Genomic DNA, 56,000 nt, shown 5'->3' with positions numbered 1-56,000 from the left:
CGGACTCGTTTAATTGTGTGTGCCCGGGTCGGCCAGGAACACCGTGCTCCACAGCTGTGCGGCGTTGGATTCGTCCTCGTGCGCGCCCTGTGCGCCGAAGGGCTCGATGCGATAGCGCCCCTGCTCCCAGCGCCAGGACCACAGCTCGGAGGTGCGCACCTCGCCGGCCGCCTTGATCAGCTGCTGCAAGCGCGCCTGCGCCTGCTGCAGCTGGGCGCGCACGGGTGCAGGCAGGTCATCGCGCGCCAGCTGGCGGCGCAGCCCGGCCAGCATCACCGCCTGCTGCCAGGCCCACACCACGGTGCCGTGGTAGGCCTGCGGCCCCAGGCGACCCCAGGCCGCCTGGTCGGCGAAGCCCGGGTTCGCGACCACCATGCCCACGTCGGTGATCAGCCCGGCCGGGAAGGGGCGCATCACCGCGGCCACGTCGCGCGCCAGCGTGTCCGGATCGGGCCGGCCGAACAGCAGCCCGAAGCCCACATCCGAATGCAGCACCGGCACGGCGTGCCCGTCCGCGTCCAGCGACAGCGCCGGGAACGCCAGCCCGGCGCCGGCGAGCGAGGCCAGGGCCGGCTCGACCGGTACGCCGAGCTGCTGCGCATAGGCGCGCAGCGCGGCGTCGGCCTGCGTGGCATCCAGGCGCACTTCGAACAGCGCGCGCGCCTGACGTTCCCAGGCATCGGCGCGTGCCGTGGCCGCGCGCAGGGCCTGGCGCTGCGCGTCGCTGGCGACGCCGTCCAGCAGGCCGCTGTCGACGAAGGCGCCGATCGCGCGCAGCGCGGCTGGCATCCAGACTACGTTGACATCGTAGGGGTAGCGGCCGCGGCCCAGGCCTTCCTCGCTGTCGCGCCACTGGCCAGTCATGCGCCCGGGCTTGAGCGACAGCAGATGATCGAAGGTCGGCGCCGCGGCGAAGGCCTCGCTGTTGCGCGCCACATGCAGCAGGTTGCGCAGCAGCGCCTGGGCGTTGCTGCTGTGCTGCAGGTCGTTGCGTGCGGCGAGAAACGCGCGGGCGCGGGCCTGGCCGCGCGGGTCCTCGACCAGCCAGGCCGCCATCACCGGCGCCAGCATGTAGTCGCCGTCGATCATGCCGTAGTCGTAGATCGGCGCGTCCGAGCGCGTGCCGTCGCCGGCCAGGTGGCGCAGGATGGCGAATTCGCCGATGTCCTCTTCGTGCGCGACTTCGCCCTGTGGCGACAGGCGCGCCAGCACCGCGCCCAGGCCGGCTTCGACCGCCGCCGGCTGCAGCACGGGCATCAGCAGGCGCGTGGACATCAGCGTGTCGCGGCCGAAGTAGGTGTCGAAGCGCCACGAGCCGGCGAGGAACTTCTCGCGATAGCTCAGGAACTGCAGCGCGTTGCGCATGCGCGCATCGGATGCGGCCTTGGCGTTGAGCAGCTGGCCGCTGGCGAGCGGGGTCAGCGGCGTCTCGCCGGTCGAGGCGAGCAGGCGCACGTGCACGGTGCCGCCGGCGCGCTCCGGTTCCAGCGTGATCGCGCCGGCCCGGGAGACGACGCGACCCTGGGTGATCTCCAGCGCGACGCGGTAGCCTGGCGCATCGTCGAGCCGGCGCCGCGCCCAGCTGACGCTTTGCGCGGCGACCTTCGCCTCGGTGGCCACCTGCGCGGGGATGGGCTGGCCCAGCTGCACATCGCGCAGCACGCGGATGCTGCCCAGCGCCGCCTTGTCCAGCGTCAGCGGACCGCCGCGCAGTTCGAGCTCGGCCACGATGCCGTGCATCGCCGGATCATCGCCCGACGCCTGTGGCCGCACCGACTGCAGCGTCCATTGCACCGGCGCCGTGGTCGGCGCGAACCACACCGCCACGCCGCTGTTGCCGGCCGGGAATGCGACCAGCAGACGCGGACGCGTGCCGCTGGTGGCCAGCACATGCGCCGCCACCGGCCCATGCTGATAGAAGGCGTTGGTGGTGCTGCCCTCGTCGATGCGGAACTGCAGTGCCTGTGCGCTGGCCGCGGACGGGGCGAGCGCGGTCAGCAAGCCGGCGATCGCCAGGCCTCTCCAGGTCCTGCCCAGTGCGGCCCGCAGGCGTGGCGCGGTCGATGGCCGTGGACGGCGCGATGGCTGGTGCATGTGATCGTTCCCTTTCAAGAAGTCGTCAACGACAACGCCCGGGCAGATCCCGGGCGTTGTCCTGTGCATTGCCTGTGTCACCAGACGGCGCGCCTGCGGATCACCACAGGTACTTGGCCTGGAAGTTGACCTCGCGACCCTCCAGCGGACGGGCCAGCAGCACGCCGCCGGCACTGGCCGCATTGCCGAAGATGCGCGAGTTCGACTCGGTCAGCCCCAGCTCGTTGGTCATGTTGGTGCCGCGCAGGTTCAACTGCCAGTGATCGCCGATGTTGCTGGTCACGCCGAAGTCCACCGTGTGGTACGAGCCCAGCTGCTGCAGGCCCGACTGATCCTGCGTGTGATCGCCCACATAGGTGTAGGTGACGTACGGCAGGATGTCGCCCCAGGCGGTCACGAAGCGGTAGCTGGGCGTGAACATGCCGCGGAACTTCGGCTGGCGCTGCAGCTGCTTACCTTCGATCGGCGCGCAGGCGTTCTTGCCGTTGATGTCGGTGTACTGGAAGCAGGCGTTGTAGTCGGTGTATTCGCCGTCCAGGTAGTTGGCCACCACCTGCAGGCGCAGGTTCTCCACCGGGGTCAGCGCACCCATCAGGTTCACGCCGTTGGACTTGGAGCCGTAGATCGAGCGGTCGCCCACCGGCGTGCCCAGGCCATTGGTCGGCTGGTATTGCAGGCCGGTGAAGACGCGGTGGTAGGCGCTCAGGTCCACGTACACCAGCGGCGACTGGTACTTGAAGCCGACTTCGTAGTTGCGGATCTTCTGCAGCGGCGGGTAGTCGTCGTTGGTGGTCCCGCGGATGCCGTTGTCGAAGTCCAGGAAGTGCCCGCCGGTGTTGACGCGTCCGTAGGCCGAGGTGTGCTCGTTGAAGCTGTAGTTGGCGCCGGCCGTCCACGAGGGATGGGTCTTGTCGTACTCGTTGTGCGCGTAGGTGCCGTTGCACACCGGCACGGCGTTGTCGTACAGCGTGCGCGGATTGCCATCCAGGTCCTGGTTGGTCATGTTGCACACATCGCTCTTGGCGTCCTGGTTCTCAAGACGCCCGGACAGGTCCAGCAGCCAGTTGCCCACGCGCCACGCGTCGGACACGTAGATCGCCTTGTTGGTGGCGCTGCCGCGCTGGGCGATGTGGTAGCCGCCGAAATCGGCGAAGCCCTGGCCGTCGGTGCGGTAGTAGGTCTGCCCGCCATTGACGTAGGTGACCGCGATCGGCGTGGCGTTGGGCGTGTTGGTCATCAGCATCTGGTTGCCCAGCGACCACTTGTCGGCCATCGTGTAGTGCGCGTAGTACAGGCCGACGGTCAGCGTGTTGCCTTCGAACAGCTCGCGGCTCAGGCGGAAGTCGTTGTTGAAGCTCTTCAGGTGCTTGTGGATATGCCACCAGCCCTGCTGGATCACGCTCTGGTCCAGCGGCACCGCGCCACCGGTGGTGGTGTAGGTGGCGGTGGCCGAACCGGCCGGCAGGTTGAAGCCGCCGGGCGTGTTCGGGTTGTAGAGCATGTCCGCCAGGCTGGCCGGGTTGTTGCCCGAGAACAGCGCATTGGTGTCCATGTCGCCGGCATCGAACAGGAAGCGGTCGCTGATCGACCAGCCGTTCTCCAGCTGATAGTCGAAGTTGCCGCCCAGGAAGAACATCTTCGCGCCGCGCCCGTCGGCCAGGTCGGCGTTGGTACCGCCGTTGGGATAGCTGGGCAGGTACACGTGCTGCATGGCCTTGCTGTAGTACGTGTCCTTCAGCGGGTCGAAGCCCGGATAGGCGCTGAAGCTGTCGGTGCCGCGCTGGATCAGCGGGATCGGGGTGATGAACTGGTTCTTGTCGTTGAGGTAGCGGCTGTACAGGGTGAACTTGCCCGCGTCGGTCTCGTGCGACAGCGTGGCGGTCAGCTGGCCGCCCTTGTCGGCCTTGAACTGCGGGTCGCGCACGCCGTCGGACTCGCGCCAGAAGCCGCCCACGCTGCCGTACCAGCTGTCGGCCAGCTTGAAGCCGGAGAAGCCATCCAGCCGCCACAGTCCCTCGTTGCCGTAGGTCACCCCGATGCTGCCGGAGGGCACGTCGGTGCCGGTCTTGAGGAAGAAGTTGGCCGAGGCGCCCATCTGGCCATCGGCGAACACCACCGACGGGCCGCCCTGCAGGATTTCCACGGCCTCCACCGTGTCGTCCAGGCGGAACATCGAGGTGGTCTCGAAGAACGACAGCGTCGGCATGCCGTACAGCGGCGAGCCCATCAACAGCGTGGAGAAGTACGGCGCATCGCCGCCGCCGGGGAAGCCGGCGATCTCGATGTTGGCGCCGGTCTGGCCACCGCTGCTTTCCGGCCACATGCCCGGCGAGATCTTGAGCAGATCGGCCGTGCTCTTGGGATTGGCTTGCTTGATCTGCTCGGCGTTGGCCGTGACGATGTTGAAGCTGGCCTCCAGCTTCTTCACGCCGCCGGCCTGGGCGGTACCCGAGACCACCACGGTGTCCAGCGTGGTGGCGTTGTCCTTGGACGCCGGCGCGGGCGTCGGTGTCTGTGGAGCGGTCGCGGCTTCCTGCGCGAAGGCGGTGGCGTTGAGACTGGCGGCGATCGCCGCCGAGAGCGCATAGCGCGTCAACCAGATGCGTTGCATGGTTCCCCTCCCCGGAGAATGTGGTTCCACGTCGTTCTAAAGACAGCACGGACACGCATGCGCGACGCTGTCTGCCTCCGTTGCCAGCGCCCCTCCTGCAGCCGGCAACAGCCCATCGCGCACGCGATGCGCGGCACGGTAGGGACGCGCTTACAAAGGTGTCAAATTGCCCGAGGAGACGGCACTCACAGTGTCCTCATGTCCTGCGCTGTCATCGCCGAGGATGCGCGGAATCGCCTTGATTTTCCGGGATTTTGCTTTTGCTGCTATCGAACGCGATGGCGCGCATCGAACAGGCGGGCGTTGCGGCGCAACACGGCGTGGCGCGCGCGGGACAGGCGATGACCGCAGGGCTGTCCGTCGCTGTCCAACGCGCCATCGGGGGCCTCGGCGCGGCCGCTTGCCTGCGTGCGTCCGATCGGACGGCCTGCATCGCAGCCCAGGCATTGTGGAGATCGCCAGGACAGCGCTCGAGGACCGGCACATCGGGAGCGCTCACCCTGATGCCGGGCCAACGACCGTCGCCTCAGGCGCCGGGATCTGCGGGCCGACAGAATCTGAGCAGCGTCGCATCGCCAGGCACCGGGCTGGCCTGGAAGCCGAACCAGTGCAGCAGTCGCGCCGCCTCGTGGTCCGCGGCAAGCGCCAGGGCATACAGATGGTGGAGACCGCGGGCCTTGGCGAGGTGGATCAGTTGCTCGAGCAGCGCCTCGGCAAGCCCCGAGTCATGGAAGGCGGGGTCCACCACCGTCGCGATCTCGCAGCAGATCCTGTCCGGGCCGTCGACGCCGTACTGGGCCACGCCACAGAGGCGATCCCCGACGAAGCCGCCGAGCACCACGCGACTCACGCCATCGGCATCGAGCAGATCCGGGGCCATGGCAGCGTCTGGGGAAAGCGGCAACCCCAGGAGACGATTCCGGCTGGCTGCCGGAAAGAGCGCGCGCAGGAAGGCGAGCTCCGCGTCCCCATCGCGAACGCCCAACGGCCGGATGGTGACCACGCGGCCATCGCGCAGCGCGCACGTCGTCACCGGAAAGTCCGGGCAGAGATAGCGATCGGCACCGATCGGCTCGGTCGTCATGGCAGGTCCTTAGGAGGGGCGGGTCGGCGCCTGTTTGCCGTCCTTGCCTGAACCACCCTCGCACCCAGATACAGGGCGGAATTCAGACAGGCGCCAATGAGCGCGAGAAGCATGTCCTTGTGCGCGTCCCAGACATCGCCCTGCGTCCCCAGATAGGCCGCGCCCAGATCCGGCGCGGCGATCAGCACGGCCGCCCACTCGATCAGCTCGTAAAGAGCGGAGGTCGCGACGATGCACTGGATGCAGGCCAGCTCGCGGATCCAGACCCTCATGGGGATCGCGCGAAGCAGCGCGCGGACCGCGGGCTGTACCAGCAGGCCGTACATGAAATGCACGAGGCGATCGTAGTGATTGCGGCCAGCCATGCCCGCCGGATCGAGCGGCAACTGGAACAGGGCATGCGCGAGCTGCCGGTAGGGCACCTGCGCATAGGTGTAGTGCGCCCCGATGCTGTGCAGCAGGAAGAAGGCGAGCAGCGCCGCATTGGTGCCGATGCCCCAGGCGCGGCCTCGCTGCAGCAAGATCAGGCAGGGGAGCGACAGGACGACCAGCAGGTTCTCGAGCAGCCAGTCGCGCGGGTGCCAGGGGTGGACGCCGGCGAGCAACCAGGCGACGCCGTACACCGCCAGACATCCATAGCCGACCCGCTGCCTGACGCGGACGCGTTGTCTGGATGCCAGGTCGGCCGCGGTCATCGTCATGGACGAGGTCATCTTCGCGACGCTGCCCGCTAATGGGCCACCAGCACAGGGAGCGAACTGGCCGCCAGCACGTCGCGGGTCATGCCGCCAAGCGACCATTCCCGCAGTCTGGAATGGCCGTAGCCCCCCATGACGAGCAGTTGCGCATCGACCTTCCTGGCATGGGAGAGCACCACTTCGCTGCAACTGTTCGCTTTGCTGCCCAGCGTCGCGAAGGCGGTCTCGATGCCATGTCGCTCGAGATGATCGGCAAACGCCTGTCGCAGGGCCTCATCCGCGCGTAGACCCTCCAGCGGCGGATCGATCTCGACGACATGCACCTGCTCGGCGCGTCGCAGGAGCGGAAGCGCGCCGCTGAGCGCCCGTCTGGCGTTGGGCGAGCCGTTCCACGCGACCAACGCGCGCTCAGGGGGAAGCGGATGCTTGCAGCGCGGCGGGACGAGCAGGATGGGCGTGCCGGACTGGAACAGCACCGCATTGAAGAAGCGTTTCAGCTGCGGGGCCGGCTTGGCCAGCCCGGCCCAGCCGGGAAGCACGCACAGGTCCGCCGCCTGCGCCAGCAGGGCCGCGACGGCGGACGGGTAATCGGTATTGGCTTCCCACACTTCGACGGTCACGTGGTTGGTGTGCCCGGCCACGCGTCCACGCACCAGCTCGGCGCGGTTGCTGGCCAGACTGCGCACGGCGTTCTCCGCCGCCGTCAACGCCTGGGTCGGTATCAGATCCCACGGGCCCTCGGTGGGCAAGGGAAGATCGCAGATCTCCGCCGCGCGCACCTGTGCATCGTAGGACTGAGCGAGCTTGATGGCGACCGAGAGCGTGTCGTTGTCTCCCGCGGTGTCGGTCAGAGGAACCAGGATGTTCTTCAACATGTTCGTCTCCTCGGTTGGGTTCGATCGCACAGGTCCAGGGTGTGCAGCAGATCGTCGGGGCGACTGCCGAGGCGATGCGTGCGCATGCCGAGTCCGTGCGAGAGCGTGTTCACGGCCTCGTCCTCCGCGTCGGCGAAGGCGACGAGTCGCCTGAGTCCTGCGCTGCGCGCCTTGGCGATCAGCAGCGCCATCAGCATCTCCTCGAGGCCTTGCCGTCGCCAGTCAGGCTTGACCAGAAGGCAGCACTCGCAGCGCCGTCGGTTCGCGACGATCCGAAAGCGCGCGATGCCGACGGCCACGTCCCGGCCATCGATCCGCGTCTCGGCGATCAGTCTTTGCGTCTGCGCGGTGTTGGCCATGCCTGCCGCATCGCCGTCGCGGTGCGGCCATCGCGACGGGATCCCGCCCAGCATCCACAGGACCTCACGCTGCTGCCCTGCCTCTTCGATCAGGGACCGGACTGCGGCTGCGTCGGCGTCGGTGCCGTCGCGGACGACCACATGCCGCAGGTCGCGAACCGGTCCGGACCAGGTCGCGCTGTCTGTAGGGGTGAACGCAGCGGCTTGCATGGTCGTCGCCTCATCTGGAGAAGAACACCGGAATGTGGGAGCGGTCGAGCAGATCGCGGGTGGTGCCACCCAGCATCCATTCCCTGGCCCTGGAATGTCCGTAGGCGCCGCACACCAGAAGATCCGCGCCGGCCTCGAGGGCGTAGTCGGCGAGGACATCGCTGATCGGGCGGCCCTGCGCCTGGGCCTCGTGGAAGGCCGCACGCCGGCCCTTGCGCACCAGGAACTCGGCAAGCAGATGACCGGCCTCGCTGGTCCGGCCGCTCGGGGCGACCGCGACGATCGACGCGCGATCGCACGGCACCAGCGCGCAGAAGTCATGGATGGCCCGCGCCGATTCCTGCGCGCCATTCCAGGCCAGCACCGCGTGGCGCAAGGGCGCCGGCAAGGGCATCCTGGCCGGGACGGCCAGCACCGGCCGGCCCGAGCCGAACGCAATGGCGGAGAACGTCGCGTGCTGCTTGCGCCGCTGTGAACGCCGTTCCCCACCGCAGGTCACCGCGGCGAAATCGAACAACTGCGCGCGCTGGGCGATCGCGTTCAACGGAATGTCCTTGCTCCCGTCCTCGACCTCGATGTCGTAGGGAACGCGCAGCCTGGCTGCGGCCGAGCGCAGCGAACGCGTGCTGCTGTCCATATCGCGCAAGGCCTGCATGACCGCAGGCTGCATGCGCGTGATCGGGTCGCTGCCCAGCGCGCCCATCGCGGCCCCGGGGAGTTCGACCGGCTGCACGAGCGTGAGATGCCCGCTTCGCCCTTCGACGAGCGCGGCGGCATGGGCCATGGCCGCCTGGTCACCCGCGGTGTTGGTGAGCGCGACGAGGATCTCGACCATGTGGCCTCCCTGCTCTTGATCTGCGGGTGCGCGCGCAGCATCGGCCTGGCAAGGCGGTGCCTCATTGATTCAGATCAAAGAAGGCCGCTGGAGAAGCGATTGAAATACGGATTACCGACTGCCGCGGGTTGATCTGGATCAAGGTGCCGGCCTCGTCCGATCAGCAGCATGGACTCGTCCCATCCTGGAGGACGCCCCCATGATCGAACTGGCAAGACGCGCCCTGGTACGTCACGCTGCCTGCGCGGTGGCAGCGGCGGCGCGCGAGGGCATCGACGTCGTGGTAGGACTCTATGAAGCCAGAGGGTCCGACGCGCGGGAAGACGCGCGGCAAGTCGCCGGATGCGTGCACCGTTATCTGGAGAAGCTGCGCTATTCGCTCGCTGCGCTGGAGTCCGCCGAGAAGCGTCAGTACGTGAAGCGCTGGCGCGAATTCCTGGTGGCCTACGACGACTATCTCGAGGTGGTCCGGCAGGCGCGCGTCGAACTGACAAGCGAAACCCACGGCGCGGGCGCATCGATCGGGCTCGGTCTGTTGCCACTCCAGCGCCGGCGTGATCCGCGCCTGGCACCGTCGGAGAGAAAGAACCGATAACGCGGTGTGTGACGCTTGGGCAGGTCGCAGCTAACACCTGGCGTATCGGCGAGGACGAGGACAGCTCCGCACCGCGCCGCCCTGCGCCGACGGTGCGGAGAGCGGATCCCACGCGCCGGCCAAGTCCGCCCTAGACCTGTCCCATGCCCCCGTCCACGAACAGTTCCACGCCGGTGATGAAGCTCGCCTCATCGCTGAGCAGGAACAGCGCCGCCGAAGCCACTTCCTCCGGCTTGGCCATCCGCCCCAGCAGAATGGGCGCGACGATCGACGCGCGCACCTCGTCCGGCACGCGCGCCATCATCTCGGTGTCCGTGGGGCCCGGCGCCACGACGTTGATGCGGATGCCACGCGGCGCGAGCTCGGCCGCCCAGGTCCGCGCATAGGAGCGCAGCGCCGCCTTGGTCGCCGCATAGGTGCCGTAGTTGGCGATGCCGAGCGAACTGGCGACCGAGCCCACCAGGACCACCGCCGCACCCGATCGCAGCGTGTCGACGGCGGCCTGCAGGCCATGCAGCGCGCCTCTCACGTTGACCGCGAAGTGCCGGTCGAAGTGATCCTGGGTGACATCGCCCAGCGCCGCGGGCTCGCTGATGCCGGCATTCAGCACCAGCGCGTCCAGAGACCCACAGCGCTCCCGCACCGCAGCGATCGCACGATCCAGGTCCTCACGCGCGCTCGCATCGGCGACCAGCCCCTGGGCGTCATGGCCGATGACGGAGACGGCGGCCTCCACCTGATCCTGCGCGCGGCCGGTGATGAACACCGTGGCCCCCTCCGCCGCCAGACGCGTTGCGATGGCCAAGCCGATGCCCTTCGCGCCACCCACGACCAATGCGACCTTGTTTGCCATCCGATTCATCACGCATGCCTTGCCCAGGAAGAGATGCGCGCTAAGGTATACGCAGTAAATCTGGTATCAAGAACGCACCATGAGTAGCGTAGATATACGCGGCGATACCGAGCTGGCCGCGCAGTCCTGCAGGGTGCTGTCCCAGATGGCGCAGATCCGGCCCGTGCTCGACAAGATCGCGGATAAGTGGACGATCCTGATCCTGATCGTGATCTGCCCGAAGCCCTCGCGCTTCAACGAGATCAAGCGTCGACTGGACGGCATCACCCACAAGGCGCTGGCCGACGCGTTGAAGCGCTTGGAACGCAACGGGCTGGTGACAAGAACCGTGCTGCCGACCTCGCCCGTCGGCGTCGAATATGCGATCACGCCCCAGGGACACGCCTTGCGCGAACCGTTCGAGGCGTTATGCGCCTGGGCGCTCGAACATGGCAGCGAACTCGACGCCGCCAGCGCGCGGTTCGATCAGCAGCAGAAAGCGCAGGCTTGAGCTGCGGACGCAGATCGCGACAGGCCTGGAGGGTCTGGCTAGACCATCGAGCGCGGCCCTGATTTTCGATGAGCCGGCGACCTTGCCGAAGCAGACTGTGCCCCTCGCATCGGCATCGCCCAACAAAAAACCCGCCGATGGGCGGGTTCTTCCTAACGCGCTGATTCCACAAGGGAAATCTGGTGGCTATGGGTGGACTCGAACCACCGACCCCAGCATTATGAGTGCTGTGCTCTAACCGGCTGAGCTACATAGCCGCGCGAAGAACCGGCAATTCTGGGCATCGGCCCACGGCTTGTCAATCGATGCGCGGCGGGTTGAGGCTGCGGCCGGGGCGTGGCACATTCGGACCCAGTAGATTTTCAGGAGTCCGCGTCGTGATCGATCCGGACGGTTACCGACCCAACGTCGGCATCGTGCTCATGCATCCGGAAGGCAAGGTCTTCTGGGCGCGCCGCGTGCGCCGCGACGGCTGGCAGTTCCCGCAGGGCGGGATGAACACCGACGAGACGCCGGTGGAAGCCATGTACCGCGAATTGCGCGAGGAGACCGGGCTGCTGCCCGAACACGTCGAGATCCTCGGCGCCACCCCCGGCTGGCTGCGCTACCGGCTGCCGCCGCGTGCGGTGCGCCGCAACGAGCGGCATGTCTGCATCGGCCAGAAGCAGGTCTGGTTCCTGCTGCGCCTGGTCGGCGAGGAGCGCCACGTGCGCCTGGACGTGACCGATACGCCCGAGTTCGACCACTGGCGCTGGGTCGACTTCTGGTACCCGATGGAGCATGTGGTGATGTTCAAGCGCGGCGTGTACGCACGGGCGCTGGGGCATCTGGCGCCGATGGCGCGGGGCGTGGCCGGCGCGCAGGCCGTGCCGCAGCAGCGCCAGGAGCGGCGGCCGGGCGAAGGCCAGGCGCGCAGTTCGCAGCGTCCGCGCGCCCGGGCCGGCCGGCGCCGCGAGGGTTCAGGCCCGGGTACGCCTGCAAATTGACAATCATTCGCATCCGCGATTGAATGGCATCGGGCCGGTCCGGCCCGCCGCCGTCCCGCCATCGCCGTGTACGTCTGCATCTGCAACGGGGTCACCGACCACCAGATCCGCGAAGCCGCCGCCAACGGCTGCAGGACCGTGTCCGAACTGACCATGCGCACCGGCGCCGGCAGCACCTGCGGCAGCTGCCTGGACATGGCCGCCGACCTGCTCGATGCGCACCACGCCAGCGTGGGGTTCCCGCTGCCGCTGCTGGGCGCCGCCCTGGCCAACGCCGCCTAGGGGCGCACCGCCCGCGCAGCGCGCGGGACTGATCACGATTCGCGTTTCCTCACGGTCCCGTGCCGGTCGCTATCCTGCGCGTCGATTCTCTGCGCATGGATATGACGATGAAGGGCGACGCCAAGGTCATCGAGTTCCTCAACAAGGTCCTCTACAACGAGCTGACCGCGATCAACCAGTACTTCCTGCACGCCAAGATGCTCAAGCACTGGGGCCTGAAGGAACTGGCCGAGTACGAGTACAAGGCATCCATCGACGAGATGAAGCATGCGGACAAGCTGGCCGACCGCATCCTGTTCCTCGAGGGCCTGCCGAACTTCCAGGCGCTGGGCAAGCTGCGCGTGGGCGAGAACCCGCGCGAGATGCTCGAGTGCGACCTGGCGCTGGAGCTGGAGGCGCTGCCGGTGCTGCGCGAGGGCGTGGCCTACTGCGAGACGGTGGGCGATTACGTCAGCCGCCAGTTGCTGGTGGACATCCTCGATTCGGAGGAAGAGCACGTGGACTGGCTGGAAACCCAGCTGGACCTGATCGGCCGGATCGGCGAACCGAACTACCTGTTGACCAAGCTCGACGACTGAGCCGCGGCCGGCGCGCCCTCCAGGCGCGCCAGATAGTCCTGTAGCGCCACCCGGGCACGCGCGAACTCGGCGATCACCAGCGCCACCGCCACGGCCGGGCGCTCCAGGCGCGCCTCGCGCGCGCCCAGTTCGATCCGCTTGGCCGCGGCCGACAGCGCCAGCGCGCCGAGATTGGCGCTGGAGGACTTGAGCGAATGCGCCGCCGCGCGCATGGCTTCCAGGTCGGGCGCGGCCGAGGCGGCCTCCAGCTCGGAGATCAGCCGCGGCGCGTCCTCGAGGAAGACCTGGATGATGCGGCCGGTGTCCGGGCCGGTGAACTCGACGAGCTCGTCCAGCAGCGCGGTGTCCAGCGCGACCGGGATGCCCAGCGCAGGCGCGCTGGGCGGCGGCGCAGGCGACGGCGGCGCGGCGGACGCGGGGTTGCCCTCTGAGACCGGGACCGCGGGGAGCGCGCCCACACTCGGCTCGCTGCTCGGGGTGTCCGAATCCGAGGCTTCGCCGACCGGCGGCAGCCAGCGCACCAGGCATTCCTCCAGCAGCGCGCGTGAGACCGGCTTGGACAGGTAGTCGTCCATGCCGGCGTCCAGGCAGCGCTGGCGGTCGCCGGCCATGGCGTTGGCGGTCATGGCCACGATCGGCAGGCGCGGCTGGCCGCGCTCGGCCTCGCGCTCGCGCCAGCGGCGCGTGGCGGTATAGCCGTCCAGCAGCGGCATCTGGCAGTCCATCAGCACCAGCGGGTAGCGGGTGCGCTCCATCTTCTCCAGCGCCATCACGCCGTTGTGGGCGTGGTCGGCGCGGAAGCCCAGCGACTCGAGCATCTTCTCGGCCACCGCCAGATTGACCGGGTTGTCCTCGACCAGCAGCACGCGGCGGCCGTCCACGGCGATGGGCTGCGAAGCGTCGGCGGCGGGTCCGACGCCGGCGAACGGCTCCGGTTCGGGCAGGGGCAGCGGCTGCTCGACGTGGACCGGCGCGCTGGCCGGGGCAGTGGGGGGCTTGGGGATGGTGCTCAGCAGCGCGCGCAGGTCCGATTCATGCGCCAGGCGCGGCAGCGAGGTCGCGCCGACGCGCAGCTCCTCGGGCACGGGCTCGTCGCCGTAGAGCCAGACCAGCTGGGTGCCGGTCTCCTGGGCGAGGCGGCCGATCACGCGGTGCAGGGCGCGGGCGCTGCTGCGCATGCTCGGGCTGAGATCAGCCACCACGGTGTGGAAGCCCGCGGTATTGGCGCGCAGCCGTTCCAGCGCCTCCTGCACGGTCTCCACGCACTGCAGGGAGGCGTTCCACTGCGGCACCAGGTTGGACAGGCGCGAGCGCAGCCGGCCGTCGGCGCTGACCAGCAGCACGCGCGCCTGCGCCGGGCGCGCCGGCGCGGGCAGGTCGCCCAGCGCCTTGAGCAGCGGGATCTCGAACCAGAAGGTCGACCCGCGCCCCAGCTCGGACACCACCGCGATGCGCCCGCCCATCAGGCCGACGATGCGCTTGCAGATGGCCAGCCCCAGGCCGGTGCCGCCGAAGATGCGGGTGGTGGACGCATCGGCCTGGCTGAAGGGACTGAACAGCCGCGCCTGCGCTTCGGGGTCGATGCCGATGCCGGTGTCGCGGACCTCGAAGCGCAACAGGTGCTGTGCGCCGGTCTCGCCCAGGCGCCGGGCGACCAGCGTCACCGAGCCGCGCTCGGTGAACTTGATGGCGTTGCCGATCAGGTTGGTCAGCACCTGGCGCAGGCGCAGCGGATCGCCGCGCACCGACAGGCGCACGGTCGGGTCCAGCTGCAGGCCAAGGCGCAGGCCGCGGCTCTCGGCCGGGCGCTGCATCAGCTGCATGACCTGCTCGAGCACCTCGCGCAGGTTGAAGGCGGTGTTCTCCAGCTCGAGCTTGTTCGCCTCCAGCTTGGAGTAGTCCAGGATGTCGTCGACGATGCGCAGCAGGGTCTGCGAGGAGGCGGTGGCGGTCAGCAGCAGCTGGCGCTGGTCCGGCGCCAGGGCCGAGCGCGAGAGCAGTTCGAGCATCGGCACGATGCCGTTGAGCGGGGTGCGGATCTCGTGGCTCATCGTGGCCAGGAACTCGCCCTTGGCCAGCACCGCCGATTCGGCCGCCTGCTTGGCCTTGATCAGCTCACCCTCGACGCGGCCCAGGCGCTCGACCTCGCGCTGGGCCATCTGGCGCTCGGACTCGGCGATGGCCGCGCGCGCATCGGCGGCCTCGATGTGGCGCGCGACCGCATGCAGCAGCACCAGCGTGGCCACGGTGGCCAGCAGGGCGGCCACGCCGGAGGAGAAAGCCACCAGCAGCCAAGGGCCGGGCACCATCGACAGGTCCAGCCACAGCGAGACCAGCAGCAGCACGGCCGCGGCGGCGGCCAGCCAGGACATCAGTGCCGCACGTCCTGGCGCGGCGACCACTACAGCACCGCGTTATGGAAGTCGAAGCCCAGGTCCTCGCCGACGCCCTGCACCAGGTTGCCCTGGATGAAGTCGACGCCGCCCATCCACATGGCCGCGGCGGCCTGCGGGTCCTCGATCTGCTGGCCGATCACCAGCAGGTTCTGGCGGTGCGCCAAGTCGATGGTGGCGCGCAGCTGGCCGCGCAGCGCGGCGTCCTTGTGCGCGCCGGCGAAACGGCTGGAGACGCGCAGATAGCTCAGCGGCAGCAGCGAGAGCAGCGCCTCGGCATCGGTGCCGGGCTCGAACTGGCTCAGGCAGAACTGCACGCCGGCCTGCATCGGGGCCTGGCAGAAATCGCGCAGCGCCACGGTGTGGATCAGCGCGTCGGACAGGCGCAGGTCCATCACCAGCGAGGACGGCTCGATGCCGCGGCGGCGGATCTCGCCGATCAGCCAGTCGGCCGCGCCAGGGCGGTTCAGGGTCAGCGGCGACTGCGACACGAACAGACGCAGCTCGGCGCCCTCGACCTTGCGCTTGGCGATCAGGTCCAGCGCGCGGGCGATGATCTGGCGGTCCAGGTCGACGATGTCGCCGGACAGCTCGGCCGCCGGCACGACCTGGGCGGCCGGCAGCAGCGTGCCGTCGGCCTGGCGCAGACGCATGAGCACCTGGAACTGGGCCTGGTCGCCGCCGGCCACCGACACGATCGGCTGGAACAGCAGTTCCAGCGTGGTGTCGGCCAGCGAGGCGCGGGCCTGTTCGCTGGCCGAGGGCGCCGGCACGTGCGCGGCGACGTGGCCGGGCTGGCTGCGCGCGGCCACGGCGGCGTGCTCGACCGCCTCCAGCGCCGCATCGCGGTCGGCGAAGCCCAGGGCCAGCTCGGAGTAGCCGATGATCGCGCGCAGCTGGATGGTCTCGCTGGCGCGCACCGGCAGCGACACCTTGGCCAGCTGGTCGTGCAGCGAGCGGGCGAAGCCCTCCAAGGCCTCGCGCGGCAGGCCGCGGGCCACGGTCAGGAAGCTGTTGTCGTTCAGGCGCGCCAGCGGATGCGGTGCGGCGAAGCCGGACAGCTGGCGCGCGGCCTGCGACATCAGCTGCTCGAAGGCGGCATAGCCGTAGCGGTCGCGCAGGCCCAGGGCGCCGGCGATCTCGATGAAGAACAGGCCGCCGTCGGCGTGTTCCTCCAGCGCCGAGGCCAGCTGCTGCTGGACGTAGGCGCGGGTGTGCAGGCCGGTCTCCGGATTGACGTCCAGCGGGGTCTGGTTGACCTCGGGCGCGGCGCTGGTCAGCACCTGCACCGGCAGGCGCTGGCGCATGCGGCGGATGCGGTTGGACACCGCGGCGATCAGGTGGCGCGGGCGGATTGGCTTGTTCAGGAAGTCGTCGGCGCCGCTGTCCAGCGCGTCGTACTGGCGTTCCGGATCCGGATCGCCGGTGAGGAAGACGATGGGCAGGTCCAGGTACTCGGGCCGCTCGCGGATGGCCATCGTCAGCGACATGCCGTCCTGGCCGGGCATGTGCAGGTCCATCAGCAGCAGGTCGGGCACGAAGCGCTGGATGCTGTCGATGACCTTGTCGGCCTCCATCTCCACTTCGGCCAGCATGCCCGCGCCGTGCAGCACGCTCTGGGCGAACAGGGCCTGCGGGCGGTCGTCTTCGACGATCAGCACGCGATACGGCGATTCGGCCGGACCGCCTTCGCCCTCCGCCGCGCCGGCGGCCGGGGGCGCGCCCGCGCCGCCGGGCAGGCCGGCGCCAGCGCCGTTATCGGACTCTGCTTCGGCGCTGGCGGAGAGGGCCGGCACGTCGTCGGTCCAGCGCCGCCAGTAGTTCGGCGGCGGCATCTCGGCGCGCACCAGCGGGCGCGGAGAAGAAGAGGACGAAGACGTGGGGGACGGCGGTGCGGGCATCGGGCTTTCCGGCGTGACTGATGTCCATTATGCGACGGACTGCCGTTAAAACGGGTTCTCGACCCGCTTACGGCCGCGATGCGGCCGTGGGTGATGAGCGGGGTCGCAGGCGTCGCCACACCGCGCGGGCGATCCATCCCAGCACCAGGGCGATGGTCAGGCTCAGCACCACCGCCACCGACAGCGCCAGCCAGGGATGGGCCAGCGCCAGGGCCAGGCCGCCGGTCACCACCACGTCCTCGGCGAGCGAGGCGGTCCAGTTGCTGACCGGCTCGGGCGAGGTGTTGAGCAAGGCGCGCGAGCCGGCCTTGAGTAGATGGCTGGTCAGCGCCACGCCGGCGCCGGCCGCCAGCGCGCCGGTGCCCAGGTGCCCGTCGGGCGAGAGTGTCGCGGCCGCGAGGAAGGCGCCGGCCGGCACCCGCGCCAGGGTCTGCAGCAGGTCCCAGACCGAATCCACGCCGGGGATCTTGTCGGCGAAGAACTCGGCCACCGCCAAGGCGCCGGAGGTGCCCAGCACCCACCACGACTGGGTGGCCTGCAGCGCCGGCGGCAGCTCGACCCAGCCCAGCAGCCCGGCCAGGCCGATCCCGAACACGGTCAGGTAGGCGCGGATGCCCGCCATCCAGGCCAGCAGGATCCCGATCACGAACAGATGTGCTTCGGTCATGGCCAACACGCTCTAGACTGGGGGCGACGGGAGGGGAGCGCGCGTCCCGTCGGGTCATCGCCAGTATAGGTCCCGCCGGGGCCGCGTCCGTGCAGGCGCGCGGGGGCGGCGCGTGGACCGTGCCGGCCTTCCTTGCCAACGCCGTGTCCGCCATGCACTCCACCATTCCGCAGTACCGCATCGTCCGCGGCCGCCAGGGCCGCCGCCTGCCGTGGCGGCTCCTGTTGGTCCTGGGCTGGCTCGCCTCGCTGGCGCTGGTCGCCGCCGCCGTCCTGTGGCTGACGCGCCCGGCCGGCCTAGACCAGCTGCGCCAGCGCGCGGCCAGCGCCGAGGCCGCCGAGCGCCAGTCCAGCCGCGAGGTCGCCGAGCTGCGCCGCCGGATGGTGGTGCTGGAGCAGTCCGACCGCATCAGTCGCGCGGCCAACCTGGACCTGCAGGATACCCTGGCCCAGCGCGAGACCCAGATCAACGATCTGCGCAGCGACCTGGCCTTCTACGCACGCCTGGCCGGTCCGACCGCCCAGCGCACGGACCTGACGGTGTTCTCCTCCAGGTTCGCCGCCCAGGGCGACGGGGCCTTCGGCTACCGGATCGTGCTGACCCAGACCCTGGACCGCGATGCGATCAGCACCGGGCAGATGCAGCTGGCGGTGGACGGCGTGCGCGCCGGCCGCCACGAGACGCTGGACTGGGCGCAGCTGCACACCGGCGGCGAGTCCGCGCCGCAGGCGTTCTCCTTCCGCTATTTCCAGGAGCTGTCCGGGCGCATCGTGCTGCCGGCCGGCTTCACCCCGCAGCGCGTGCGCGTGACCCTGCAGGCGCCCGGGCGGGCGCCGGTCGAGCGCGCGTTCGACTGGGCCCCGGCCCGCGGCTGACCGCAGTCCCCTTCCTCCCACGGAGCGTCCATGTTGAAGAAGAAGAGCAGCTGGCACGACGGCCAGGCCGTCGACACCCTCATCGGCGCGCAGGTCGTGCTGCATGGCGATCTGCAGTTCAGCGGCGGGCTGGTGGTGGAGGGCCGCATCCACGGCCGGGTCTTCGCCGCGCCCGGCCAGCCGGCCACGCTGACGCTGGGCGAGGCGGGCCTGATCGAGGGCGTGGTCGATGTGCCGGTGGTGATCGTCAACGGCCGCATCGAAGGCGACGTGCGCGCCACCGAGCGGGTGGAGCTGGCGCCCAAGGCGCGGGTCAGCGGCAACATCCACTACAAGGTGGTGGAGATGCGCGCCGGCGCCGTGCTGGTAGGACAGCTGATGCATCTGAGCGAGGGCGAGCCGGCGCAGGCTGCGGCGCCCGTGCCCGCACCGCTGGACGCGCTGCCGGAAGCCGCCAACGCCTAGGCCGCGCAGGCGAGCCTCGGCCCTGTTCATAACGGGCCGACTAAGCTGGCCCCATGTCTGCGAACGATCCGCCCAACGGCGCGCCGCGCCCGGCGTCCGAAGGCCCGCATCTGCTGCCCGTCAGCCGCGGCGCGCGCCTGACGGTGTATGCGCTGCTGGGTGTGCTGGTGCTCGCGCTGGGCTTCGGTGCCTGGGGCCTGTGGACGGTGTTCGCGCCAGGCGCGCGGCACGCGCCGACGGCGGCGCAATGGCAGGCCACGCAGGGCCGCGTGCATGAACTGGAACAGCAGGTCGCCACGCTCTCGCGCTCGGACCAGATCAGCCGCGAGGCCAACCGCGACCTGCAGGCCACGCTGAGCGACCGCGAGGAACAGATCGCCGGCCTGCGCGCTGACGTGGCCTTCTACGAGCGCTTCGTCGGCGCCACCGCGCAGCGGCGCGGCCTGGCGGTGCACGAGCTCAAGCTGCAGCCGCAGACCGACCAGGCCTGGCACTTCACCGCCACGCTTACCCAGAACCTCAACCGTGGCGCGGTCAACCGCGGCCGGCTGCAGCTGAGCGTGGAGGGCACGCGCGCGGGCAAGCTGGAGACGCTGGACTGGGGGCGGCTGCGCCAGCAGCCGCAGGCCGATGGGATGGCCTATTCGTTCAAGTATTTCCAACAGATCGAGGGCGAGATCGTGCTGCCGCCGGACTTCAAGCCGCTGCGCGTCACCGCGCGCCTGCAGCCGGACAACAGCGAGCGCGTGGACCAGTCCTTCACCTGGGCGCAGGCCGCCGGCGCGCAGGACGATGCGGCCCAGCCCTCGGGTTGAACTGACATCGTCCTGGCCCCATCCTTCCCCTCATGAGCACGCTCGTCTCCCTGCCCAATGCGACCCCGGCGCCGGACTACCAGTCGCTGGAGCGTCCGCTCAACTTCACCCATGCCGCCGCGGCCAAGGTGCGCGAGCTGATCGCCGAGGAAGGCAATGCCGACCTGGCGCTGCGCGTGTACATCGAGGGCGGCGGCTGCTCGGGGTTCCAGTACGGCTTCGAGTTCGACGAGAACCGCGCCGAGGACGACGTGGCCGTGCGCACCGACGAGGTCACCCTGCTGGTCGATCCGCTCAGCCTGCAGTATCTGATGGGCGCCGAGGTGGACTACACCGAGAGCCTGACCGGCGCGCAGTTCGTGATCCGCAACCCCAACGCCAAGACCACCTGCGGCTGCGGCAGCAGCTTCAGCATGTGATGCCGGCCGACGCGGGCGGCGCACGCACGCCGTTGCCTCTTCAGACCGGACCCTTGTCCGGTTTTTCGTTCGTGGCCGAGCCGTTGGACCGCGCCGATGCGCTGCGCGACGACGCGCGCGCGCTGGCCGCGCTGTGGCCGCAGGCGCGGGTGCTGGTGATCGACGCCGACGGGCTGGCCTACGCCGATCGCCACGGCGAGCTGCTGGCGCCCACCGGCGAGCAGCTGGGCGGCGGGCCGGGCCTGGCGACCTTCCTGGGCATGCGCGGAGAGGGGGCGTGGTTCGCCATCTCGGCCGACGTGGTCGCCTTCCAGGCGCCGGGCCGGATGGAGCTGCGCCAGGCCGCCAGCGACTGGGCGCATGCCGATTCGACCGCCTTCGCCCAGGCGCGCGCGCTGCTGCACTGGCAGCGGCGCACGCGGTTCTGCACCGTCTGCGGCGGCCGGCTCGAACTGCGCCGCGCCGGCTATATCGCGCGCTGCCTGCAGTGCCGCGCCGAGCACTACCCGCGCGTCGATCCGGCGGTGATCGTGGCCGTCAGCGACGGCACGCGGCTGCTGCTGGGGCGCCAAGCCGCGTGGCCGGCACAGCGCTATTCGGTGGTGGCCGGTTTCGTCGAGCCGGGCGAGAGCCTGGAGCAGACCGTGGCCCGCGAGGTGCTGGAAGAGACGCAAGTGCGCGTGCGCGCCGCGCGCTATCTCGGTTCGCAGCCGTGGCCGTTTCCCGGCGCCCTGATGCTGGGCTTCGAGGCCGATGCCGAGCCCGACGAACCGCGCGTCAACGGCGAGCTGGAGGATGCGCGCTGGTGCAGCGTGGACGAGGTCGGCGCGGCGCTGCGCGGCGAGGGCGAGCTGCTGCTGTCGCCGCCGCTGTCCATCGCCCGTGCGCTGATCGCGCACTGGCACCGCAAGATGACGGCCTGAGCCGCGCGGCGTCGATCGCTCTAGAATCGGCGCCACGCAAGGGAGCCTTCGAAATGTCGATCACGCTGGTGGCGGTCGTGGTGGCGGTGGTGCTGGGCCAGCTGGCGCCGCATGCGGTGAGCGCGTACCGGCGCCACGATCTGTACGCGCGCTGGTTGCACTGGCTGCAGGTGCGGCTGGGCGGCAGCGGGCTGTGGACTGGTCCGGCCGGCGCCGCGCTGGCGATCGCGCCCTGGCTGCTGCTGGTGATCGTGGTGCAGGCCTGGCTGCATGCGCCGCTGCTGGGCCTGCTGGGTCTGGTCTTCGGCGTGGCGGTGCTGGTCTGGGCCTGGGGCCCGCGCGACCTGGATGCCGACGTGCGCGCGGTGCTCGAGGCCGAGGAGGCCGCCGGGCAGCGCCTGGCGATGGCCGAGCTGGGGCCCGACAGCGACGACGCGCCGGGCCTGGTCGAGGCCGTGTTCCGCGCGGCGCTGACGCGCTGGTTCTCGGTGGTGTTCTGGTTCGCGCTGCTCGGCCCCGCCGGCGCGGTGCTGTACCGACTGTGCGCCCTGTCCGCGCGCGGCCCGGCGGCCGACACCCTGCCCGAGGCGCACCGCGCCGGCGCCGCGCGGCTGCTGACCCTGCTGGACTGGCCGATCGCGCAGCTGATGACGCTGTCGATGGCGCTGATGGGCAACTTCGACACGGTGTTCCAGGCCTGGCGTGGCGCCGGCGGCAACCGCTGGCGGCTGGACACCGGCTTCCTCGGCGCGGCCGCGCGCGCCAGCGTCAGCGCCGAAGTCGCCGAGGAAGTGCAGGACTATCTGGACGACGGCGTGCCCCCGCCGCCGCAGCTGCGCGACATGCCCGAACTGCGCGACGCGATGAGCCTGGTTTGGCGCATCCTGCTGCTGTGGCTGGCGGTGATGGCCTTGCTGGTGATCGCGGGGTGGGTGAGCTGACGCGCTTGCGCGGCATGCCGCGCGCGTCGGCGAACGCCCGGCCATGGATGGCCGGGCCGGACAACCCGTAAGGCGGCCAAGCCGCGCCATGGACGGCGGTGCGGTGGATAACCGAAGCGCGATGGCTTGCGCGGCATGCCGCGCTTCAGCGAACGCCCGGCCAGGGATGGCCGGGCCGGACGATCCGCAAGGCAGCCAAGGTCGCGCCATGGACGGCGGTGCGGCGGATAATCGAAGCGCGATGGCTTGCGCGGCATGCCGCGCTTCAGCGAACGCCCGGCCGCTGCGACATGTCCGCCAGCTCGATCCGGCATTTCGGCGCAAGGCCGGTCACCGAAAATCGTCTCTCCCGCGAAAGCGGGAACCCATGGACGTTGCGCGGTCTGGACGAACGTCACTGGATCCCCGCGTTCGCGGAGATGACGAGAAGAGAGATGCCCGCGAACGGTGCAGACATGCGAAGGCGAGCGCCTGGCCGCTGAGACACGGCTTGCGTATCGAGTTTGAGTTTCGGTGTGCGACCGATCATCGAAAATCGTCGCTCCCGCGAAGGCGGGAGCCCATGGGCGCTGTGCGGTCTGGACGAAAGTCCCTGGATCCCCGCGTTCGCGGGGATGACGAGAAGAAGGATTTCCGCGAACGGCGCAGGCATCCGAACGAGACGAGCGCTTGCTCGCGCTGACTTCAGGCAGCGCCTGCTCTCCGGCCGTGTCAGCGCTCAGGCCTTGTCAGCGCTCAGCCCGTGTCAGCGCTCAGCCCGTGCCAGCACTCAAACCGGCGGCGCCAGCAGCGTGAAGGGAAACCACGGCAGATTGCGCAGCAGCCAGTAGGCGGGAATCACCACCAGCCACACCCGCGGATCCATCGCCCAGCGCATGAGCGACCGCAGCACGCGCGGCTGCCAGCCCCACGACCAGAACAGCATCATCGGCAGCAGCGGCAACATCAGCATGCCCAGCGGATTCATGTGCAGGGCGGTGGGCAGATCGCCCTGCAGCAGGGCGTGCAGCGCGCGGGTCATGCCGCAGCCCGGACACCACAGGCCGGTGAGGCCGTGGAAGACACAACGGGGCAGCAGATTGCCCGGCTGATTGGGATCGACCACCCGCAGCACCAGCGCGCCGGCGGCGACCAATGGAACGGTCGCCGCCAGCAGGAGGACCCGCGGGCGCGTCAGTGCGATCACTGGCCGGCCTGCGCCCGGATCTGCTGCATCATCAGCTCGTAGTTGGCCATCGCATGGCCGCTGGCGAAGTTGTAGATCATCAGCACGATGCCGATCGCGGCGAACACCGTGGTCACGATGCACCAGGTCTTGGCCGTCTGCGAGGCGCGCTGGGCACCGGCGAAGTCGCCCGCGGCCAGCAGGCTATTGACCTTGGCGGCGAACACGATCGCCACGATGCCGGTGATCAGACCCGGGATGCCGCAGCACAGGCACAGGCTGAAGACCGTGGCCAGGATCGCCCACACCAGATGATTGGGCACCGGGCCCGGCGCGGCGGCCTGCGGCGGCGGGGTGTAGGGCGGCGGCGTATACGGCGGCGGATCGGACGGCGGCGTCGGCGGGCCGGGCGGCGGCGGAATCGTGCTCATCTACTCATCTCCCCAAGGGTTGGTGGCTGGAGTCTAGTCCAGCGTTGCGATCCTGCGAACCCGCGGTGCCTTCAGGCCGCATCGCCGCGCAGTGCGCGTACCCGGGCTTCGAGCTGTTCGGCGCTGCTGTCGGCGGGCATCGGTGCGCCGGCGACCACTTCGATATGCGCACGGAAGCGGCGCGGCAGGCGCATGCGGTGCAGGCGCGAGTCGCGATGCGACCACATGCTGGTCCACATGCCGCGCAGCGCCATCGGCACCACCGGCACCGGGCGGCGTTCGAGGATCTTCTCCACGCCGGACTTGAACGCGGCCATCTGCCCGTCCTTGGTCAGCGCGCCCTCTGGGAAGATGCCCACCAGCTGGCCGTCGGCCAGCGCCGCATCGATCTGTTCGAAGGCCTCCTGCATCAGCGCGGGGTTCTCGCGCGCGCCGGCGATCGGGATCGCCTTGGCGTTGCGGAAGATCCAGCGCATCACCGGGATGTTGAAGATCTTGTAGTACATGACGAAGCGCACCGGGCGCGGGATCGCGGCCGAGAGGATTAGCGCGTCCATGTAGCTGACGTGGTTGCACACGATCAGCGCCGGGCCCTCGTCGGGCAGGTGGCGCTCGATGCCGTGCAGGCGCAGCCGGTACAGCGCGCGCACCATCACCCAGCTCAGGAAGCGCATCAGGAACTCGGGCACGATCGAGAAGATCCAGATCGCCACCACGGCGTTGGCGATGGCCAGGGCCAGGAACACCTGCGGGATCGACCAGCCCAGGAAGCGCTGCACCGCCACGCCCAGCACCGCGGCGATGACGATGAACAGCGAGTTCTGGATGTTGACCCCGGCGATCACGCGCGAGAGCTCGCTGCGCGGCGTGCGGCTCTGGATCAGCGCGAACAGCGGCACCACGAAGAAGCCGGTGAACAGGCCGATGCCGACCAGGTCCATGCAGATGCGCCAGCCGCCGTGCGCCTGCAGGAACTGCATCACGCTCAGCCCGCTCTGCGTGGCCGCGCCCGGGCGGGCGAAGTACAGGTCGAGCATGAAGGCGGTGATGCCGAACGCGCCCAGCGGCACCAGGCCGATCTCCACTACGCGGCCGGAGAGCTTCTCGCACAGCAGCGAGCCGGTGCCGGTGCCGATGGAGAACAGCGCCAGGGCGAAGATGTACAGCGAGGGCGTGCCGCCCAGGTTGACCTCGGCATAAGTCGGCAGCTGCGCGGTCAGCACCGTGCCGATGAACCAGAACCACGACACGCCCAGGATCGCGTTGCGCACCGCCAGCTGCTTGCGCGCCAGGCGCATGATGGCCAGCGATTCGCCCAGCAGGTTCCAGTTGAGCTTGAGGTCCGGCGCGCCGGCTTCCACGCGCGGCACCTTGCGCGCGACCAGGTTGCCGGCCACCGCGAACACGATCACCGCCGTGGCCGCGGTCACCGGCCCGTGCGTGCCGGCGATCTGGAAGATCAGCCCGCCGAAGATCATGCCCACCAGGATCGACAGCGAGGTGCCCATCTCGACCAGGCCATTGCCGCCGGTGAGCTCCTCGGGCTTGAGCACCGAGGGCAGGATCGAATACTTGACCGGCCCGAACAGCGTGGACTGCGTGCCGGTGCAGAACAGCGCCACCAGCAGCACGGGCAGGTTCTGCGTCAGGAAGCCGACCGCGGCCAGCGTCATGATGCAGATCTCCATCGTGGTGGTGATCACGATCAGCCGCTGCTTCTCCAGCTTCTCGGCGATCTGCCCGGCGATGGAGGAGAACAGGAAGTACGGCAGGATGAACAGCGCCGGCGCCAGATTGGTGTACAGCGTGCGCTGCTGGGCATCGATGCCCAGGTAGAACAGCAGGCCGATGATGGCCTGCCGATACACGTTGTCGTTGAAGGCGCCGAAGCACTGGACGGCGAAGAACGGCAGGAACCGGCGCTGCTTGAGCAGCGCGAACTGGTTGTGGCCCGAGGACATGCGCGATTCCGTGCGAGAGCTGGGGCGCAGCCTAGGCCATCGTGGTGGGGTTGGGGAAGCGGGGGTTGGGGGAGCGGGGATTAGGGATTCGGGATTGGGGATTGGGGATTGGGGAGTTGCATGGGCGCGGCGGGGGTAGAGCGCGTGGCGTGAGGTGAGCGCTATTGATCGCTGACGCGCTCTTATGGGAGCAACTGTCTCTTCCGCCCACATCGCGGCCTCCTCGTAGAGCGGAGCTTGCTCCGCTGCCTTTCGGCCGGGTCAATCGGGAAAGCCCCAGCGGAGCAAGCTCCGCTCTACAGGTGGAGACGCCATGGCGGCGATGAGGCTTTCCCGGTCAAGCCCATCGCCGCCGTGGCGGCTCCCACCGAGCTCCGCCCTTTCCCTTTTCCTTTCGCGAAGCGAAGGGAGGGATGGGGAGCGGTTGCTCTTAGGCTGGCGCCGCGCTGGCGCCGGATGTGCTGGGCTCGGACGCCGGGCCGCGGATCACCTCGTCGGCGGCGGCGCGCAGTTTCGGCAGCAAGCGCAGGATCAGGGCCAGCTGGGTGCGCAGCAGGCGCTGCTTGTCCTCGATGTCCTCGGGCATCTGTTCGAGCGTGTCGGCCAGCTCGGCCACACCGGCGTCCAGGTCGGCCGGCGGCGGCTGACGCGCGGATAGCGCGCTCGCGGCCTGGCTCAGCGCGTCGTGCAGGCGCTGACCGGCCTGGTCGATGAGCGCGTCGTCGGCGTGCGGCGGCAGCGTGGCGCGGTGCGCGCCCAGCGCGGAGAGATAGCCCAGCAACGTGTTGGACAGCGCCAGGAAGCGGAAGCCCGCATCCAGGTTGCGGCGCAGGTAGCCCGGCTCGCGCACCATGTTGGCCAGCGCCGCCGACAGCGCCGCGTCGGCGTTGTGCATGTCGCGCCGGGCGATGCGATAGGCCAGATCGTCGCTGCCGCGGCCGCGGTACTGCGCCAGCACCTCGTCCAGGTAGCGGGTGCAGGCCTGCACCACCGAGGCCATCACCAGGTGCAGGCGCCGGCCCTGCCAGTCGGGCAGGATCAGGAATGAGGCCGCCGCGGCGATCGCGCAGCCGATCACCGTATCCAGCAGGCGCGGCCAGATCAGCAGGAAGCCATCGCCCAGCAGGTTGAAGCACAGCAGCGCCATCACCGTGATCGCCGCGGTGGCGATCATGTAGCGGTCGGTGCGGGTGACGAAGAACACCAGCGCGCCGGCCAGCGCGATCAGCAGCTGCAGCTCGGTGCCGGGGAACAGCTGCATCAGCGCCCAGGTGGCGCCCAAGCCGACCAGCGTGCCGGCGATGCGCTGCACCAGCCGCAGGCGCGTGGCGCCGTAGCTGGGCCGGCAGACGAAGGCGGTGGTCAGCAGGATCCAGAAGCCGTGGTCGGGATGGATCGCGCGCATCACCCCGTAGCCCACCGCCAGCGCGATGGCCATGCGCAGCCCGTGGCGGAACAGCAGCGACTTGGGCGTCAGCTGCGCCACCAGGCGCGCGCCCATCTCGCGCAGCGTATGCGGCGAGGCGTCGCGCAGGCGCGTGTCGATGCCTTCGCTGGTGGTGTCGGACAGGGCGGCTTCCGACAGCCGCCGCTCGATGGTCTGCAGGTTGGTGCCCAGCAGTTCCAGCGAGCCGAGCAGGCGGTTCCAGCGCGGGTTGTGCTGGTCGCGCAGAAAGGCCAGCGACTCGCGCAGGTCCGCCGTGGCGATGCGCGTCTGCTCACCGTACTCGAACGGCGTGCGCATGCGGATCGCCACGCCCAGCGCGGCGCAGGCCTTGCCCTGCAGCGCCAGCAGGCGCTGGCAGCGGTACAGCACGTCGCTGTGGAAGAAGGCCTCGGTCAGCGCCTCGTAGGGGTAGTGCGAGGAGCTGGCGCGCTCGTGGAAGTCCTGCGCCATGTAGTACAGGCGAAAGTACAGCCCCGACTGCACGCCGGGCCGGCCGGAGCGCCCGAAGCGCGCCAGGATCGCGGTCTTGGCGCCGTTGAGCGCCTCGACCACGCGCGCATTCTGCTGGGCCAGCGCCAGCCGGCGCGCGTTGACGTCGACCTCGCGCACCGGCTCGAACAGATCGGCCTTCAGACGCAGGAAGCGGCCCAGCTCCCAGAACAGCCGCGCCAGCCGCTCGCGCACCGGGCGATTGGCGAACAGCACCGTCCACAGGATCGACAGCAGCCCGTACCAGGCCGCGCCGAGCAGCAGCAGCCCGGTGCCCTGCCAGCTGGCGGCGGTGTGCGCCGGCGCGGGGTTGATGCCGTGGTCCATGCCGATCATCGCGTAGATCGACAGGCTGACCGTGCCGGTGGCGATGGAGGCATAGCGCTCGCCCAGCGCGCCGAGCAGGGTCAGGGCGAAGGTCGCCAGCGCCAGGCTGATCACGAACAGCAGCGGATGCGGGAACAGCAGCTTGACCGCGCTGGCGGCCAGCACGAAGCACAGCAGCGACAGCAGGACCGACTTGGTCCGGCCGAGCCAGTTGTCGTCGGTCTCGGCCAGGGCGCTGGCGATGATCCCCAGGAACAGCGGCGGGATCCACAGCAGCCGGTCGTGGTACCAGCACAGCCCCATGGCCACCGACAGCGCGATGAACACCCGCAGCCCGTAGCTGGCTTTCTCGTGGGCCCAAAGGCGGCCGAGGCGGGATTCGAAGGACGAGGACATGCGAAGGGAGCAGGCGCACTGGGACGGACGAGACGTCAGTGTGCCGCAAGCCGATGCAACGCAACGTGGCCGGTGCGCGTGGGCCTAGCGGCATCGCGCGTCCGTTCGCGTCCAGGCACGGACTCAGCGGGCGGGCGCGAGGCACGCCGATGCCCGCAGGGGCCGGTAGGCTTGTCGATCAGGTGATCGATGCGCAGCCGCCAGATCGGCGCATGCCCATTGAGCCGGCGCTGGCGAGCCGCAAGAAGAAACGCGCCCGGCAGGGCGCGTTTCGTTCAACGCGTCGCGCTGAAGACGCCGGCGCTCAGTCCTGCTCGCGCGCGATCGCGCGCCAGCCGATGTCGCGGCGGTGGAAGGCGTGCTCGAAGCCGATCCTGTCCACGCCGGCATAGGCGTTGGCCTGCGCCTGCGCGACACGCTCGCCCAGCGCGGCCACGCACAGCACGCGGCCGCCGGCGCTGACCACGCGGCCGTCGGCGTCCAGCGCGGTGCCGGCGTGGAAGACCTTGGCGCTGGCCGGCACCGCGTCCAGGCCTTCGATGACCTCGCCGGTGACCGGCGTGTCCGGGTACGGGCGCGCGGCGATCACCACGCCCAGCGAGGGCCGCGGGTCCCACTGCGCCTGGACCTCGTCGAGCCGGCCGTCGATCGCCGCCTCGACCAGGTCCACCAGGTCCGACTGCAGGCGCAGCATCACCGGCTGGGTCTCCGGGTCGCCGAAGCGCACGTTGAACTCGATCACCTTCGGCGCGCCGCTGGCGTCGATCATCAGGCCGGCATAGAGGAAGCCGGTGAACGGCACGCCGTCGGCGATCATGCCGGCCACGGTCGGCTCGACCACCTCGCGCATCACGCGCTCATGCACCTGCGGCGTCACCACCGGCGCGGGCGAGTAGGCGCCCATGCCGCCGGTGTTGGGGCCGGTGTCGCCGTCGCCCACGCGCTTGTGGTCCTGGCTGGTGGCCATCGGCAGCGCGGTGCGCCCGTCGACCATCGAGATGAAGCTGGCCTCCTCGCCGTCGAGGAACTCTTCGATCACCACGCGCGCGCCGGCCTGCCCGAAGGCGTTGCCGCTGAGCATGTCGCGCACGGCGGCCTCGGCCTCCTCCAGCGTCATCGCCACGATCACGCCCTTGCCCGCGGCCAGGCCGTCGGCCTTGATCACGATCGGCGCGCCCTTGTCGCGCACATAGGCCAGCGCCGCGTCCACGTCGGTATGCACCTGGTAGAACGCGGTCGGGATGCCGTGGCGGGCGAGGAAGTCCTTGGCGAAGGCCTTGCTGCCTTCCAGCTGCGCGGCGGCCGCGCTCGGCCCGAAGATGCGCAGGCCCGCGGCGCGGAACGCATCGACCACGCCGAGCACCAGCGGCACTTCCGGCCCGACCACGGTCAGCGCCACGCTCTCGTCCTGCGCGAGCTTGAGCAAGCCTTCGATGTCGGTGACCTTGACCGGCACGTTGCGGCAGCCGCGCTCGGTCGCGGTGCCGGCATTGCCCGGCGCGACCAGCACCTCACTGACGCGGGCGGACTGGGCCAGCTTCCAGGCCAGGGCGTGTTCGCGGCCGCCGGAGCCGATGACGAGGATTTTCATTGGGGCGCTGGGATTCGGGATTCGGGATTGGGGATTCGTTAGAAGCAGAGGCGGGATCGCGGGTCTGGAAGGGGCGTCGCTGTTGCGAATCCCCAATCCCGAATCCCCAATCCCCGCCTCTCAGTGCCGGAAGTGGCGCACGCCGGTGAAGACCATCGCGATGCCGTGCTCGTCGGCCGCGGCGATGACTTCGCCGTCGCGCATCGAGCCGCCGGGCTGGATCACCGCCTTGATGCCGGCCTGCGCGGCGGCGTCGATGCCGTCGCGGAACGGGAAGAACGCATCGCTGGCCATCACCGAGCTCTCCACCACCAGGCCGGCGTCCTGCGCCTTGATGCCGGCGATGCGCGCCGAATACACCCGGCTCATCTGCCCGGCGCCGACGCCGATCGTGCGGTGGTCCTTGGCGTAGACGATGGCGTTGGACTTGACGAACTTGGCCACCTTCCACGCGAACAGCAGGTCCTCGAACTGCGCCTCGGTCGGCGCGAGCTGGGTCACCACCTTCAGCTCGTCGCGGGTCACCACGCGGTCGTCGGCGGTCTGCATCAACATGCCCGAGCCGATGCGCTTGGTGTCGATGAAATGCGGCGAAGGCGGCGCCAGCGGAATGCGCAGCACGCGCACGTTGGCCTTCTTGGTGGCGTAGTCCAGTGCGCCCTGTTCGTAGTCCGGCGCGATCAGCACCTCGACGAACTGGCGGTCCAGGATCACCTTGGCCGTGGCCGCGTCCAGCGTGCGGTTGAAGGCGATGATGCCGCCGAAGGCGCTGGTCGGATCGGTCGCATAGGCCAGCTCGTAGGCATCGCCGGTGCCTGCGCCCACGGCCACGCCGCAGGGGTTGGCGTGCTTGACGATCACGCAGGCCGGCGCGTCGAACTGGCGCACGCATTCCCAGGCCGCGTCGCTGTCGGCGATGTTGTTGTAGCTCAGCTCCTTGCCCTGCAGTTGGGCGAAGGTGGCCAGTGAGCCGGGCGCCGGATACAGGTCGCGGTAGAAGGCGGCGCGCTGGTGCGGGTTCTCACCGTAGCGCAGGTCCATCACCTTGACGAAGTTGCCGTTGGCTTGCGCGGAGAACAGCGAACGCTCCGGCGCGGCCTCCATGGCCTGTCCGCGTGCGGCGCTGCCGGCCTCCGCGGAAGGCTCCACGCACGAGGACAGGTAGTTGCTGATCGCCGCGTCGTACTGCGCCACGCGGTTGAACGCGGCCACCGACAGCGCGAAGCGCTTGGCCGCCGAGAGCTGGCCGTCGTGGGCCTCCAGCTCGGCCAGCAGTTCGGCGTACTGGTCCGGCGAGGTCGCCACCGCTACGCGCGCGAAGTTCTTGGCCGCGCTGCGCAGCATCGCCGGGCCGCCGATGTCGATGTTCTCCACCGCGTCGGCCAGCGTGCAGTCGGCCTTGGCGGTGACCGCCTCGAACGGATAGAGGTTGAGCACCAGCAGATCGATCGGGGCGATGCCGTGCTGCGCCATCACCGCATCGTCGAGGCCGGCGCGGCCCAGCAGGCCGCCGTGCACCAGCGGGTGCAGCGTCTTGACCCGGCCGTCCATCATCTCGGGGAAGCCGGTGACCTCGGACACGTCCTTGACCGGCAGGCCGGCGTCGCGGATCGCCTTGGCGGTGCCGCCGGTGGACAGCAGTTCGACGCCGCGCGCGGCCAGCGCACGGGCCAGCTCGAGCAGGCCGGTCTTGTCGGAAACGGACAACAGGGCCCGGCGCACGGGCAGCAGATCGGAAGACATGGTCAGGAGTGGGAAGCGACGCGGGGGCGATATTGTAGAGCCCCGCGGCCCGTGGCTGCCGCCGGGCTGTCCCGGCTCGCGCCGCTGCCAGGCAGTGGCTTCGCGGTCCATGCCCCGCAGCGCGCGGGTGATCAGGCGGGTGCCGAGTGGCAGACCGCTTCGATGTTGTGGCCGTCCGGGTCGCGCACGAAGGCGCCGTAGTAGTGGGGGTGGTAGTGCGGCCGCACGCCCGGGACCCCGTTGTCGATGCCGCCTGCCGCCAGGGCCGCGGCATGGAAGGCATCGACCGCCGCGCGGTCGGCGGCCCGGAACGCGATGTGGATCGCCGGTCGGTTGGGGCCGCCGCTGCTGATCCAGAAGTCGGTCTTGGGCGGCTCCCCGAAGCCGGCCATGTCGTGGCTGCCCGTCAGTTCCGCGCTCACTTCCATGAGCAGGCGGTAGCCCAGGGGCGCGAGCGCCTGGGTGTAGAACGCCTTGCTTCTCTCGTAGTCGCTGACGGCGATGGCGGTGTGGTCGATCATGTCGGATGCCTCTGCCTATCCATCGGGTTCGGGAACCTGCCTCGGCGAGAGTTTATGCCGCCGGCCTGTCGTGGCAGGCGCTCCTGCCATGGCGATGGCGCGTTGCTGTCCACCGCTGGCTCCGCCGTGTGCGCGGTGCCTGTTCGCAAGAGATGCAGGTCAGCGATCCGCTCGACCGTTCGCTTTCTGGCCGGCTTCGCAGTGCGGGTGTGACGTGTTTGTTGCTTGTTGCGCCGTGCGCAGCGTGGATCGCGTGGTGCGCCAGGCGCGCGTCCGGATGCGCACGATGTGGATCGTCAGCGAAAGCGTGGGCGTGCTGCGCCGTGTCGGATGTCGATGGGCCACCGACCGCTCAGGTCAGCCCGTAGTCCTTGAGCTTCTTGCGCAGCGTGGCGCGATGGATGCCCAGCAGGGCCGCGGCGCGGCTCTGGTTGCCTTCGCAATGGTTGAGCACTTCGACGAACAACGGGATTTCCATCTCGCGCAGCACGATCTCGTAGACGTCGTCGGCCTCGCAGCCGTTGAGGTCGCGCAGGTAGCGGCGCACCGACTGGGCAACGTGTTCGCGCAACGGCGACTTTGGCGTGCCACGACTGGAGTCCTGGCGGGTCGTGGCGTTCAAGGCATCCCCGGATGTTTGTCGCATCGAAATGAACCCGGCCGGCGTTCGACACGCGAGGCGGAGCGCGGCGGGGGAGCGAGTCTAGCGCGTGGCCGCGGCGGGCGCACGCGCGCTGCGTCGCTTCTTCGCGTGTTCAGCGAAATTCGAAGGCGAAGGCAACCGCGCCGCCGTCCGGTTCACGCACCGGTACGGTCATCTGGCCGCTCTGGCCCGGGGCCAGCGTTGTCCCGCGCAGGCCAGGCTCGAGGTAATCGCTGGGCAGCAGCGCGCGCGCGCCGGTCACCCGGCCGTCGGCATCGGACAGCGACAGGACGATCGCCGGCCAAGGCTGCGGCCAAGGCGCGTCGTTGCGGAAGGTGGCGCGCACACGCAGCATGCCGGCGGCATCGGCCATCGGCTGCACGTCGCGGGTCAGCATGGTGTAGTCGCGCGGCTGCTGCCACGCCGGCAGCGTGCAGCGCAGCGCACCGCACAGTCGCTCCAGGGTCGGGCGCCAGGCCGCGTCCTGGGCCAGGCGCGCGCGATCGGCCACCAGCAGCTGCAGCGCCAGCAGCGCGCCCAGCGCGGCCAGGATCGCCCACTGCCAGCCCGGCACCGGAGGCCGCGCCACCGGCGCCGCAGTGCGCAGGAAGCTCGGGGCGGGCTGCGGCGTGTCGGCCGTCGGCGCCTCGGTGGCGGTGGAATCGCGGGATTCGGGATCGATCATCGAAGGGTCTTGCATGACGGCGGCCTGCGCGGCCGCCGTAGGTTCTGTGGAGAGGTGTTCGGGAACGGCGCGCGGCGCGTCGGCCGCGGGCGCGGCCGGTGGGGCGGGCGGGTCGGAAGACGGCGCGGGCCGGGTGAAGTGGCCCACCTCGCCCTGCGGCGGTGCGCGCAGCAGGCTGGCGATGCTGGCCGCGCGCGCGGGCGCCTCGCCCAGCGCCTGGCCGCAGCGCGGGCAGTGCGCCGGCCACGCGCCGCTGCCCGGCTCGGTCGGCAGCGGCAGATGGCAGTGCGGGCAGGCGCTCATCGCCTTATTCAAGCATGTTCAGGCCGGCGCGGCCTCGGTGCGGCGCACGCCGTCGATGCGCATCCAGTCCTCCATCCGGGTGGCGCGCAGCTCGGTGAACCACGGCGCGTAGCGCTGCAGCAGTTCCTCCTCCTGGCCGTGCAGGATGCCGCTCATGGCCAGGCGTCCGCCCGGTGCCACGCGCGCGGCCAGCGTATCGGCCAGCGCATCCAGCGCCGAGGCCAGGATGTTGGCCACCACCACCGGATAGGTGCGCGCCGGCTCGTCGGCCGGCAGGAACACCTGCAGCCGCGCCTGCACCGCGTTGCGCTCGGCGTTGTCGTGGGTGGCGATCAGCGCCTGCGGATCGTTGTCCACGCCCACCGCGCGTTCGGCGCCCAGCTTCAGCGCGGCCAGCGCCAGGATCCCCGAGCCGCAGCCGAAGTCGAGCACGGTCTGACCCTGCAGCTGCCCTTCGCCGGCCAGCGTGTCCAGCCACTGCAGGCACAGCGCGGTGGTCGGGTGCGTGCCCGAGCCGAAGGCCAGCCCCGGATCCAGCCGGACCACGGCCGCGTCGGCGGCCTGCGCGGCCTCGGGCAGGTCATGGTTCCACGGCACGATCCACGTGCGCGCGCCGAAGGCCATGGGCTGGAACTGGTCCAGCCACGCGCGTTCCCAGTCCTGGTCGGCAACGATGCGGAAGCTCGCCTGGGTCCAGTCCAGCCCCGGATCGAAGGCCTCCAGCGCCGCCAGCAGGGCCAGGGCGTCGGTCTCCTCGGGGAACAGCGCGGTCAGCACCAGCGCCTCCCACAGCGGTGTCTGGCCCACGCCCGGTTCCAGGATCGCGCGCTCGTTGCTGGTCTCGGCGTCGGCATCGACCAGGGTCACGGCGAGCGCGCCCAGGTCCTCCAGCGCGGTCTCGTAGCGGGGCTGGCGGGCCTCGCTGCAGGGGACGGAGAGTTCGAGGAACGGCATGGGCGTGGCCAGGCGGGCAAGGGGGCCGGGCATGCTAGACCATTGCCCTTGGGCAGGCCCAGAACCGGGACGCAGGTCCGCTCTGCCGCGCCTGGGCGAGGATCCGGCGCCGGGCATGGGCTAGACTGCCGGCCGCCGTGACCCGCCGCGCCCTGCGCCGGTGGCGGTCACGCCTCTTTTCTGGCTTCCCGCGCGTGTCGTCTCGACGATGAGGCATTTGGTGTTTCGCAGCACTGCAATGCGTTGCGCTGCCGGGCTGGCCCTGGCGGCGGCGCTGGCGTGGGCGATGACCGCCACGCGCGGTGCGCGGCATGCGGCGCTGGAGGCCGATGCCGGTACGCAGGCGCCGCTGCACAGCCTGCCGGTCGTGGCGCTGTCGGCGCTGGAGCAGGCCCGGCGCGGGACGTCGATTCCGCTGCACGGTCTGCCGGCCGATCTGTCCGCCGCGTTCGAACAGGTCCCGGACCTGCACGACTACCGCCAGCGTCTGCAGGTCGCGGCCGACGCCGGCGACGTGCAGGCGCGCTGGGTCGCCAGCCAGGTCGATGAGTACTGCGCCGGCTATGCGCAGGATCCGCAGGCCTTCGACGCCGACACCCGTGCCATCGCCGGCCTGGCCGGTCAGGCCGGCGCGGCGATGGCGCAGGCGCGCGCGCGCATGGGTTCGCGCTGCAGCGGCTATTCGCCGGCCGATGGCGTCAGCCGCGATCGCATCGTCGCGGCGCGCCGGCAGGCCGCGCGCGGCGGGCAGCTGGCGGCCGAGGCCTCGCTGCTGGCCTTGGGCCAGCCGCTGGAGCCTTCGGCAGCGTACAAGCGCGCGCTGGTCCAGCGCGTGCTGGACGCGGGCGATCCGCAGGCCTATCTGGCGCTGTCCGGCGCGCTGGGCGCGGCGGCCAGCGGCGATGACACCTATCAGGACATGGTGGCCGGCACGTCCTTCGCCGAGCTGGCCTGGCAGCTGGCCGCCTGCAAGTTGGGGCTGGCGTGCGGGCCGCGCAGCGCGCTGATGACGCGCTATTGCGCCAACGGTGGCATCTGCTCGCGCGATGCCAATCAGGATTTCCCGGCGTTCGTGATGGACGCGGCCGTGCCGCGCCAGGGCGCCGACACGATCGACACGATGGTCAATCGTCTGGTGCAGTCGACCAGGCAAGGAGAAGCAAGATGAAGCAGCGGCGTTTTCTGAAAGGCGTGCGCACCTGGGGCTGGGCCGTGCTGTTCGTGGCCTATACCGTCGGTGCGGTCGGGATCGTGATCCTCGACACGGCCGAGGAGCGCTACCGCGGTCTGTCCAAGATCCAGCTGACGTCGGTGACCTCCGAACGCGATACGCGCCGTGCCGGCGCGGCCGAGATCGCGGCGCTCTACCGGGCGCAGAGCGGGATGCCGTTCTCTTCGCTGCAGCCGGGTTCGACCTTCCAGATCGTCTGGCCGGATGGCTCGACCGAGACGGTGATGGTGGTCAGCCCCAGCTCGGCGCTCGGCACCGAGCCGCTGCCGGGGACCGCGCAGCCGGCGCCGGCCAAGCACTGAAGGTCCTGGGCACCGCACTGCTCTGCGGGAGTGGCGGGAAATGAAAAGGCCGGCGCAAAGCTGGCCTTTTTTTGTGGCTCTCTCCCAAGCGATGGATCTGGGCGTTTGGGGGTTCTGGCTTCGGAAGGGCAGCGGTCCGGCGCGCGGGGGCCGCTTTCCCCTCAATCAGGGCATCCTGCCCTGATTCGGGCGCTCGGCCTCTTGCCTCGCTAGTCGCGGCCCCCGCCCGCCGGCCCGCTGCCGCACGCGTTGGCTCATAGGGCTTAGGTTTGCGGGGGCGCTCGAACCCTTCCTCGCGCACAACGCGCCCAGTGACGGGAAGGTATCGACTTGAGGCCCCCTCCCTTGCGCGCAGCGCAGGGGAGGGATGGGGAGGGGTCGGGGCTTTCCCGATGAAGCCGCCAAAGCAACAGCAACAGCACCCCACCCCGGCCCTCCCCTTCGCCTGCGGCGAAAGGGAGGGGGCGAGGCTGGTTGGCGAAGTGCGCTTGCCGGCCCTGCCTTGCGGCGGAGACTGTTTTGCGCGACGTGCTGACCCGATCAGGTCAGCGAGATCGCCTTGGTCTTGCGCTCGGCCAGGCGCTTTTCCAGGTAGTGGATGTTCTGGCCGCCGGCCTGGAAGCCCTTGTCGCGCATGATCCGCTGCTGCAGCGGGATGTTGGTGCGGATGCCTTCGACCACCGTCTCGCTCAGCGCCACGCGCATGCGCGCGATGGCCGTCTCGCGGTCGGGACCGTGCACGATCAGCTTGCCGATCATCGAGTCGTAGTTCGGCGGCACGCGGTAGCCCTCGTAGATGTGCGTGTCCACGCGCACGCCGGGGCCACCCGGCGGATGGAAGTGCTGGATCAGGCCCGGATGCGGCATGAAGGTCTCCGGGTCCTCGGCATTGATGCGGCACTCGATGGCGTGGCCGTTCAAGACGATGTCGCTCTGCTTGATCGACAGCTTCTGGCCGGCGGCGATCTTGAGCTGCTCGCACACCAGGTCGATGCCGGTGACCATCTCGGTGACCGGATGCTCGACCTGGATGCGGGTGTTCATCTCGATGAAGTAGAAGCGCCCGTCCTCGAACAGGAACTCGAACGTACCCGCGCCGCGATAGCCGATGCGGATGCACGCATCCACGCAGACCTTGCCGATCTCGTCGCGCAAAGCCGGGGTGATACCCGGCGCCGGCGCTTCCTCGACCACCTTCTGGTGGCGGCGCTGCATCGAGCAGTCGCGCTCGCCCAGGTGGATGGCGTTGCCCTGGCCGTCGGCCAGCACCTGGATCTCCACGTGGCGCGGATTCTCCAGGTACTTCTCCATGTAGACCTCGCCATTGCCGAAGGCCGCCTTGGCCTCGGCCTTGGTGGTCTCGATGGAGGACTTCAGCGCGCCCTCGGCGTGCACCACGCGCATGCCGCGCCCGCCGCCACCGCCGGCCGCCTTGATGATCACCGGATAGCCGATCTCGCGGGCGATCTTGGTGTTGGTCACGATGTCATCGCCGAGCGGGCCGCCCGAGCCGGGCACGCAGGGCACGCCGGCGGACTTCATCGCGCGGATGGCCTCGACCTTGTCGCCCATCAGGCGGATGGTGTCGGCCTTGGGGCCGATGAAGATGAAGCCGGACTCCTCCACGCGCTCGGCGAAGTCGGCGTTCTCCGACAGGAAGCCGTAGCCGGGATGGATGGCCTGGGCGTCGGTGACCTCGGCCGCGGCGATCAGGCGCGGAATGTTGAGGTAGCTCTCGGCCGAGGGCGCCGGGCCGATGCACACCGACTCGTCGGCCATGGCCACGTGCTTGAGGTTGCGATCGACAGTGGAGTGGACCGCGACCGTGCGGATGCCCAGGGTTTGGCACGCGCGCAGGATGCGCAGCGCGATCTCGCCACGGTTGGCGATGACGACTTTATCGAGCATGGGATTCGGGATTCGGGATTGGGGATTCGTAAGCCGCGACGTCCTCGCGCGTTGCGCGCGCGGTGTCCAGCGAACGGATCAGGGCATTGAGTCGGGAAAAGACGCGGTCGAGCAACGCGGCCAGTGACGCGTCCGCATCGCAGAAGCCGAGTCGCGCGGCGAGTTGGGCTTGGGTATCCAGTTCCGAGAGCGAACCGCGGGCCATCGACAGGAAGCGAAGGTACTCGGCCGTGGAGCGGCGCGCCGCGCCTTCGGCGATGTTGGAAGGAACGCTGACGGCGGCTCTGCGCATTTGCGAAGTGAGTCCGAAACGCTCGGCGTCGGGAAAGTGCTCCGTGATCCGGTAGATCGATTCGACCAACGTCATCGCGTCGCGCCAGACGTCCAGGCGCTCGTGCGGTCGCGGCTGCGAATCCCGAATCACGAATCCCCAATCCCTGTCTTTAGCCAATCACAAACAGCGGCTGATCGAACTCCACCGGCTGGCCGCTCTCGCACATGACCGCGACGATGGTGCCGGACTGGTCGGCCTCGATCGGGTTGAACATCTTCATCGCCTCGATGATGGCCAGCGTCTCGCCGGCCTTGACCTGCTGGCCGACGGTGACGAAGGCCGGCTTGTCCGGGGCCGGGGAGGTGTAGAAGGTGCCGACCATCGGCGAGCGCAGCACGTGGCCCTCGGGCAGGCCGCTGGCGGGCTTGGCCGCACCGCCGGTGGAGGCCTCGGTCGGCGAGCTCATCGGCATGGCCTTGGCCTCGGCCGGCGCGGGCGCGGCGGCGTAGCTCACCGGCGCGGCGGCGGGCGCGGCGTAGCCGCCCTTGGGCACGCGGGCCAGTCGGACGGACTCCTCGCCTTCCTTGATCTCGATTTCGGCGAGATTGGATTCTTCCAGCAGGTCGATGAGTTTCTTGATCTTGCGCAGGTCCATGAAAGGCCTCGGTGGTTGAACGCGATAAGGAGGAGGTGGCGGGCCCGGCGGATGGGCCGGGGGGCGCGGATCAGGCGCGGCAGGCGCGCGCTGGTGCGGCCGTGGCCGCCGGCGTGCAGACGCGGGGCCAGGCTGCGCGGCGAAGGGATCGATGCTGCTGGTCGGCCATGGCGCGCTCCGCGAGGAGGCGGCAGTCTGGAGGAAGCTGGCAATGCTGTCCAGTTCGCCGAACTTTGCGGCGATTTAATCGCGCGTTTGAATTTGCCCGGCCGCCGGCGCCGCAGCGTCGATCCAGCGCTCGATCTCGCCGTCGGCGAAGGGCCCGACCTTCTGCCGCAGGATGCGCCCATCGGCGCCGACCAGCACGCTGTAGGGCAGCACGCCGGCCCGGTTGCCCAGCCGGACGCTGGCATCGGCCGGGCCGGGCGTGTCCAGCACCAGCGCATAGCGCACCGGCACGCGCTGCAGGAACTGCTGCACGTTCTGCGCGCTGTCCAGTGCCAGGCCGACCACCTGCACGCCGCGCGCGCCCTGGGCCGCGGCGAAGCGGTCGAGCTCCGGCATCTCCTTGACGCAGGGCGCGCACCAGCTGGCCCAGGCGTTGATCAGCAGCGGCCGGCCGCCGGCCAGCTGCGCCAGATCGACGGACTTGCCGTGCGGATCGGGCAGGACGAGGGCGGGCATCGCCTCGCCGACCGCGGCCATCGGCACCGTGGGGGTGGCGGGAGCAGGGGAAGGTGCTTCGGTGGGGGGGGGGCGGGCGCCCCCCCGCCCCCCCCCCCCCCCCCCCCCCCCCCCCCCACCACCACCCGGCGGCGACGCCGAGCACGCCGGCGGCCACGGCCACCAGCACCACCCGGGCGCTCACCGTGCCGAGGCCCGCTGCAGGGCGTCGCGCACCATCGGCGTGGTCAGCACGGTGGGCAGCACCTCGCCCTCGCCGCCGCTCTTCGGGAACACCACGTACAGCGGCACGCCCACCGCCTTGTGCGCCTGCAGGAAGGCGGTGATCTGCGGATCGACATTGGTCCAGTCGCCGCGCATCAGCACCGCGCCGGCCGACTGCATCGCCTGCTTGAAGTCATCCCCCGACAGCACGGCCTTCTCGTTGGCCTTGCAGGTCACGCACCAGTCGGCGGTCATGTCGACGAACACCACCTGGCCCTGCTTGCGCAGCGCGTCCAGGCGCTGCGGTGAGTAGGGCTCGATCCCGTCGGCCGCCGCGGTGGCCGCGGGCGTGCTCGCGGCGGGCAGCCGGTGCAGCAGCACCAGCGGTACCAGCGAGGCGATCAGCACCACCACCGCCAGGCCGCGCCGCAGCGGCGCGGTCTGGAAGCGCACGCGCTGGAACGCCCACAGCCCCAGCGCCAGCACCACCAGGCCGACCAGAGCCAGGCCGACCGCGTCGATGCCGCGCTGCTTGCCCAGCACCCACAGCATCCACACCGCGGTCAGATACATCGGGAAGGCCAGCACCTGCTTGAGCGTGTCCATCCACGCGCCCGGGCGCGGCAGCCGCGCGGCCAGCGCCGGCACCAGCCCGATCAGCAGGAACGGCAGCGCCAGGCCCAGGCCCAGCAGCGCGAACACCGCCAGCGCGACCGGCACGGGCGCGGCGAAGGCGAAGGTCAGCGCCGAGCCCATGAACGGCGCCGTGCACGGGCTGGCCACCACCACCGCCAGCACGCCGGTGAAGAAATCGCCGGACAGCCCACCGCGCTCGGTCAGCCCGCGGCCGACACCGGCCAGCCCGTAGCCGACGGCGAACACGCCCGACAGGCTCAGGCCCACGGCGAACATCAGATAGGCCAGCGCGCCGGTGACCAGCGGCTGCTGCAGCTGGAAGCCCCAGCCCAGCGCCTGCCCGGTGGCGCGCAGGGCCAGCGCGACGCCGCCGACCAGCAGGAAGCTGAGCAGCACGCCGGCGGTATAGGCCAGGGCGCCGGCCCGCGCCCGGCCGCGTCCGCTCTCGGCCAGGGACAAGGCCTTGAGCGAGAGCACCGGCAGCACGCACGGCATCACGTTGAGGATCAGTCCGCCCAGCAAGGCCGCGACCAGCGCCAGCGCCCAGCCGGACGCGCCGCCGGCGCCCTGGTCGGCGCGCGCCAGCGCCTCCGGCGGCGGGGTCGAACGCGGCACCTCGGCCGGAGCCGGCGGCGTTGCCGCCGGGGCAGCGGTGCCGGCTTCCAGCGCCACCGGCGCGGCCAGCGCGACGGCGCGCGCCTCCGGCGGCGTCACCGTGCCGGCCGGCAGCGCCAGCGCGACTCGGCGGGTCATCGGCGGATAGCAGATGCCATCGGTCTGGCAGCCCTGGAAGGTGACCTCCAGCGTGGCCTTGGCCGCGTCGGCGCGGTCGCGGATCACCGGCACCGGCACCTCGACCTGGTCGAAGTACACCGTGACCTCGCCGAAGTGCTCGTCGCGATGGGCCTTGCCCGGCGGCCAGCGCGGCGCGCCCAGCGACAGCCCCTCGGCGCCGTGCAGCGCCAGCTGGGTGCGGTCGCGGTACAGGTAATAGCCCTTGGCCGGGGTGAAGCGCGGCAGCAGCTGATTGCCGCCGTCGGCGATGGCTTCGAAGGCGAAGGCCTGCGCCTCCGGCAGGGGCGCCGCATCGGTGGCGCCCGGCACGGCGGCCTGCGTACCCAGCAGCGTCGATCCCCCGGCCGAGGCGCCGCCGAGCGGCAGGCCCAGCCCCGTGCCGGCGCCGGACGCGGCGGCCGCCGGAACCGCCACCTGCAGCGTGCGGGTCTGCGGCGGATAGCACAGCCCGGCATCGGCGCAGCCCTGGTAGCGCACCTTCAGCGTGACCTGGCCAGCGGTCGTGGCCTTGCCCGGCAGGAGCGCATCGAGCTGCTTGCGGTAGGTCTCCACCGGCCCGAAGAACTCGTCGACGTGCTTGTCCCCGTCCGGCAGCTGCAGCGTGCCGGCCGTGAACCCGCCGCCCTGCGCCTCCACCGAGATCCGCTGCCGGTACAGGTAATAGCCGTCGGCGATCTTCCAGTGCAGGGCGATGCCGTCCGGCTTGCCCTGGGCGCCCAGCACGAAGGCCTGATCGACCGGCAGCAGCTCGGACGGGTCGGCCGCCGTGGCCGGCAGGGTGGGGACGAGCAGGGCGAGCAGGGCCAGCGGACGGGCCAGACGGGAGATCAGCGACATGCGGCCAAGCTTAGCGGAGCGGCCGGTCCCGCAGGCGGCGCCACTGTGTTGCAAGGGGCATGGGCTTGCCGCCGATCCGGTGTCTGGGCCTTCCTGCCACCGGGCCTGAGGTCGATCACCGCCCGCGCGCCGCGGGCCGGGCCGGATCGCTCAGCCGCCGCGCGCGTCGCCGCCCGGGCGGCCGGGACCGCGGGTGCGGGGGCGTCCGGTGCGCTGCAGGGCCAGGGTTTCCATCACTTCCAGCAACGACAGGCGCGCCTTCAGCGGCGCCTCGCGAAAGGCGCGCACCAGGCGGAACTCCAGCGGGTCCTCGACCAGGATGGCCTCGGCGGTGGCGATCGAATCCAGTTCCACCTCGCGCGAGAGCGTCATCGCGCCGCGGCCGGTGGCCAGCCACTCGAACTGCGTGCCCGTCGCCAGCGCCACTTCACGCAGGTGCGAGACACTGGGACTCTTGCCCTTGGGGGACTCCCAATGGCTCACGGCGCTGCGCTGCACCCCGACGGATTCCGCCAACTGACTTTGCGAGAGACCGGCAAGGCGCCGCGCCATGCGGACTCGCTCGGGTGCATCCATCAAACCTCTCCGTGGCGATCGCCATCCAGAAACTTTTGTGACCATAGCCAAACGTTCCACGGATCGGAATGGAAAATGATAGCGATACTAACGTAGTGACCGAAAATAGGCATACGTGGTGCGCTTTTGGTAACCAAAAGTTTTCCATAGCGCGCTAGCAAAGGGTTTTGGCGGGGTTGAGCGCCTTGTGCTCACTAGTTTTCCTGCGTTTAGGTCGGCTACAGGCTTGGCTTCGCCCAACCGCGTTGGTATCTCTATGCCGGCCGGCAGGACGCTGGCACTGACAGGACGTCGGCGGGGGGAGTTGGCGCACGTCAAGGCGCGACGGAATCGGATTCCACAACCATTCCCTATGAAGCGCACGCATGCCGCACATGCGTGCGCTTCTTTTTTTGGCGCCGCCGAATCGCCCCGTCTGCCGCAGGCGCCTTCGCAAGAAATTCTCGCCGGCCGCCTTGAAAGGCCTGCCCGAGCGCCCCATCTGCCCTGTCAGCCCCCCGAGCCGTCCTGGCGTTGGGTCTTGGCGTTCCCGGTGTGCTGGCACTCGTCATGGACGAGTGCTAACATCGCCGGCCCTTTCCTAGTCCAATCAATCACTTAAGAGGATTGACATGAGCAACATCAAGCCGCTGTTCGACCGCGTGGTCATCAAGCGTATGGAAGAAGAAAAGCTGTCCGCGGGCGGCATCGTGATCCCCGACTCGGCCACCGAGAAGCCGATCAAGGGTGAGGTCGTCGCCGTCGGCGCCGGCAAGATCCTGGACAACGGTTCGGTGCGCGCCCCGCAGGTGAAGGTCGGCGACAAGGTCCTGTTCGGCAAGTACAGCGGCACGGAAGTGAAGCTGGACGGCACCGAGTACCTGGTGGTGAAGGAAGACGACATCTTCGCGACCATCGGCTAAGGCCGGCGCGACGTCCGCTTTCTCTCATTCCCATCATCCAAGAACAATCGAGGTAATACGCAATGGCTGCCAAGGACATTCGTTTCGGTGAAGACGCCCGCTCGCGCATGGTGCGCGGCGTGAACGTGCTCGCCAATGCCGTCAAGGCCACCCTGGGCCCGAAGGGCCGCAACGTCGTGCTGGAGAAGAGCTACGGCGCCCCGACGATCACCAAGGACGGCGTGTCCGTCGCCAAGGAGATCGAACTGGCCGACAAGTTCGAGAACATGGGCGCGCAGATGGTCAAGGAAGTCGCTTCCAAGACCTCCGACAACGCCGGTGACGGCACCACCACCGCCACCGTCCTGGCCCAGGCCTTCATCCGCGAAGGCATGAAGGCCGTCGCCGCCGGCATGAACCCGATGGACCTCAAGCGCGGCATCGACAAGGCCGTGACCGCCGCCGTCGCCGAGCTGAAGAACATCTCCAAGCCCACCGCCGACGACAAGGCCATCGCCCAGGTCGGCACGATCTCGGCCAACTCGGACGAGTCGATCGGCAACATCATCGCCGAGGCGATGAAGAAGGTCGGCAAGGAAGGCGTGATCACCGTCGAGGAAGGCTCGGGCCTGGAGAACGAGCTGGACGTGGTCGAGGGCATGCAGTTCGACCGCGGCTACCTCTCGCCGTACTTCATCAACAACCAGCAGAGCCAGTCGGCCGACCTGGACGACCCGTTCATCCTGCTGCACGACAAGAAGATCTCCAACGTGCGTGACCTGCTGCCCGTCCTCGAGGGCGTGGCCAAGGCCGGCAAGCCGCTGCTGATCGTGGCCGAGGAAGTCGAGGGCGAGGCCCTGGCGACCCTGGTGGTCAACACCATCCGCGGCATCGTCAAGGTCGTGGCCGTCAAGGCGCCGGGCTTCGGCGACCGTCGCAAGGCGATGCTGGAAGACATGGCCGTGCTGACCGGCGGCACCGTGATCTCCGAGGAAGTGGGCCTGTCGCTGGAGAAGGCCACGATCAAGGATCTGGGCCGCGCCAAGAAGGTGCAGGTCTCCAAGGAGAACACCACCATCATCGACGGCGCCGGCGACACCTCGGCGATCGAGTCGCGCATCAAGCAGATCAAGGCGCAGATCGAGGAGACCTCCTCGGACTACGACCGCGAGAAGCTGCAGGAACGCGTGGCCAAGCTGGCCGGCGGCGTGGCCGTGATCAAGGTCGGTGCCTCCACCGAGATCGAGATGAAGGAAAAGAAGGCCCGCGTCGAAGACGCCCTGCACGCCACGCGCGCTGCGGTGGAAGAAGGCGTGGTCCCGGGCGGCGGCGTCGCGCTGATCCGCGCCAAGGCCAACATCGGCGAGATCAAGGGCATCAACGAAGACCAGAACCACGGCATCCAGATCGCCCTGCGCGCCATGGAAGCGCCGCTGCGCGAGATCGTCACCAACGCCGGTGAAGAGCCCTCGGTGATCGTCAACAAGGTCAAGGACGGTTCGGGCAACTTCGGCTACAACGCCGCCAACGGCGAGTTCGGCGACATGGTCGAGTTCGGCATCCTGGATCCGACCAAGGTGACCCGCACCGCGCTGCAGAACGCCGCGTCCATCGCCGGCCTGATGATCACCACCGAAGCCATGGTGGCCGAGTCGCCGAAGAAGGAAGAGCCGGCGATGCCGCCGGGCGGTGGCATGGGTGGCATGGGCGGCATGGACTTCTAAGTCCGCCGCGCAGCCTTACCGCTGCTGTCGTACGACAAGGACCCCGCCGCGAGGCGGGGTCTTTTCGTTTCCGGCGGCGACCCCGCTGCGCCCGTCCCTTGGCGACCTCAGCGCGGTGCAAGGAACTGGCGCATGCGGGCCAGCTCCTCATCCAGCGCCTGGCCGAAGGCCGCCTCGCTCGGCGCTGCACCCGCGGCATAGCCGGTCGCGGCCTCCAGCTGGCCCTCGCGCCAGGTCAGGTTCGCCCAGCCGATCACCTGTCCGCGCCAAAGCATCGGCAGGGCGTAGTAGCCGAACTGGCGCCGGGCCGCGGGGGTGTAGGCCTCGAACTTGTAGGTCCAGTCCCAGAACAGGCTGAAGCGGCGCCGGTCCCAGACGATGGGGTCGAAGGGCGCCAGCAGGCGCAGCTGCTCGTCGAAGCGGTAACGGCGCGCTCGTGGATGTTCATCGGCGGGCCAGTACCAGTCGGTGCCGTCGATGCGCACCTGGGCCAGGCGCTGGCGCGCCAGGCGCAGGGCATTGCGCAGTTCGTCGCTCAGATGCGGCGCGCCGCCGCCGAGCAGTCGCGCCAGGTAGACCAGGCTGGTGGCGGGCAGCGGCGCGTACTTGCGCACCACCAGGTCGAGCAGCGCCGCGGCGCGTTCGGCGCGGGCGGCCGGCGCGTCGTCCGCCGGCGCATGCGCCACGGCCTCGTAGACCCGCGTGCCGCTGTCGCGCCGCTTGACCCGCAGCAGGCCGCGGTAATGCAGGCCGTCGAGCAACTGGGTGGTGGCATTGCTCGAGCCGCCCCAGTAGTTGCGCACGCGGCCATGGGCGAAGTGCTGCTCGACCTGGCGCGGATGCACCGCGCCGTGTTCGCGCACGAAGGCCAACACCGCGTTGGCCCGTCGCCGGGTCTGCGCGTCCCAGGCGGCCTTGACCTGGCGCGGATGCAGCAGTGCCAGCAGGGGACGCGGCAGGAAGCCGTAGTTGACCAGGAAGTCCTCCTCCACCTGCAGCCGCGCATAGCGGCGCTCCAGGTCGCCGGCGCGATAGTCCTTGACCCGATGGCGCAGAATCAGGTCCTGCGCGCGCGCCGGGGCGCGGATCGGATCGGCCTGGACGAAGCCCAGCTTCGCGATCGCGCCGGCCAGCGTGGTCGGGGTGAACAGGCTGCGCGCGACCGCGTAGCGGCGCAGGTCTTCCAGTCGGGGCGGGGCAGGCATGGGCGGCATTGAATCATGTGGCGAAGGATCGGCCCGATCGCGCATTGCCTGAGTTGCCGATGAAACAGTCGCGCCGGCGCAAAAGCCGTGGTATCAATGCTGCCCATGAACGCACCCCGCGCCCGCTATTACTTTTGGTTTCCGAAGCCACAGGCGGAGGAAGGAGCGCGTTCACCCTGAAGAAACCCTTCAGACGCGTCCCGAAAGCCGCCAGCAACCCTGGCGGCTTTTTTGTTGCCAGCCCGGCGGTCCACGTACCCCACCGATCCGACGACACGAGACTTCAAGATGGCCCCGCTCACTTCCGACCTGCGCATCCGCAAGATCGAGCCCCTGCATACCCCGGCCGAGCTGATGACGGAGTTTCCCTGCGATGACGTCGCCTCCGACACCGTCGCCGCCGCCCGCGCGGCGCTGCACGAGATCCTGCACGGCCGCGACGACCGCCTGGCGGTGGTGATCGGCCCCTGCTCGATTCACGACCCGGCCGCGGCGATGGACTACGCGCGCCGGCTGCGCCCGCTGCGCGATGCGCTGGGCGGCGAACTGGAAATCATCATGCGCGTGTACTTCGAGAAGCCGCGCACCACGGTGGGCTGGAAGGGCCTGATCAACGACCCGCGGCTGGACGGCAGCTTCCGCATCAACGAGGGCCTGGCCACCGCGCGCAGCCTGCTGCGCGAGATCAACCTGCTCGGCCTGCCGGCCGGCTGCGAGTACCTGGACGTGATCTCGCCGCAGTACATCTCCGACCTGGTGGCCTGGGGCGCGATCGGCGCGCGCACCACCGAGAGCCAGATCCACCGCGAGATGGCCAGCGGCCTGTCCTGCCCGGTGGGCTTCAAGAACGGCACCAGCGGCGATGTGAAGATCGCCGTGGACGCGGTCGGCGCGGCCTCGCATCCGCATCATTTCCTGGCCGTGACCAAGCACGGCCAGTCGGCGATCGCCTCGACCACCGGCAACCCGGACTGCCACGTGATCCTGCGCGGCGGCAAGGTGCCCAACTACGATGCGGCCAGCGTGCAGGCCGCCAGCGAGGTGCTGGCGCACAACGGCCTGGCGCCGCGCCTGATGATCGATGCCAGCCACGCCAACAGCGGCAAGAAGCCGGAGAACCAGCCCAAGGTCGTCGAGGATCTGGTGGCCCAGCTGGCCGCCGGCGAGGAGCGCATCGTCGGGGTGATGGTGGAAAGCCATCTGGTGGGCGGCCGCCAGGACCTGATCGAGGGTCAGCCGCTGACCTATGGCCAGAGCATCACCGACGGCTGCATCGGCTGGGACGATTCGGTGGCCGTGCTCGAGCGCCTGGCCGCCGGCGTGCGGGCGCGTCGCGCCCGTCGGATCGCGCAGGCCGCATGACCGCGCGCGCGGCCCGGCGGTCGCCGCCGGCCGCGCATACGTCCTGAACACACGCGTCGGGCATGCTTGGCCCGATGAACGCTTCCGACGCCGCGACGGCCCAGCGCCGTCCATCTCCCTTGCGCCGCTGGATGCGGCGCCTGGCCTGGCTGCTGCTGGGCTGCTACGCGGCCTATCTGGTCGCCGGCAATCTCTACCTCAACACGCCGCTGGGGCCGTGGAGCGTCAACCGCAAGCCGGAGAAGTTCGCCATGCACTGGGGCCCGGCGCTGACCTGGTGGCCGGGCGAGATCGTGCTGTGGAAGGTGTCGCTGCGCGGCCATGTCGGGCGCGTGGTGTGGACCATGCAGGCCGACCGCGTGGCCGGGCACATCTCGCTGCTCAACCTGGTGCACAAGGAAGTCTATGTGCCGCGCGTGCGCGCCACCGAGGTGACCGGGCAGATCGCCAGCGTGGCGCAGGAGATCCCGCCGCCGCCGGTGCGCCCGGGGGGCTGGCTGCTCAACTTTCCGGCCATCACCAGCGACAGCGTGCGCGGCGGCACGCTCGGGCCCTTGACGCTGGAGGGGCAGGGCAAGGCCAAGGTGGGCTTCACCAAGCGCCTGCGCGGCGGCCCGGCCGAGCTGCTGCCCTCCACTGCGCACTTCGAACATCTGCGCCTGGGCTATGGCCAGGTCGCGCTGCTGGAGGACGCCACGCTGGGCAGCGAGTTCGCGATGACCCCGACCACGCGCGCCCAGGCCAAGGGCATCGAGAAGCTGCGGCGCATGCGCATCGCGCTCGACGTGGCCGGCGGCACGCCGGCGCTGGCGGCCCGGCAGAGCGATGCGGGCAAGCTCGAACTGACCCTGCAGCCCGGCCAGGGCCGCGTGCAGGGGGCGCTGAAGCTGGTGCAGGCCGAACTGGCGCCGGGCGGCGTGCTGTCCTGGCGCATGCCGGTGGTGATCACCGACGTGCACGGGCAGGTGCATCGCAGCACGCTGACCGCCCAGCTCTCGGTCGACCGCGATCTGCATCTGAAGGCCAACATGCCGCCGCAGACCGACGGCGTGCTGGCGCTCGACGCGGACCTGCGCGCCGATGGCACGCGGATCCCGTTCGAGCAGCCGCGCACGCTGCTGCCGCGCACGTCCGGGCGGCTGGCCGGGCAATGGCAGTTCAGTTCGCTCAAGTGGGTCACCTCGCTGTTCGTCAACGTGCCCTGGCTGTCGCTGGACGGCGCCGGGCGGGTGCAGGGCGATGTCACGCTGGACCACGGCGTGCTGGCCGTGGGCAGCCACCTGGAGATCCCGCACGTGCAGGCGCGGGCCGATGTGGTGGCCCAGCGCGTGACCGGCACCGGCAGCGCCAAGGCGCGGCTGGAAGCCGGCGACGGCGGGCGGCCGCGCTCGCGCGTGGACGTGGCGCTGACCGACTACAGCGTCGCCGCGATCGACCAGCTCAAGCGGCCCTACATCCGCGGCAAGGACCTCAAGCTCCATACCGACAGCGACGCCGACCTGGCCAAGGCGCGCGAGTCGCTCAAGGCGCAGGCGACCTTCACCAATGCGCAGGTGCCGGACCTGCGGGCGTACAACCGCTTCCTGCCCAATGACCATCTGCGCTTCGACGGCGGCTCGGGCACGCTGACCGGTCAGCTGGCGCTGGATGCGGCCGGCCAGGCGGGCAACGGCCAGGTGCGCATCGCCGCGCGCGCGGCCCAGGTGCGGGCGGCGGGGCTGGCGATGCGCGGCGATGTGGACGTGGACCTGCGGCTCAAGCGCGCCGACCTGCAGCGCCAGCGCTTCGCCGTCGATGGCAGCACGGTCGCGCTGAAGAACATCAGCTTCGCTCACGCCGGGCTGAGCCGCAGCGGCTGGTGGGCCAACGTAGCGCTGCCGCGCGCGCAGATGGACGTGGCCGACGAGCGCCTGGCGGTGCAGGGCACGGTGTCCACGCAGATGAAGGACGTGGGCTTCCTGCTGGACCTGTTCTCGCAGGATCGCGATTACCCGGGCTGGATGGTCAAGCTGGTCGATGCCGGCACGGTGCGGGCGTCCACGCGCGTGCGCTGGCGCCAGCACGACCTGGTGCTGGACGACATCGACGCGCGCAACGACCGCTTCGACCTGGTCGGGCGCTTCCGCCTGCAGGGCCGCGACAAGGCGCAGGGCGATCTCTATGCGCGCTGGGGCGTGCTGGGCGCGGCGGTGGAGCTGCGCAACGGCGCCCATACCTTCCACTTGCTGGGCGCCAAGCGCTGGTACGAGGCCCAGCCGGGCTATCTGGATTGAGGTTCAGCTTGCAGCAGGCGTTCGTTTTGCACTGCAGCGTGCAATGTCCTCGCGGGGGGCGCAGGATTGACCCGCATCCCGACGTGGGGGAGGGAGCAGGCCCGGAACTGGCGCAAGCTGTTTCGGGCTTTTTATTGCCTGTTTTTTGGGTCGCGTGGTCGGGGAAGCTAACTTCGGCGAGCAGCCTCGACCCGGCCGGGCGCGGCTCCTCGACTCGGTCCGCCCTCCATGGCGGACTCGCCGCCGCGCCCGACCGGGTCGAGGCTCCTAGGCCCATGGATCGGGATTTCTTTCGATTCGAAGGGATCGAGCAGCGCCTTGCCCCTCCCTTTCGCCGCAGGCGAAGGGGAGGGCCGGGGAGGGGTGCTTTTGCTCTTGCTCTTGCTTCGGTGGCTCTACGGGTAAAGCCCCGACCCCTCCCCCTCAGTCGCTAGCCGCGACTTCGAGCTCCCCTGCGCTTCGCGCAAGGGAGGGGGCTTAAACCGAAGTCCTGTTACCTGACGCGCGAGGCAGCGGGCCACCTCCCGCCTCCCACATCGCATTGCTGCGTTCCGTGGGGCGGGACGCGCGCGGCGGCGGGGGCGGGGCCCAGGCGATAGAATGACGCCATGGACACGCCCGCTCCCCGCCAGATCCCGTTGCAGGTCGTCACTGCGCCCACCGCCGCCGCCTCGCTGGAGACCGGCGCCAAGCAGCTGGGCGGCGATAAGATCGGCCGCTCGCCGGTGCAGTTCGCCGACGCGCCGGTGCTGCGCAAGCCCTCCTGGATCCGCGTGCGCATCCCCTCGGGCAACGCCGTGGCCAACCTCAAGGCCAAGCTGCGCGAGAACCGCCTGGTCACCGTCTGCGAGGAGGCCAGCTGCCCGAACATCCATGAGTGCTTCGGCCACGGCACGGCGACCTTCATGATCCTGGGCGAGGTCTGCACCCGCCGCTGCTCGTTCTGCGACGTGGCCCACGGCCGGCCCAAGCCGCCCGATGCCAACGAGCCGGCCAGCCTGGGCAACACCGTGGCCGACATGGGCCTGAAGTACGTCGTGGTCACCAGCGTGGACCGCGACGACCTGCGCGACGGCGGTGCCCAGCATTTCGTCGACTGCATCGGCGCGATCCGCGAGAAGTCGCCGGGTACCCGCATCGAGATCCTGACGCCCGACTTCCGCGGCAAGGGACGCATGGAGCGCGCGCTGGAGATCCTGGCGACCAATCCGCCGGACGTTTTCAACCACAACATCGAGACCGTGCCGGACCTGTACCGCAACGTCCGTCCGGGCGCGGACTACCAGTGGTCGCTGACCCTGCTCAAGCAGTTCAAGGCCCAGCACCCGGAGATCCCGACCAAGTCCGGCATCATGCTTGGCCTGGGCGAGACCTTCGAGCAGATCCAGGCCACCATGCGCGACCTGCGCGCGCACGAGGTGGACATGATCACCATCGGCCAGTACCTGCAGCCCACGCCGCACCACCACCCGGTGCTGCGCTACTGGACGCCGGAGGACTACAAGGCCCTGGAGGTCTACGGCTACGAGCTGGGCTTCAGCCACGTCGCTTCGGGTCCGATGGTGCGCTCGTCGTATCACGCCGACCAGCAGGCCGCCGGCGCGGGCGTGGCCGCCTGATCCGCGCCTCCCACCCCAACCTGCGCAGCACTCTGTCCCGCCGCCTGGCCCTTAAGCCTGGCGGCGGTGTCGTATGGACGCCTTGTGCGGGTGCGTTCACATTGCGGAACCGCCTCCCCCCTAGGCTCGCACCGTGCGTGACAGCCCGCGCAACTTTCGGCACTGTGGCGTTGTCAACGTTCCACGCATCTTTCCCCACACGCTTCCACCGGCCCCGCGGCCGCGAGTCCATCGAATGAAAGCCAAGCTCACCCTGACCCTGCTGGCCCTGGCCCTGACCGCCCCGGTGGCGCTGCTGGCGCGGCCTGACGTGACACCCAGCAAGCCGGCCAGCACCAGCGTGGTGCCGATGGGGCCGACCGCCGACCAGTCCACCACCTCCAAGCTGGTCTACGGTCTGCTGTCCGACAGCCGCTACGCCTACCGCCCGCGCGCGCTGGACGATGCGCTGTCCCAGGACGTCTACAAGCGCTACCTGGATGCGCTGGACGGCGGCAAGCAGTTCTTCACCGCCAAGGACATCGAGGGCTTCATGCCGCTGTCCACGCGGCTGGACGATGCGATCAAGAGCGGCCAGCTCTCGCCGGCCTACGACATCTTCCAGGTCTACCGCCAGCGCGTCGGCGAGCGGGTGGCCTATGCACGCAGCCTGCTGAAGAAGCCGGACTTCGATTTCACCACCCACGAGCGCTGGGAGTACGACCGCGAGAAGGCGCCGTGGGCCAAGGACAGCGCCGAGCTCGACGCGATCTGGCGCAAGTCGGTGATGAACGACTGGCTGCGGCTGAAGATGGCCGGCAAGAAGCCCGACGCCATCGCCCAGACGCTGGACAAGCGCTACGCCAACATCCAGCGCAGCGTGGACGAGTTGGATAGCGAGGACGTGTTCCAGACCTTCCTCAACGCCTATACCTCGGCGGTGGACCCGCATACCGACTACTTCACGCCCAAGACGGCCGAGCAGTTCAACCAGCAGATGTCGCTGTCGCTGGAAGGCATCGGCGCGGTGCTGCAGCGCCAGGACGACACGGTGGTAATCCGTGAGATCGTCCCGGGCGGCCCGGCCGACCTGTCCAAGAAGCTGCAGCCCGGCGCGCGCATCGTCGGCGTGGCCCAGGGCAGCGATGGCGCCTTCACCGACGTGATCGGCTGGCGCACCGACGATGTGGTCGATCTGATCCGCGGCAAGAAGGGCACCCGCGTGCGCCTGGAGTTCATCGCGCCGGAGGCGGGCATGGACGGGCCGCACAGCACGGTGACCATCGTGCGCGACAAGGTGCAGCTGGCCGAGCAGGCCGCCAAGAGCGAGATCGTGACGCTGCCGGCCTCGGGCGCCACGCCTGAGCGACGCATCGGCGTGATCAAGCTGCCGGCGTTCTATCAGGACTTCGAAGGCCGTCGCCGCGATCCGAACAACTACACCTCGGCCACGCGCGACGTGCGCAAGCTGCTGGACGGCTTCAAGGGCCAGCACATCGACGGCGTGGTGATGGACCTGCGCAACAACGGCGGTGGTTCGCTGGACGAGGCGGTCGATCTGACCGGGCTGTTCATCGACCAGGGTCCGGTGGTGCAGGTGCGCGAATCCGGCGGCCGCGTCTCGGTCAGCGGCGACACCACCCCGGGCGTGTCCTGGGACGGGCCGCTGGCGGTGCTGATCAACCGCGGCTCGGCCTCGGCCTCGGAGATCTTCGCTGGCGCCATCCAGGACTACGGTCGTGGCCTGGTGATCGGTGAGACCAGCTTCGGCAAGGGCACCGTGCAGAACCTGGTCGACCTGGACCGCTGGCCGGCCAACGAGGGCGGCAAGCGCTTCGGCCAGCTGAAGCTGACCATCGCCCAGTTCTTCCGCGTGGCCGGTGGCAGCACCCAGCACAAGGGCGTGGTGCCGGACATCGCCTTCCCGGCCAGCATCGATGCGACCGAGTACGGCGAGGACACCTACGACAACGCGCTGCCGTGGACCAAGATCGCGCCGGTCAGCCACACCCAGTACGGCAACTTCGCCCCGCTGCTGCCGAAGCTGGAGGCCCTGCACGACGCGCGCGTCAAGAACGACCTGGAATACCAGTGGTGGTCCGAGGACGTGGCCCAGTTCCGCGCCGAGAAGGCCAAGAAGTACGTGACGCTCAACGAGGCCGAGCGCCTGGCCGAACGCGATCGCCAGGAAGCCCAGCGCAAGTCGCGTCAGGAAGAGCGCAAGAAGCTGGGCATGCCGCTGGACCCGCTGGCCGGCGACCTGGCCGACGACGGCCTGGGCGCGAGCGAGCGCGACATCGTCAAGGATGCCGCGCGCGAGAAGCTGGCCGACAAGCGTCCCGATCCGCTGCTGCACGAATCGGCCGCGATCCTGGGCGATGCGATCGGCGTGCTGGGCCAGGACAAGCAGCTCTCGGCGCAGGTGCTGCCGGTGTCGACCAAGTCGGGCAGCTGGGCGGATTGAGGGCGCCGCCACGGGCGGGAGCAGCTGTCTGCTCAAATCTCGCGGCGGCGTGCCTGTAGAGCGGAGCTTGCTCCGCTAGGGCTTTTCCCACGAACCGAACCAAGAGCAGCGGAGCAAGCTCCGCTCTACAGGCGGGGGCCGTCATTCCCGCGTTCGCGGGAATGACGATGGAGAATTCGACCGTGGCTTGAGCGTTGGCCGCAACGCGTTGATGGAACCAGGGCGCCTTCGGGCGCCCTGGTCGTTTGCGGGTCCGGGCGAGCGCCCGCAACGTCGGATTCCACCGGTATGGGTGTAGCCAGGCGCGGGGCAGGCCCTAGACTGTGCGGCCCCGCGCTGTGGTGAACCCCCATGTCTTCCCCGATGCACGCCGCCACGTCTCCGCGCACCGGCGGCCTGGCCGTGCCGGCCGCGCTGCTGCTGGTCTACGTGGTCTGGGGGTCGACCTATCTGGGGATCCGCATCGCCCTGGAGCACGGCGTGCCGCCGCTGCTGGTGACCTCGGGGCTGCGTTTCGTGGTCGCCGGCGCGCTGCTGTTCGGCGTGCTGCGCCTGCGCGGGGTGGCCGCGCCGACGCGCGCGCAGTGGAAGAACCTGGTCGTCATGGGCGCGCTGCTGCTGGGCATGGGCAATGCGCTGGTCGTGCTGGCCGAGACCACGGTGTCCTCCGGCCTGGCGGCAGTGGCGGTGGCCTCGGTGCCGGTGTGGATGGGGCTGTTCGGCCTGCTGCGCGGCCAGCGCGCCACGCGCATCGAATGGCTCGGCCTGATGCTGGGCTTCGCCGGGGTGGTGTGGCTCAACGCGGGCGGCACGCTCACCGCCAGTCCGCAGGGGCTGGTGTGCCTGCTGCTAGCGCCGATGGCCTGGGCCTTCGGCTCGGTGTGGTCGCGCGGACGCGACCTGCCGTCGCCCTTCATGGCCGCCGCCGGGCAGATGCTGTGCGGCGGCACCTTGATCATGCTGGCCGGCTGGCTGCGCGGCGAACGCCTGCACGCCGTGCCGCCGCTGGAGGGCGTGCTGGCGGTGGTCTACCTGGCGCTGTTCGGCTCGGTTATCGCCTTCACCGCCTATGTCTGGCTGCTGCATCACGTGCGCCCGGCGCTGGCCGGCAGCTATGCCTACGTCAATCCGGTCATCGCCGTGGCGCTGGGCGCGTGGCTGGCGCATGAGCGCTTCACCGCGCACGACCTGGGCGCGATGGCGGTGATCGTGGTCGGTGTGGTGGTGATCACGCTGGCCAAGGTGCGGCGCAAATGAGTGCGGCGGCGCCGACGCTGGACCGGCGCGGCGTGGCCGCCACGGTCGGCGCGTTCGTGGTGTGGGGCCTGTTCCCGCTGTACTGGCGGCTGCTGCAGCATGTGCCGTCGCTGCAGATCATCGCCCACCGCGTGGTCTGGAGCGCCGTGCTGGTGGTCGGCTGGCTGTGCCTGCGCGAGCGCGGCGCCTGGCTGCGGCGCATCGCCGCCCAGCCGCACGCACGCGCCACCCTGGCGCTGACCTCGGTGCTGATCAGCTGCAACTGGGGGCTGTACATCTGGTCGGTCAACAACGGCCATGTGGTCGAGGCCAGCCTGGGCTATTTCATCAACCCGCTGGTCAACGTGCTGCTGGGCGTGCTGGTGCTGCGCGAGCGGCTGACGCGGCTGCAGTGGATCGCGGTGGCGGTCGCGGCCGCCGGCGTGGCCTGGCTGACCTGGCAGGCGGGGCGCGCGCCCTGGATCGCGCTGGGCCTGGCCCTGAGCTTCGGCGCCTATGGCCTGCTGCGCAAGCTGGTGCAGGTCGATGC

General features: G+C 70.0%; 49 protein-coding genes and 1 tRNA gene (1 of these 50 only partly in view). 21 read left to right on the top strand and 29 right to left on the bottom strand.

The features are described 5' to 3' along the window. Window positions 1–9 precede the first annotated feature (9 nt). From MWN52_RS16305 to MWN52_RS16275, 7 genes are all read right to left on the bottom strand, one after another. Window positions 10–2,094: a hypothetical protein gene (locus MWN52_RS16305; protein ID WP_286575538.1), complete on the bottom strand. Its 2,085-nt coding sequence runs from the start codon at window positions 2,092–2,094 to the stop codon at window positions 10–12. A gap of 100 nt (window positions 2,095–2,194) precedes the next feature. Next, window positions 2,195–4,705: a TonB-dependent receptor gene (locus MWN52_RS16300; protein WP_286575536.1), complete on the bottom strand. Its 2,511-nt coding sequence runs from the start codon at window positions 4,703–4,705 to the stop codon at window positions 2,195–2,197. A gap of 526 nt (window positions 4,706–5,231) precedes the next feature. Beyond that, on the bottom strand, window positions 5,232–5,789 hold the full coding sequence (locus MWN52_RS16295) for a GNAT family N-acetyltransferase (protein WP_286575535.1): 558 nt from the start codon (window positions 5,787–5,789) through the stop codon (window positions 5,232–5,234). Continuing rightward, entirely contained in the window at window positions 5,786–6,490 is a 705-nt protein-coding gene (locus tag MWN52_RS16290; protein ID WP_286575533.1) for a DUF2238 domain-containing protein, read from the bottom strand. The genes MWN52_RS16295 and MWN52_RS16290 overlap by 4 nt, the downstream gene beginning before the upstream one ends. Before the next feature lie 29 nt (window positions 6,491–6,519). Continuing rightward, window positions 6,520–7,362 carry a universal stress protein gene (locus MWN52_RS16285; protein ID WP_286575531.1) on the bottom strand — a complete coding sequence of 281 codons (843 nt, stop codon included), beginning with the start codon at window positions 7,360–7,362 and terminating at the stop codon, window positions 6,520–6,522. Further along, the gene (locus MWN52_RS16280) at window positions 7,356–7,931 is read right to left on the bottom strand and encodes a GNAT family N-acetyltransferase (RefSeq protein WP_286575530.1); all 576 of its coding nucleotides are present in this window, start codon (window positions 7,929–7,931) and stop codon (window positions 7,356–7,358) included. Before MWN52_RS16280 ends, MWN52_RS16285 begins: the two co-directional genes overlap by 7 nt. Window positions 7,932–7,941: 10 nt before the next feature. After that, window positions 7,942–8,766: a universal stress protein gene (locus tag MWN52_RS16275; RefSeq protein ID WP_286575529.1), complete on the bottom strand. Its 825-nt coding sequence runs from the start codon at window positions 8,764–8,766 to the stop codon at window positions 7,942–7,944. A 199-nt stretch (window positions 8,767–8,965) separates the two neighbouring features. Between MWN52_RS16275 and MWN52_RS16270 the strand changes: the two genes are divergently transcribed. Further along, entirely contained in the window at window positions 8,966–9,361 is a 396-nt protein-coding gene (locus MWN52_RS16270) for a hypothetical protein (protein ID WP_286575528.1), read from the top strand. A 130-nt stretch (window positions 9,362–9,491) separates the two neighbouring features. On the opposite strand, the gene MWN52_RS16265 is transcribed toward MWN52_RS16270, so the two are convergent. Next, the gene (locus MWN52_RS16265; RefSeq protein ID WP_286575527.1) at window positions 9,492–10,214 is read right to left on the bottom strand and encodes an SDR family NAD(P)-dependent oxidoreductase; all 723 of its coding nucleotides are present in this window, start codon (window positions 10,212–10,214) and stop codon (window positions 9,492–9,494) included. Between the two features lie 79 nt (window positions 10,215–10,293). Here MWN52_RS16265 and MWN52_RS16260 point away from each other — a divergent pair, with 79 nt between their 5' ends. Further along, a complete protein-coding gene (locus tag MWN52_RS16260; protein WP_286575526.1) occupies window positions 10,294–10,704 on the top strand; it encodes a winged helix-turn-helix transcriptional regulator in 411 nt (136 codons plus the stop codon). Window positions 10,705–10,884: 180 nt separating this feature from the next. On the opposite strand, the gene MWN52_RS16255 is transcribed toward MWN52_RS16260, so the two are convergent. Then, a tRNA-Met gene (locus MWN52_RS16255) sits at window positions 10,885–10,961 on the bottom strand. Window positions 10,962–11,081: 120 nt separating this feature from the next. Here MWN52_RS16255 and MWN52_RS16250 point away from each other — a divergent pair. The 3 genes from MWN52_RS16250 (at window position 11,082) to bfr (ending at window position 12,550) form a co-directional block, all read left to right on the top strand. After that, window positions 11,082–11,690, top strand: a complete 609-nt coding sequence (locus tag MWN52_RS16250) for an RNA pyrophosphohydrolase (RefSeq protein ID WP_286575525.1) — start codon at window positions 11,082–11,084, stop codon at window positions 11,688–11,690. A 66-nt stretch (window positions 11,691–11,756) separates the two neighbouring features. Next, window positions 11,757–11,972 carry a (2Fe-2S)-binding protein gene (locus MWN52_RS16245; protein WP_130516530.1) on the top strand — a complete coding sequence of 72 codons (216 nt, stop codon included), beginning with the start codon at window positions 11,757–11,759 and terminating at the stop codon, window positions 11,970–11,972. 107 nt (window positions 11,973–12,079) lie between these two features. Continuing rightward, complete coding sequence (bfr, locus tag MWN52_RS16240; protein WP_286577772.1) at window positions 12,080–12,550, top strand: bacterioferritin; 471 nt, start codon at window positions 12,080–12,082, stop codon at window positions 12,548–12,550. Here the strand turns inward: bfr and MWN52_RS16235 are convergent. The 3 genes from MWN52_RS16235 to MWN52_RS16225 form a co-directional block, all read right to left on the bottom strand. Beyond that, window positions 12,523–14,922 (bottom strand): hybrid sensor histidine kinase/response regulator, encoded by a 2,400-nt coding sequence (locus MWN52_RS16235; RefSeq protein ID WP_286575524.1) that lies wholly within the window; start codon window positions 14,920–14,922, stop codon window positions 12,523–12,525. The two genes, bfr and MWN52_RS16235, sit on opposite strands and share 28 nt — an antisense overlap. A gap of 29 nt (window positions 14,923–14,951) precedes the next feature. After that, window positions 14,952–16,844, bottom strand: coding sequence for an EAL domain-containing protein (locus MWN52_RS16230; RefSeq protein ID WP_130536080.1), 1,893 nt, complete (start codon window positions 16,842–16,844; stop codon window positions 14,952–14,954). Between the two features lie 67 nt (window positions 16,845–16,911). Beyond that, complete coding sequence (locus tag MWN52_RS16225; RefSeq protein ID WP_130516537.1) at window positions 16,912–17,511, bottom strand: DUF4126 domain-containing protein; 600 nt, start codon at window positions 17,509–17,511, stop codon at window positions 16,912–16,914. Between the two features lie 152 nt (window positions 17,512–17,663). On the opposite strand from MWN52_RS16225, the gene MWN52_RS16220 reads away from it, so the two are divergent. Genes MWN52_RS16220 through MWN52_RS16195 form a run of 6 tightly spaced genes read left to right on the top strand, consistent with a single transcriptional unit; the run spans window position 17,664 to window position 21,949 of the window. Next, window positions 17,664–18,386 carry a DUF6776 family protein gene (locus MWN52_RS16220; protein ID WP_130516539.1) on the top strand — a complete coding sequence of 241 codons (723 nt, stop codon included), beginning with the start codon at window positions 17,664–17,666 and terminating at the stop codon, window positions 18,384–18,386. 30 nt (window positions 18,387–18,416) lie between these two features. Further along, complete coding sequence (locus MWN52_RS16215) at window positions 18,417–18,851, top strand: bactofilin family protein (RefSeq protein ID WP_286575522.1); 435 nt, start codon at window positions 18,417–18,419, stop codon at window positions 18,849–18,851. Between the two features lie 53 nt (window positions 18,852–18,904). Further along, the gene (locus tag MWN52_RS16210; RefSeq protein WP_286575521.1) at window positions 18,905–19,666 is read left to right on the top strand and encodes a DUF6776 family protein; all 762 of its coding nucleotides are present in this window, start codon (window positions 18,905–18,907) and stop codon (window positions 19,664–19,666) included. Between the two features lie 32 nt (window positions 19,667–19,698). Next, complete coding sequence (erpA, locus tag MWN52_RS16205) at window positions 19,699–20,085, top strand: iron-sulfur cluster insertion protein ErpA (RefSeq protein ID WP_130516543.1); 387 nt, start codon at window positions 19,699–19,701, stop codon at window positions 20,083–20,085. Next, entirely contained in the window at window positions 20,085–21,008 is a 924-nt protein-coding gene (gene nudC / locus MWN52_RS16200; RefSeq protein WP_286575519.1) for an NAD(+) diphosphatase, read from the top strand. The genes erpA and nudC overlap by 1 nt, the downstream gene beginning before the upstream one ends. A 53-nt stretch (window positions 21,009–21,061) precedes the next feature. Continuing rightward, window positions 21,062–21,949 (top strand): hypothetical protein, encoded by an 888-nt coding sequence (locus MWN52_RS16195; RefSeq protein WP_286575518.1) that lies wholly within the window; start codon window positions 21,062–21,064, stop codon window positions 21,947–21,949. A 769-nt stretch (window positions 21,950–22,718) separates the two neighbouring features. Here the strand turns inward: MWN52_RS16195 and MWN52_RS16190 are convergent. The 10 genes from MWN52_RS16190 to prmA form a co-directional block, all read right to left on the bottom strand. After that, window positions 22,719–23,135 carry a DUF2752 domain-containing protein gene (locus MWN52_RS16190; protein WP_286575517.1) on the bottom strand — a complete coding sequence of 139 codons (417 nt, stop codon included), beginning with the start codon at window positions 23,133–23,135 and terminating at the stop codon, window positions 22,719–22,721. Then, on the bottom strand, window positions 23,132–23,545 hold the full coding sequence (locus tag MWN52_RS16185; RefSeq protein ID WP_130516549.1) for a CD225/dispanin family protein: 414 nt from the start codon (window positions 23,543–23,545) through the stop codon (window positions 23,132–23,134). The genes MWN52_RS16190 and MWN52_RS16185 overlap by 4 nt, the downstream gene beginning before the upstream one ends. A 71-nt stretch (window positions 23,546–23,616) precedes the next feature. Further along, on the bottom strand, window positions 23,617–25,506 hold the full coding sequence (locus MWN52_RS16180) for an MFS transporter (protein WP_130516551.1): 1,890 nt from the start codon (window positions 25,504–25,506) through the stop codon (window positions 23,617–23,619). A 430-nt stretch (window positions 25,507–25,936) separates the two neighbouring features. Further along, the gene (gene yccS / locus MWN52_RS16175; RefSeq protein ID WP_286575516.1) at window positions 25,937–28,165 is read right to left on the bottom strand and encodes a YccS family putative transporter; all 2,229 of its coding nucleotides are present in this window, start codon (window positions 28,163–28,165) and stop codon (window positions 25,937–25,939) included. A gap of 304 nt (window positions 28,166–28,469) precedes the next feature. Further along, on the bottom strand, window positions 28,470–29,756 hold the full coding sequence (gene purD, locus MWN52_RS16170) for a phosphoribosylamine--glycine ligase (protein WP_286575515.1): 1,287 nt from the start codon (window positions 29,754–29,756) through the stop codon (window positions 28,470–28,472). 120 nt (window positions 29,757–29,876) lie between these two features. Beyond that, window positions 29,877–31,499: a bifunctional phosphoribosylaminoimidazolecarboxamide formyltransferase/IMP cyclohydrolase gene (gene purH, locus MWN52_RS16165; protein WP_286575514.1), complete on the bottom strand. Its 1,623-nt coding sequence runs from the start codon at window positions 31,497–31,499 to the stop codon at window positions 29,877–29,879. A gap of 131 nt (window positions 31,500–31,630) precedes the next feature. After that, entirely contained in the window at window positions 31,631–32,020 is a 390-nt protein-coding gene (locus MWN52_RS16160; RefSeq protein WP_286575513.1) for a VOC family protein, read from the bottom strand. Window positions 32,021–32,372: 352 nt separating this feature from the next. Next, a complete protein-coding gene (fis, locus tag MWN52_RS16155; protein ID WP_425478228.1) occupies window positions 32,373–32,666 on the bottom strand; it encodes a DNA-binding transcriptional regulator Fis in 294 nt (97 codons plus the stop codon). A gap of 109 nt (window positions 32,667–32,775) precedes the next feature. Further along, complete coding sequence (locus MWN52_RS16150; RefSeq protein WP_286575512.1) at window positions 32,776–33,651, bottom strand: DUF3426 domain-containing protein; 876 nt, start codon at window positions 33,649–33,651, stop codon at window positions 32,776–32,778. Window positions 33,652–33,669: 18 nt separating this feature from the next. Then, on the bottom strand, window positions 33,670–34,605 hold the full coding sequence (gene prmA, locus MWN52_RS16145) for a 50S ribosomal protein L11 methyltransferase (RefSeq protein ID WP_286577771.1): 936 nt from the start codon (window positions 34,603–34,605) through the stop codon (window positions 33,670–33,672). A 238-nt stretch (window positions 34,606–34,843) separates the two neighbouring features. On the opposite strand from prmA, the gene MWN52_RS16140 reads away from it, so the two are divergent. Together MWN52_RS16140 and MWN52_RS16135 are read left to right on the top strand one after the other, a co-directional pair. Then, on the top strand, window positions 34,844–35,773 hold the full coding sequence (locus MWN52_RS16140; protein ID WP_286575511.1) for a hypothetical protein: 930 nt from the start codon (window positions 34,844–34,846) through the stop codon (window positions 35,771–35,773). Continuing rightward, complete coding sequence (locus MWN52_RS16135) at window positions 35,770–36,138, top strand: hypothetical protein (RefSeq protein WP_286575510.1); 369 nt, start codon at window positions 35,770–35,772, stop codon at window positions 36,136–36,138. The genes MWN52_RS16140 and MWN52_RS16135 overlap by 4 nt, the downstream gene beginning before the upstream one ends. Before the next feature lie 540 nt (window positions 36,139–36,678). Here MWN52_RS16135 and accC read toward each other — a convergent pair. From accC to MWN52_RS16105, 6 genes are all read right to left on the bottom strand, one after another. Further along, on the bottom strand, window positions 36,679–38,046 hold the full coding sequence (accC, locus tag MWN52_RS16130) for an acetyl-CoA carboxylase biotin carboxylase subunit (RefSeq protein WP_130516567.1): 1,368 nt from the start codon (window positions 38,044–38,046) through the stop codon (window positions 36,679–36,681). After that, complete coding sequence (locus MWN52_RS16125) at window positions 38,036–38,470, bottom strand: four helix bundle protein (protein ID WP_131660397.1); 435 nt, start codon at window positions 38,468–38,470, stop codon at window positions 38,036–38,038. The genes accC and MWN52_RS16125 overlap by 11 nt, the downstream gene beginning before the upstream one ends. A 19-nt stretch (window positions 38,471–38,489) precedes the next feature. Continuing rightward, window positions 38,490–38,975: an acetyl-CoA carboxylase biotin carboxyl carrier protein gene (gene accB / locus MWN52_RS16120; RefSeq protein WP_130516571.1), complete on the bottom strand. Its 486-nt coding sequence runs from the start codon at window positions 38,973–38,975 to the stop codon at window positions 38,490–38,492. 243 nt (window positions 38,976–39,218) lie between these two features. Beyond that, window positions 39,219–39,659 carry a TlpA family protein disulfide reductase gene (locus MWN52_RS16115; RefSeq protein WP_286575509.1) on the bottom strand — a complete coding sequence of 147 codons (441 nt, stop codon included), beginning with the start codon at window positions 39,657–39,659 and terminating at the stop codon, window positions 39,219–39,221. A 180-nt stretch (window positions 39,660–39,839) separates the two neighbouring features. Then, window positions 39,840–42,131: a protein-disulfide reductase DsbD family protein gene (locus tag MWN52_RS16110; protein ID WP_286575507.1), complete on the bottom strand. Its 2,292-nt coding sequence runs from the start codon at window positions 42,129–42,131 to the stop codon at window positions 39,840–39,842. A 150-nt stretch (window positions 42,132–42,281) separates the two neighbouring features. Beyond that, the gene (locus MWN52_RS16105; protein ID WP_165403037.1) at window positions 42,282–42,707 is read right to left on the bottom strand and encodes a helix-turn-helix transcriptional regulator; all 426 of its coding nucleotides are present in this window, start codon (window positions 42,705–42,707) and stop codon (window positions 42,282–42,284) included. A 611-nt stretch (window positions 42,708–43,318) separates the two neighbouring features. Between MWN52_RS16105 and groES the strand changes: the two genes are divergently transcribed. Then, complete coding sequence (groES, locus tag MWN52_RS16100; protein ID WP_130516576.1) at window positions 43,319–43,609, top strand: co-chaperone GroES; 291 nt, start codon at window positions 43,319–43,321, stop codon at window positions 43,607–43,609. 62 nt (window positions 43,610–43,671) lie between these two features. Continuing rightward, the gene (groL, locus tag MWN52_RS16095; protein WP_286575505.1) at window positions 43,672–45,312 is read left to right on the top strand and encodes a chaperonin GroEL; all 1,641 of its coding nucleotides are present in this window, start codon (window positions 43,672–43,674) and stop codon (window positions 45,310–45,312) included. A gap of 107 nt (window positions 45,313–45,419) precedes the next feature. On the opposite strand, the gene MWN52_RS16090 is transcribed toward groL, so the two are convergent. Further along, window positions 45,420–46,517 (bottom strand): DNA glycosylase AlkZ-like family protein, encoded by a 1,098-nt coding sequence (locus MWN52_RS16090; protein ID WP_286575504.1) that lies wholly within the window; start codon window positions 46,515–46,517, stop codon window positions 45,420–45,422. A 288-nt stretch (window positions 46,518–46,805) separates the two neighbouring features. Between MWN52_RS16090 and MWN52_RS16085 the strand changes: the two genes are divergently transcribed. From MWN52_RS16085 to rarD, 6 genes are all read left to right on the top strand, one after another. After that, entirely contained in the window at window positions 46,806–47,879 is a 1,074-nt protein-coding gene (locus MWN52_RS16085) for a 3-deoxy-7-phosphoheptulonate synthase (RefSeq protein WP_130528213.1), read from the top strand. Window positions 47,880–47,953: 74 nt separating this feature from the next. Next, the gene (locus tag MWN52_RS16080) at window positions 47,954–50,152 is read left to right on the top strand and encodes an AsmA family protein (RefSeq protein WP_286575503.1); all 2,199 of its coding nucleotides are present in this window, start codon (window positions 47,954–47,956) and stop codon (window positions 50,150–50,152) included. 608 nt (window positions 50,153–50,760) lie between these two features. After that, complete coding sequence (lipA, locus tag MWN52_RS16075; protein WP_130516636.1) at window positions 50,761–51,771, top strand: lipoyl synthase; 1,011 nt, start codon at window positions 50,761–50,763, stop codon at window positions 51,769–51,771. Between the two features lie 235 nt (window positions 51,772–52,006). Next, window positions 52,007–54,214 carry a carboxy terminal-processing peptidase gene (locus tag MWN52_RS16070; RefSeq protein ID WP_130524487.1) on the top strand — a complete coding sequence of 736 codons (2,208 nt, stop codon included), beginning with the start codon at window positions 52,007–52,009 and terminating at the stop codon, window positions 54,212–54,214. A gap of 351 nt (window positions 54,215–54,565) precedes the next feature. Then, complete coding sequence (gene yedA, locus MWN52_RS16065) at window positions 54,566–55,471, top strand: drug/metabolite exporter YedA (RefSeq protein WP_286575501.1); 906 nt, start codon at window positions 54,566–54,568, stop codon at window positions 55,469–55,471. Next, window positions 55,468–56,000, top strand: the 5' portion of a protein-coding gene (gene rarD / locus MWN52_RS16060) for an EamA family transporter RarD (RefSeq protein ID WP_286575498.1). 367 nt of this gene lie beyond the right edge of the window; the window shows 533 of its 900 coding nt (coding positions 1–533); it begins with the start codon at window positions 55,468–55,470; the stop codon falls past the right edge of the window. Before yedA ends, rarD begins: the two co-directional genes overlap by 4 nt.

The sequence above is a fragment of the Pseudoxanthomonas winnipegensis genome, from assembly GCF_030322905.1.
Classification (GTDB): domain Bacteria; phylum Pseudomonadota; class Gammaproteobacteria; order Xanthomonadales; family Xanthomonadaceae; genus Pseudoxanthomonas_A; species Pseudoxanthomonas_A winnipegensis.
Note: the sequence above shows the minus strand (reverse complement) of the source record. Positions and strands in the feature narration are given on the sequence as shown.

What these genes read in the sequence shown, in the direction of transcription:
- purH (WP_286575514.1), bottom strand. Translation starts at nt 31,499, where the DNA reads ATGTCTTCCGATCTGCTGCCCGTGCGCCGGGCCCTGTTGTCCGTTTCC.
- MWN52_RS16160 (WP_286575513.1), bottom strand. Translation starts at nt 32,020, where the DNA reads ATGATCGACCACACCGCCATCGCCGTCAGCGACTACGAGAGAAGCAAG.
- accB (WP_130516571.1), bottom strand. Translation starts at nt 38,975, where the DNA reads ATGGACCTGCGCAAGATCAAGAAACTCATCGACCTGCTGGAAGAATCC.
- MWN52_RS16305 (WP_286575538.1), bottom strand. Translation starts at nt 2,094, where the DNA reads ATGCACCAGCCATCGCGCCGTCCACGGCCATCGACCGCGCCACGCCTG.
- nudC (WP_286575519.1), top strand. Translation starts at nt 20,085, where the DNA reads ATGCCGGCCGACGCGGGCGGCGCACGCACGCCGTTGCCTCTTCAGACC.
- MWN52_RS16265 (WP_286575527.1), bottom strand. Translation starts at nt 10,214, where the DNA reads ATGGCAAACAAGGTCGCATTGGTCGTGGGTGGCGCGAAGGGCATCGGC.
- MWN52_RS16110 (WP_286575507.1), bottom strand. Translation starts at nt 42,131, where the DNA reads ATGTCGCTGATCTCCCGTCTGGCCCGTCCGCTGGCCCTGCTCGCCCTG.
- MWN52_RS16295 (WP_286575535.1), bottom strand. Translation starts at nt 5,789, where the DNA reads ATGACGACCGAGCCGATCGGTGCCGATCGCTATCTCTGCCCGGACTTT.
- groL (WP_286575505.1), top strand. Translation starts at nt 43,672, where the DNA reads ATGGCTGCCAAGGACATTCGTTTCGGTGAAGACGCCCGCTCGCGCATG.
- purD (WP_286575515.1), bottom strand. Translation starts at nt 29,756, where the DNA reads ATGAAAATCCTCGTCATCGGCTCCGGCGGCCGCGAACACGCCCTGGCC.
- MWN52_RS16070 (WP_130524487.1), top strand. Translation starts at nt 52,007, where the DNA reads ATGAAAGCCAAGCTCACCCTGACCCTGCTGGCCCTGGCCCTGACCGCC.
- bfr (WP_286577772.1), top strand. Translation starts at nt 12,080, where the DNA reads ATGAAGGGCGACGCCAAGGTCATCGAGTTCCTCAACAAGGTCCTCTAC.
- MWN52_RS16285 (WP_286575531.1), bottom strand. Translation starts at nt 7,362, where the DNA reads ATGTTGAAGAACATCCTGGTTCCTCTGACCGACACCGCGGGAGACAAC.
- MWN52_RS16280 (WP_286575530.1), bottom strand. Translation starts at nt 7,931, where the DNA reads ATGCAAGCCGCTGCGTTCACCCCTACAGACAGCGCGACCTGGTCCGGA.
- MWN52_RS16195 (WP_286575518.1), top strand. Translation starts at nt 21,062, where the DNA reads ATGTCGATCACGCTGGTGGCGGTCGTGGTGGCGGTGGTGCTGGGCCAG.
- MWN52_RS16115 (WP_286575509.1), bottom strand. Translation starts at nt 39,659, where the DNA reads ATGCCCGCCCTCGTCCTGCCCGATCCGCACGGCAAGTCCGTCGATCTG.
- accC (WP_130516567.1), bottom strand. Translation starts at nt 38,046, where the DNA reads ATGCTCGATAAAGTCGTCATCGCCAACCGTGGCGAGATCGCGCTGCGC.
- prmA (WP_286577771.1), bottom strand. Translation starts at nt 34,605, where the DNA reads ATGCCGTTCCTCGAACTCTCCGTCCCCTGCAGCGAGGCCCGCCAGCCC.
- MWN52_RS16105 (WP_165403037.1), bottom strand. Translation starts at nt 42,707, where the DNA reads ATGGATGCACCCGAGCGAGTCCGCATGGCGCGGCGCCTTGCCGGTCTC.
- MWN52_RS16220 (WP_130516539.1), top strand. Translation starts at nt 17,664, where the DNA reads ATGCACTCCACCATTCCGCAGTACCGCATCGTCCGCGGCCGCCAGGGC.
- MWN52_RS16225 (WP_130516537.1), bottom strand. Translation starts at nt 17,511, where the DNA reads ATGACCGAAGCACATCTGTTCGTGATCGGGATCCTGCTGGCCTGGATG.
- MWN52_RS16270 (WP_286575528.1), top strand. Translation starts at nt 8,966, where the DNA reads ATGATCGAACTGGCAAGACGCGCCCTGGTACGTCACGCTGCCTGCGCG.
- MWN52_RS16275 (WP_286575529.1), bottom strand. Translation starts at nt 8,766, where the DNA reads ATGGTCGAGATCCTCGTCGCGCTCACCAACACCGCGGGTGACCAGGCG.
- MWN52_RS16300 (WP_286575536.1), bottom strand. Translation starts at nt 4,705, where the DNA reads ATGCAACGCATCTGGTTGACGCGCTATGCGCTCTCGGCGGCGATCGCC.
- MWN52_RS16150 (WP_286575512.1), bottom strand. Translation starts at nt 33,651, where the DNA reads ATGAGCGCCTGCCCGCACTGCCATCTGCCGCTGCCGACCGAGCCGGGC.
- groES (WP_130516576.1), top strand. Translation starts at nt 43,319, where the DNA reads ATGAGCAACATCAAGCCGCTGTTCGACCGCGTGGTCATCAAGCGTATG.
- MWN52_RS16290 (WP_286575533.1), bottom strand. Translation starts at nt 6,490, where the DNA reads ATGACGATGACCGCGGCCGACCTGGCATCCAGACAACGCGTCCGCGTC.
- MWN52_RS16215 (WP_286575522.1), top strand. Translation starts at nt 18,417, where the DNA reads ATGTTGAAGAAGAAGAGCAGCTGGCACGACGGCCAGGCCGTCGACACC.
- MWN52_RS16230 (WP_130536080.1), bottom strand. Translation starts at nt 16,844, where the DNA reads ATGCCCGCACCGCCGTCCCCCACGTCTTCGTCCTCTTCTTCTCCGCGC.
- erpA (WP_130516543.1), top strand. Translation starts at nt 19,699, where the DNA reads ATGAGCACGCTCGTCTCCCTGCCCAATGCGACCCCGGCGCCGGACTAC.
- MWN52_RS16180 (WP_130516551.1), bottom strand. Translation starts at nt 25,506, where the DNA reads ATGTCCTCGGGCCACAACCAGTTCGCGCTGCTCAAGCAGCGCCGGTTC.
- MWN52_RS16235 (WP_286575524.1), bottom strand. Translation starts at nt 14,922, where the DNA reads ATGTCCTGGCTGGCCGCCGCCGCGGCCGTGCTGCTGCTGGTCTCGCTG.
- yccS (WP_286575516.1), bottom strand. Translation starts at nt 28,165, where the DNA reads ATGTCCTCGTCCTTCGAATCCCGCCTCGGCCGCCTTTGGGCCCACGAG.
- lipA (WP_130516636.1), top strand. Translation starts at nt 50,761, where the DNA reads ATGGACACGCCCGCTCCCCGCCAGATCCCGTTGCAGGTCGTCACTGCG.
- fis (WP_425478228.1), bottom strand. Translation starts at nt 32,666, where the DNA reads ATGCGACAAACATCCGGGGATGCCTTGAACGCCACGACCCGCCAGGAC.
- MWN52_RS16085 (WP_130528213.1), top strand. Translation starts at nt 46,806, where the DNA reads ATGGCCCCGCTCACTTCCGACCTGCGCATCCGCAAGATCGAGCCCCTG.
- MWN52_RS16210 (WP_286575521.1), top strand. Translation starts at nt 18,905, where the DNA reads ATGTCTGCGAACGATCCGCCCAACGGCGCGCCGCGCCCGGCGTCCGAA.
- MWN52_RS16135 (WP_286575510.1), top strand. Translation starts at nt 35,770, where the DNA reads ATGAAGCAGCGGCGTTTTCTGAAAGGCGTGCGCACCTGGGGCTGGGCC.
- yedA (WP_286575501.1), top strand. Translation starts at nt 54,566, where the DNA reads ATGTCTTCCCCGATGCACGCCGCCACGTCTCCGCGCACCGGCGGCCTG.
- MWN52_RS16260 (WP_286575526.1), top strand. Translation starts at nt 10,294, where the DNA reads ATGAGTAGCGTAGATATACGCGGCGATACCGAGCTGGCCGCGCAGTCC.
- MWN52_RS16185 (WP_130516549.1), bottom strand. Translation starts at nt 23,545, where the DNA reads ATGAGCACGATTCCGCCGCCGCCCGGCCCGCCGACGCCGCCGTCCGAT.
- MWN52_RS16080 (WP_286575503.1), top strand. Translation starts at nt 47,954, where the DNA reads ATGAACGCTTCCGACGCCGCGACGGCCCAGCGCCGTCCATCTCCCTTG.
- MWN52_RS16140 (WP_286575511.1), top strand. Translation starts at nt 34,844, where the DNA reads ATGCGTTGCGCTGCCGGGCTGGCCCTGGCGGCGGCGCTGGCGTGGGCG.
- MWN52_RS16090 (WP_286575504.1), bottom strand. Translation starts at nt 46,517, where the DNA reads ATGCCTGCCCCGCCCCGACTGGAAGACCTGCGCCGCTACGCGGTCGCG.